This window comes from Corynebacterium lizhenjunii (assembly GCF_011038655.2).
Lineage (GTDB): Bacteria > Actinomycetota > Actinomycetes > Mycobacteriales > Mycobacteriaceae > Corynebacterium > Corynebacterium lizhenjunii.
This window is the reverse complement of record NZ_CP064954.1, coordinates 1-57,671: the sequence shown is the minus strand read 5'-3', so window position 1 is coordinate 57,671 and position 57,671 is coordinate 1. Positions and strand designations below refer to the sequence as shown.

Annotated in this window: 50 protein-coding genes, 3 tRNA genes and 3 pseudogenes (1 of these 56 running past the window's edge); 34 read left to right on the top strand and 22 right to left on the bottom strand. The window is 60.8% G+C overall.

Going from position 1 to position 57,671, the window contains the following annotated elements; all coding sequences use genetic code 11:
* From G7Y31_RS00275 to G7Y31_RS00245, 7 genes and pseudogenes are all read left to right on the top strand, one after another.
* On the top strand, positions 1-695 hold the 3' portion of the coding sequence (locus tag G7Y31_RS00275; protein ID WP_165010376.1) for a restriction endonuclease subunit S. The gene continues 478 nt to the left of window position 1, outside the view; only the last 695 of its 1,173 coding nucleotides appear in the window; its start codon lies beyond the left edge, outside the window; it ends in the stop codon at positions 693-695.
* Positions 696-964: 269 nt separating this feature from the next.
* Complete coding sequence (locus G7Y31_RS00270) at positions 965-1,561, top strand: hypothetical protein (protein WP_165010374.1); 597 nt, start codon at positions 965-967, stop codon at positions 1,559-1,561.
* Positions 1,562-2,257: 696 nt separating this feature from the next.
* Positions 2,258-2,595 (top strand): annotated as a pseudogene (locus G7Y31_RS00260) (IS3 family transposase); the annotation flags it as partial.
* Positions 2,593-2,820: pseudogene (locus G7Y31_RS12115) on the top strand (ATP-binding protein); the annotation flags it as partial. The pseudogenes G7Y31_RS00260 and G7Y31_RS12115, both read left to right, overlap by 3 nt.
* Positions 2,821-3,414: 594 nt before the next feature.
* Positions 3,415-3,579, top strand: coding sequence for a hypothetical protein (locus G7Y31_RS00255; RefSeq protein ID WP_165010370.1), 165 nt, complete (start codon positions 3,415-3,417; stop codon positions 3,577-3,579).
* A gap of 345 nt (positions 3,580-3,924) precedes the next feature.
* The gene (locus G7Y31_RS00250) at positions 3,925-4,077 is read left to right on the top strand and encodes a hypothetical protein (RefSeq protein ID WP_165010368.1); all 153 of its coding nucleotides are present in this window, start codon (positions 3,925-3,927) and stop codon (positions 4,075-4,077) included.
* 865 nt (positions 4,078-4,942) lie between these two features.
* Positions 4,943-6,142, top strand: coding sequence for an IS1249 family transposase (locus G7Y31_RS00245; RefSeq protein WP_196823578.1), 1,200 nt, complete (start codon positions 4,943-4,945; stop codon positions 6,140-6,142).
* Between the two features lie 181 nt (positions 6,143-6,323).
* Here the strand turns inward: G7Y31_RS00245 and G7Y31_RS00240 are convergent.
* Positions 6,324-6,407, bottom strand: a tRNA-Leu gene (locus G7Y31_RS00240).
* Positions 6,408-6,588: 181 nt separating this feature from the next.
* Between G7Y31_RS00240 and G7Y31_RS00235 the strand changes: the two genes are divergently transcribed.
* From G7Y31_RS00235 to G7Y31_RS00195, 9 genes are all read left to right on the top strand, one after another.
* Positions 6,589-7,557 (top strand): FHA domain-containing protein, encoded by a 969-nt coding sequence (locus tag G7Y31_RS00235; protein ID WP_165009227.1) that lies wholly within the window; start codon positions 6,589-6,591, stop codon positions 7,555-7,557.
* A gap of 87 nt (positions 7,558-7,644) precedes the next feature.
* Positions 7,645-8,112 (top strand): FHA domain-containing protein FhaB/FipA, encoded by a 468-nt coding sequence (locus tag G7Y31_RS00230; protein WP_165009229.1) that lies wholly within the window; start codon positions 7,645-7,647, stop codon positions 8,110-8,112.
* A 3-nt stretch (positions 8,113-8,115) separates the two neighbouring features.
* Positions 8,116-9,849, top strand: coding sequence for a PP2C family protein-serine/threonine phosphatase (locus G7Y31_RS00225; RefSeq protein ID WP_165009231.1), 1,734 nt, complete (start codon positions 8,116-8,118; stop codon positions 9,847-9,849).
* A gap of 6 nt (positions 9,850-9,855) precedes the next feature.
* A complete protein-coding gene (locus G7Y31_RS00220; RefSeq protein ID WP_413227982.1) occupies positions 9,856-11,202 on the top strand; it encodes an FtsW/RodA/SpoVE family cell cycle protein in 1,347 nt (448 codons plus the stop codon).
* Positions 11,199-12,638 carry a penicillin-binding transpeptidase domain-containing protein gene (locus tag G7Y31_RS00215; protein WP_165009235.1) on the top strand — a complete coding sequence of 480 codons (1,440 nt, stop codon included), beginning with the start codon at positions 11,199-11,201 and terminating at the stop codon, positions 12,636-12,638. Before G7Y31_RS00220 ends, G7Y31_RS00215 begins: the two co-directional genes overlap by 4 nt.
* A gap of 4 nt (positions 12,639-12,642) precedes the next feature.
* Positions 12,643-14,274: a serine/threonine-protein kinase gene (locus tag G7Y31_RS00210; protein WP_165009237.1), complete on the top strand. Its 1,632-nt coding sequence runs from the start codon at positions 12,643-12,645 to the stop codon at positions 14,272-14,274.
* Positions 14,275-14,291: 17 nt separating this feature from the next.
* Positions 14,292-16,340 (top strand): Stk1 family PASTA domain-containing Ser/Thr kinase, encoded by a 2,049-nt coding sequence (gene pknB, locus G7Y31_RS00205; RefSeq protein WP_165009238.1) that lies wholly within the window; start codon positions 14,292-14,294, stop codon positions 16,338-16,340.
* A 270-nt stretch (positions 16,341-16,610) separates the two neighbouring features.
* Positions 16,611-16,880 (top strand): cell division protein CrgA, encoded by a 270-nt coding sequence (gene crgA / locus G7Y31_RS00200; RefSeq protein ID WP_165009240.1) that lies wholly within the window; start codon positions 16,611-16,613, stop codon positions 16,878-16,880.
* 458 nt (positions 16,881-17,338) lie between these two features.
* Positions 17,339-18,847, top strand: coding sequence for an HNH endonuclease signature motif containing protein (locus G7Y31_RS00195; protein ID WP_244977406.1), 1,509 nt, complete (start codon positions 17,339-17,341; stop codon positions 18,845-18,847).
* 655 nt (positions 18,848-19,502) lie between these two features.
* On the opposite strand, the gene G7Y31_RS00190 is transcribed toward G7Y31_RS00195, so the two are convergent.
* Together G7Y31_RS00190 and G7Y31_RS00185 are read right to left on the bottom strand one after the other, a co-directional pair.
* Entirely contained in the window at positions 19,503-20,222 is a 720-nt protein-coding gene (locus G7Y31_RS00190) for a rhomboid family intramembrane serine protease (protein ID WP_165009242.1), read from the bottom strand.
* A 90-nt stretch (positions 20,223-20,312) separates the two neighbouring features.
* Positions 20,313-20,834 carry a peptidylprolyl isomerase gene (locus G7Y31_RS00185; protein ID WP_196823577.1) on the bottom strand — a complete coding sequence of 174 codons (522 nt, stop codon included), beginning with the start codon at positions 20,832-20,834 and terminating at the stop codon, positions 20,313-20,315.
* A gap of 55 nt (positions 20,835-20,889) precedes the next feature.
* Here G7Y31_RS00185 and G7Y31_RS00180 point away from each other — a divergent pair, with 55 nt between their 5' ends.
* A complete protein-coding gene (locus G7Y31_RS00180; RefSeq protein ID WP_165009246.1) occupies positions 20,890-21,645 on the top strand; it encodes an HAD family hydrolase in 756 nt (251 codons plus the stop codon).
* Positions 21,646-21,722: 77 nt separating this feature from the next.
* Here G7Y31_RS00180 and metE read toward each other — a convergent pair whose 3' ends face one another.
* Positions 21,723-24,053, bottom strand: a complete 2,331-nt coding sequence (metE, locus tag G7Y31_RS00175; protein WP_165009248.1) for a 5-methyltetrahydropteroyltriglutamate--homocysteine S-methyltransferase — start codon at positions 24,051-24,053, stop codon at positions 21,723-21,725.
* 2 nt (positions 24,054-24,055) lie between these two features.
* A complete protein-coding gene (locus tag G7Y31_RS00170) occupies positions 24,056-24,991 on the bottom strand; it encodes a methylenetetrahydrofolate reductase (protein WP_165009250.1) in 936 nt (311 codons plus the stop codon).
* Between the two features lie 376 nt (positions 24,992-25,367).
* On the opposite strand from G7Y31_RS00170, the gene G7Y31_RS00165 reads away from it, so the two are divergent.
* The 4 genes from G7Y31_RS00165 to G7Y31_RS00150 all read left to right on the top strand — a co-directional run bounded on the left by G7Y31_RS00165 (position 25,368) and on the right by G7Y31_RS00150 (position 30,115).
* Positions 25,368-26,276, top strand: a complete 909-nt coding sequence (locus G7Y31_RS00165; protein ID WP_165009252.1) for a hypothetical protein — start codon at positions 25,368-25,370, stop codon at positions 26,274-26,276.
* Between the two features lie 159 nt (positions 26,277-26,435).
* The gene (locus tag G7Y31_RS00160) at positions 26,436-26,639 is read left to right on the top strand and encodes a hypothetical protein (protein ID WP_165009254.1); all 204 of its coding nucleotides are present in this window, start codon (positions 26,436-26,438) and stop codon (positions 26,637-26,639) included.
* 39 nt (positions 26,640-26,678) lie between these two features.
* Positions 26,679-28,304 carry an ABC transporter transmembrane domain-containing protein gene (locus G7Y31_RS00155; RefSeq protein ID WP_165009256.1) on the top strand — a complete coding sequence of 542 codons (1,626 nt, stop codon included), beginning with the start codon at positions 26,679-26,681 and terminating at the stop codon, positions 28,302-28,304.
* A complete protein-coding gene (locus G7Y31_RS00150; RefSeq protein ID WP_165009258.1) occupies positions 28,304-30,115 on the top strand; it encodes an ABC transporter ATP-binding protein in 1,812 nt (603 codons plus the stop codon). The genes G7Y31_RS00155 and G7Y31_RS00150 overlap by 1 nt, the downstream gene beginning before the upstream one ends.
* Positions 30,116-30,381: 266 nt before the next feature.
* Here the strand turns inward: G7Y31_RS00150 and G7Y31_RS00145 are convergent, their stop codons facing one another.
* Positions 30,382-31,182, bottom strand: a complete 801-nt coding sequence (locus tag G7Y31_RS00145) for an HNH endonuclease family protein (RefSeq protein ID WP_165009259.1) — start codon at positions 31,180-31,182, stop codon at positions 30,382-30,384.
* A gap of 10 nt (positions 31,183-31,192) precedes the next feature.
* Positions 31,193-32,497: an AAA family ATPase gene (locus tag G7Y31_RS00140; protein ID WP_165009262.1), complete on the bottom strand. Its 1,305-nt coding sequence runs from the start codon at positions 32,495-32,497 to the stop codon at positions 31,193-31,195.
* A gap of 70 nt (positions 32,498-32,567) precedes the next feature.
* Here G7Y31_RS00140 and G7Y31_RS00135 point away from each other — a divergent pair, with 70 nt between their 5' ends.
* On the top strand, positions 32,568-33,053 hold the full coding sequence (locus tag G7Y31_RS00135) for a GNAT family N-acetyltransferase (RefSeq protein WP_165009264.1): 486 nt from the start codon (positions 32,568-32,570) through the stop codon (positions 33,051-33,053).
* 143 nt (positions 33,054-33,196) lie between these two features.
* Positions 33,197-34,246 (top strand): polysaccharide deacetylase family protein, encoded by a 1,050-nt coding sequence (locus G7Y31_RS00130; RefSeq protein ID WP_244977405.1) that lies wholly within the window; start codon positions 33,197-33,199, stop codon positions 34,244-34,246.
* A gap of 53 nt (positions 34,247-34,299) precedes the next feature.
* Here the strand turns inward: G7Y31_RS00130 and G7Y31_RS00125 are convergent, their stop codons facing one another.
* Both G7Y31_RS00125 and G7Y31_RS00120 read right to left on the bottom strand, forming a co-directional pair.
* Complete coding sequence (locus tag G7Y31_RS00125) at positions 34,300-34,713, bottom strand: MarR family winged helix-turn-helix transcriptional regulator (protein ID WP_235923131.1); 414 nt, start codon at positions 34,711-34,713, stop codon at positions 34,300-34,302.
* Positions 34,714-34,970: 257 nt separating this feature from the next.
* A complete protein-coding gene (locus G7Y31_RS00120; protein ID WP_165009270.1) occupies positions 34,971-36,233 on the bottom strand; it encodes an MFS transporter in 1,263 nt (420 codons plus the stop codon).
* Between the two features lie 249 nt (positions 36,234-36,482).
* Here G7Y31_RS00120 and G7Y31_RS00115 point away from each other — a divergent pair, with 249 nt between their 5' ends.
* Complete coding sequence (locus G7Y31_RS00115; RefSeq protein WP_165009272.1) at positions 36,483-36,947, top strand: hypothetical protein; 465 nt, start codon at positions 36,483-36,485, stop codon at positions 36,945-36,947.
* Positions 36,948-37,040: 93 nt separating this feature from the next.
* Here the strand turns inward: G7Y31_RS00115 and sucD are convergent, their stop codons facing one another.
* Together sucD and sucC are read right to left on the bottom strand one after the other, a co-directional pair.
* Positions 37,041-37,931 (bottom strand): succinate--CoA ligase subunit alpha, encoded by an 891-nt coding sequence (gene sucD / locus G7Y31_RS00110; RefSeq protein WP_165009274.1) that lies wholly within the window; start codon positions 37,929-37,931, stop codon positions 37,041-37,043.
* 57 nt (positions 37,932-37,988) lie between these two features.
* Complete coding sequence (gene sucC, locus G7Y31_RS00105) at positions 37,989-39,239, bottom strand: ADP-forming succinate--CoA ligase subunit beta (RefSeq protein ID WP_165009276.1); 1,251 nt, start codon at positions 39,237-39,239, stop codon at positions 37,989-37,991.
* 395 nt (positions 39,240-39,634) lie between these two features.
* Here sucC and G7Y31_RS00100 point away from each other — a divergent pair, with 395 nt between their 5' ends.
* The 4 genes and pseudogenes from G7Y31_RS00100 (at position 39,635) to G7Y31_RS00090 (ending at position 42,183) form a co-directional block, all read left to right on the top strand.
* Entirely contained in the window at positions 39,635-40,288 is a 654-nt protein-coding gene (locus G7Y31_RS00100; protein ID WP_165009278.1) for an MOSC domain-containing protein, read from the top strand.
* A 285-nt stretch (positions 40,289-40,573) separates the two neighbouring features.
* Positions 40,574-41,772, top strand: a protein-coding gene (locus G7Y31_RS00095) for an IS3 family transposase (protein ID WP_165009375.1) whose coding sequence is annotated in 2 segments (ribosomal slippage) — positions 40,574-40,859 and positions 40,859-41,772 — 1,200 coding nt in all. Because the reading frame shifts where the segments join, the coding sequence is not laid out codon by codon here.
* A gap of 3 nt (positions 41,773-41,775) precedes the next feature.
* A pseudogene (locus G7Y31_RS12040) lies at positions 41,776-41,877 on the top strand (Abi family protein); the annotation flags it as partial.
* A gap of 15 nt (positions 41,878-41,892) precedes the next feature.
* Positions 41,893-42,183, top strand: coding sequence for a hypothetical protein (locus G7Y31_RS00090; protein WP_244977404.1), 291 nt, complete (start codon positions 41,893-41,895; stop codon positions 42,181-42,183).
* Between the two features lie 78 nt (positions 42,184-42,261).
* Here G7Y31_RS00090 and G7Y31_RS00085 read toward each other — a convergent pair.
* The 4 genes from G7Y31_RS00085 to gyrA all read right to left on the bottom strand — a co-directional run bounded on the left by G7Y31_RS00085 (position 42,262) and on the right by gyrA (position 45,418).
* Positions 42,262-42,334: transfer RNA gene (locus G7Y31_RS00085), tRNA-Ala, on the bottom strand.
* Positions 42,335-42,343: 9 nt separating this feature from the next.
* A tRNA-Ile gene (locus G7Y31_RS00080) sits at positions 42,344-42,420 on the bottom strand.
* 97 nt (positions 42,421-42,517) lie between these two features.
* Positions 42,518-42,856, bottom strand: coding sequence for a DUF3566 domain-containing protein (locus G7Y31_RS00075; RefSeq protein WP_165009279.1), 339 nt, complete (start codon positions 42,854-42,856; stop codon positions 42,518-42,520).
* Between the two features lie 3 nt (positions 42,857-42,859).
* Positions 42,860-45,418 (bottom strand): DNA gyrase subunit A, encoded by a 2,559-nt coding sequence (gyrA, locus tag G7Y31_RS00070; protein ID WP_165009281.1) that lies wholly within the window; start codon positions 45,416-45,418, stop codon positions 42,860-42,862.
* A gap of 148 nt (positions 45,419-45,566) precedes the next feature.
* Here gyrA and G7Y31_RS00065 point away from each other — a divergent pair, with 148 nt between their 5' ends.
* The 4 genes from G7Y31_RS00065 to G7Y31_RS00050 are packed head-to-tail and all read left to right on the top strand — an operon-like array spanning position 45,567 to position 46,846.
* Positions 45,567-45,791, top strand: a complete 225-nt coding sequence (locus tag G7Y31_RS00065; protein ID WP_165009283.1) for a CopG family transcriptional regulator — start codon at positions 45,567-45,569, stop codon at positions 45,789-45,791.
* Positions 45,788-46,048, top strand: a complete 261-nt coding sequence (locus tag G7Y31_RS00060; RefSeq protein ID WP_165009285.1) for a cell filamentation protein Fic — start codon at positions 45,788-45,790, stop codon at positions 46,046-46,048. The genes G7Y31_RS00065 and G7Y31_RS00060 overlap by 4 nt, the downstream gene beginning before the upstream one ends.
* An 11-nt stretch (positions 46,049-46,059) precedes the next feature.
* A complete protein-coding gene (locus tag G7Y31_RS00055) occupies positions 46,060-46,416 on the top strand; it encodes a hypothetical protein (RefSeq protein WP_165009287.1) in 357 nt (118 codons plus the stop codon).
* Complete coding sequence (locus G7Y31_RS00050; protein WP_165009289.1) at positions 46,409-46,846, top strand: DUF6918 family protein; 438 nt, start codon at positions 46,409-46,411, stop codon at positions 46,844-46,846. The genes G7Y31_RS00055 and G7Y31_RS00050 overlap by 8 nt, the downstream gene beginning before the upstream one ends.
* Positions 46,847-46,909: 63 nt before the next feature.
* Here G7Y31_RS00050 and G7Y31_RS00045 read toward each other — a convergent pair whose 3' ends face one another.
* Together G7Y31_RS00045 and G7Y31_RS00040 are read right to left on the bottom strand one after the other, a co-directional pair.
* Positions 46,910-47,269, bottom strand: coding sequence for a DoxX family protein (locus G7Y31_RS00045; RefSeq protein WP_165009291.1), 360 nt, complete (start codon positions 47,267-47,269; stop codon positions 46,910-46,912).
* Positions 47,269-47,841 carry a TetR/AcrR family transcriptional regulator gene (locus G7Y31_RS00040; RefSeq protein ID WP_165009293.1) on the bottom strand — a complete coding sequence of 191 codons (573 nt, stop codon included), beginning with the start codon at positions 47,839-47,841 and terminating at the stop codon, positions 47,269-47,271. Before G7Y31_RS00040 ends, G7Y31_RS00045 begins: the two co-directional genes overlap by 1 nt.
* A gap of 77 nt (positions 47,842-47,918) precedes the next feature.
* Here G7Y31_RS00040 and G7Y31_RS00035 point away from each other — a divergent pair, with 77 nt between their 5' ends.
* Positions 47,919-48,143, top strand: coding sequence for a hypothetical protein (locus G7Y31_RS00035; protein WP_165009295.1), 225 nt, complete (start codon positions 47,919-47,921; stop codon positions 48,141-48,143).
* Complete coding sequence (locus G7Y31_RS00030; protein ID WP_244977403.1) at positions 48,076-49,299, top strand: HNH endonuclease signature motif containing protein; 1,224 nt, start codon at positions 48,076-48,078, stop codon at positions 49,297-49,299. The genes G7Y31_RS00035 and G7Y31_RS00030 overlap by 68 nt, the downstream gene beginning before the upstream one ends.
* A gap of 438 nt (positions 49,300-49,737) precedes the next feature.
* Here the strand turns inward: G7Y31_RS00030 and gyrB are convergent, their stop codons facing one another.
* The 5 genes from gyrB to dnaA all read right to left on the bottom strand — a co-directional run bounded on the left by gyrB (position 49,738) and on the right by dnaA (position 57,353).
* A complete protein-coding gene (gene gyrB / locus G7Y31_RS00025) occupies positions 49,738-51,876 on the bottom strand; it encodes a DNA topoisomerase (ATP-hydrolyzing) subunit B (protein ID WP_165009297.1) in 2,139 nt (712 codons plus the stop codon).
* Between the two features lie 144 nt (positions 51,877-52,020).
* Positions 52,021-52,638, bottom strand: a complete 618-nt coding sequence (locus G7Y31_RS00020) for a DciA family protein (protein WP_235923126.1) — start codon at positions 52,636-52,638, stop codon at positions 52,021-52,023.
* A gap of 3 nt (positions 52,639-52,641) precedes the next feature.
* Entirely contained in the window at positions 52,642-53,799 is a 1,158-nt protein-coding gene (recF, locus tag G7Y31_RS00015) for a DNA replication/repair protein RecF (RefSeq protein WP_165009299.1), read from the bottom strand.
* 24 nt (positions 53,800-53,823) lie between these two features.
* Positions 53,824-55,008, bottom strand: a complete 1,185-nt coding sequence (gene dnaN, locus G7Y31_RS00010; protein ID WP_165009301.1) for a DNA polymerase III subunit beta — start codon at positions 55,006-55,008, stop codon at positions 53,824-53,826.
* Positions 55,009-55,628: 620 nt separating this feature from the next.
* Positions 55,629-57,353, bottom strand: coding sequence for a chromosomal replication initiator protein DnaA (dnaA, locus tag G7Y31_RS00005; RefSeq protein WP_165009303.1), 1,725 nt, complete (start codon positions 57,351-57,353; stop codon positions 55,629-55,631).
* Positions 57,354-57,671 lie beyond the last annotated feature (318 nt).

Below are 57,671 nucleotides of genomic sequence, written 5' to 3'. Positions count from 1 at the left end.
CAGAAATCCTCGACGCAGCAATCTCTTCACGCTCGTCTATAACAGAACGGCTGACGACACTGTCCCAGCTAAAGCACGATGTATTTAGTTCGATGTTCTTAGCGAAGCCTCGTGTGACGACAACCATTGGGGAGTACCTCGAATCCACTCAGTATGGGACCAGCGCCAAAGCCAATGAATCCACGGGCATCCCTATCCTGCGCATGGGAAACATTACCTACGGAGGTGATGTTGACCTTGCCCAGTTGAAGTACATCGACATGAGCTCCCAGGACCGAGTGAAGTACTCGCTCAGAGAGGGCGACCTTCTCTTCAACCGGACCAACAGCAAGGACCTAGTTGGCAAGACGGCAGTTTTTCCTCATCTAGATGGTGAATATACCTTTGCTGGGTACCTAGTCCGATGCCGGGTGAACGATACAGCTACGCCCGAATACGTTGCGGGTTTTCTTAACTCACCAGCTGGTAAGACCTTGTTGAGAAACAAGGCTAAGGCCATTGTCGGAATGGCCAACATCAATGCGAAGGAACTCGCTTCCACACCCATCCCCGTGGCTGTTCTTCCTGAGCAACAAGAGTTTTCGCGAATTGTCCGGAGCATAGACAAGGTGAGCAACGCTCTGAGGCAACAGCTACAATTGGCCGATGATTTAGTACTTTCTCTGAACATCCGCGCCTTCCAAGGCAAGCTTTAGCGGCACGTCAGCGACGCCGAAGAGGTGCGAACGGTGAGGTTCAGGGGGCATCGGCAAGCTAGGTATTCAAGCAACCAATAGACCTCAACCCCTGCTGGCGGGCACTAGCAGAACAAACGTAGTATTCGGTATCGCTTGCGAACTATCCTGGAGGGGCGTAGTGTGCGGGGAACATCTTATTCCCTACCTTTGGAGCCGGCTATGAGACTCTACTGCCGCAAGTTGTTGGCGGCGGCTTTGACTACGCTCTGCAAAGCCCTCTGAGCGCCATGATTTCCACGATTCTATTTCTCGATGCCAGTTTCGTCGCCGCGCCTTTGACCATCATTCTCATTGTGAGCGCAGCCGTGGTGGTCAGTGTGGCACGCGCTTCCCGCGTTCCTGTGGTTAAGTCAGCCTTAATGGTTTGTGCCACTGCCTTCGCCTGTGGGATTATCCCAATGCTGGGCTGGCTTTCCTGGAGGCCGCCCGGGGGCTCGGATAGCTTCGCAGAGCACTTCTCCTACGCTGAGCTGCAATACTATGCCTTCGTCGTCACCACAACCATGCTCTGCACCGTGGTCATCTGGCGATACATCGCGGACAGTCCACAGTTCGCACTCTTCGTCATTTGGCTAACCTCCGGAGTGTTTGTGGGCGATACGATTGTCATCCCCAACAGCATGCAGGGGGCGTTATTGCCACCGTTCGCTGCCGGGATCTACACACTCATTTGTACATTCCTCTATGTATTTCCCCCGTGCCTGGTAATTTTGCTCATTCGCTATGGCCACAAGGCTGCCGTGGTGCGAGCGAGCAAGCCAAAGCGGCATCCTTCGGCCCCAAGTGGCGCTGACGGTGGGGACGAGGGGGCATCGGCAAGCTAGGCACCCACATGTGTGATGCCGACCGGATGGCTCAGCCACCAAGTGCCGGCGGTATCGTATGTGAGTGCACGGTTCGGAGGCGTTGCACACGCAAATTCCGTGATGGTGGGAATGCTCAAGCATGGATTCGGGGAGACACACGAGCAATGTGGGAGCGCAGCGTCTGTACGCGGTGGAAGCTCCGCATTGGTGCTCGACAACCGAGGCGAACGCCGCTAGCCTGGGGGACGGTTCACAAACACGGTGCGCTTGGGGGTGACAACGACTTTTACGCCTTAAGTGGGAGTGACTTCCTCGTCGGTGCGCGGTAGGTCCGCGCGTCTTCGTGGGCCATGTTTCCGCGCGCCTTTCAGGCGAGGGAACCAACCCCCGACGAAGGGAGGTGCAACATGGGTAAGCATTCCAAACGGAAGCACCCAGGGTGCCGATTTCGGGTATTTGGTCGGGGTAGTCCGCATAGGTGGTAGGGGTGTTTCTGGCTAGGTGGTCGGGTCATGATCTGTGTGGTGGTGTGGTCGTCAAGTCTGCGCCATCGTGACACGTTTTCATGACTAAGGAGGCCATGTTCACGGCTTCATTTAAAGAGATCATGGCGATGCGGCTGGAAGGCAAAAGTTATGACGCGATTGCTTCTGCCTTGGGGTGCTCCAATCGCGAAATCCCGTATCGAGCTGGGTCGACAGCCACGGCACTGGCAAAGGCCTCTACGGAGCCAAACGAATTCCAGCTGAACTTTCCGAGCGCGCCCGACAGTCGGCCCAGCCAACCACAAGCGTGTGGCGCGAGTGATGAAGAAATGAGGCCTGTACGGCTTCAGCAAGAAGCGCAGTGAAAACCTCGGTGTCCGCTTCTTCCCGCTGGGTATTCCCAGACCTGGTCAAAAGGAGTTTCCGTGCCGATGAGACCAACCATTTGCACGTTGGCGATATCACTTACCTGCCTATCCAAGGAGGAACAAATCTGTATCTCGCGACCGTCATCGACTGCTATTCACGCAGGTCGGGTTTTCCATTGCTGACCATATGCGCACTGACTCCCGTGGTCAAGACGACCTAACCAAAATCTTTATTGAAAGAGACGGCCGACTCCCGGCCATCAATTCATCGCAATCGAGTGCAGGCTACTGGCTCAAGGCCCTACCCAACCGAGTCGGAGCAGACTCACTCATAAGCAGGATCAGCAGCGGGCGCCATATAGAAATTGGGGACTTTGACATGCGTAAGCATCTTGCAACCATCCGCGACAACACGAAGACCTAACCCCAAACACCAGCCCGGCCATGCAACGCCGGGGCTGGCAGCCCTACCAACAACCCGGAACACCACCCCGACCAACTTCCCGGAACACCCCTACCAAATACGCGCACTTGGCACAGGGCGCATGCCCGGTCGCGAGCAAAAGAAACTCGCCCCCAGCGATCCCGCAAAGATCAAGCTGGTGAGCGAGCTAACTGGTCTTGCGACCGCAATCGTGGAGCTGGTTAACGCCATGCTTCACACGGGCCGTTAGGTCCGGGGAATCCTCAGTCAATGACGGTTGGCTGGGGATTCCTTCATTTTCCAGCCTGGCCGCGAACAGCAGCCAAACTGTTGACCCCAGTATAACGTGACCACGAAGAAGCGCAAGCCTCCCACACGAATCACCCGAAGGCGTTACCACCCCTCGACAACCGAGGCGAACGCCGCTAATCTGGGATGTGGTTCACAAACGCAGATTACTCGGGGGTTATTTCAGCTCCCGATTGCGGGAGTGACTTCCTCGTCGGTGCGCGGTAGGTCCGCGCGTCTTCGTGGGCCATGTTTCCGCGCGCCTTTCAGGCGAGGGAACCAACCCCCGACGAAGGGAGGTGCAACATGGGTAAGCATTCCAAGCGGAAGCACCCAGGGCGCATGCCCGGTCGCGAGCAAAAGAAACTCGCCCCCAGCGATCCCGCAAAGATCAAGCTGGTGAGCGAGCTAACTGGTCTTGCGACCGCAATCGTGGAGCTGGTTAACGCCATGCTTCACACGGGCCGTTAGGTCCGGGGAATCCTCAGTCAATGACGGTTGGCTGGGGATTCCTTCATTTTCCAGCCTGGCCGCGAACAGCAGCCAAACTGTTGACCCCAGTATAACGTGACCACGAAGAAGCGCAAGCCTCCCACACGAATCACCCGAAGGCGTTACCACCCCTCGACAACCGAGGCGAACGCCGCTAATCTGGGATGTGGTTCACAAACGCAGATTACTCGGGGGTTATTTCAGCTCCCGATTGCGGGAGTGACTTCCTCGTCGGTGCGCGGTAGGTCCGCGCGTCTTCGTGGGCCATGTTTCCGCGCGCCATATCTGGCGAGGGAACCAACCCCCGACGAAGGGAGGTGCAACATGGGTAAGCATTCCAAGCGGAAGCACCCAGGGCGCATGCCCGGTCGCGAGCAGAAGAAACTCGCCCCCAGCGATCCCACAAAGATCAAGCTGGTGAGCGAGTTGACGCGGTTCGCGACCGCGATAGTGGAGTTTGTTAAGGAACTCCTCTAGGGCCGTTAGGTCCGGGACTCCTCAGTCAATGCCCGTTGGCTGGGGAGTCTTTCATTTCCAGCCTGGCCGCGAACAGCAGCCAAACTGTTGACCCCAGTATAACGTGACCACGAAGAAGCGCAAGCCTCCCACGAGAATCAGGCGGAGGCGTTACCAACCTCCGACGAAGGGAGGTGCAACATGGGTAAGCATTCCAAGCGGAAGCGCCCAGGACGCATGCCCGGTCGCGAGCAAAGGAAACTCGCCCCCAGCAACCCGGCAAAGGTAGAGCTGGCGAGCGAGTTAACTCGTTTCGCGACCGCGATAGTAGAGCTAGTTAAAACGCTACTCTGCTAGGGCCGATAGGTCCGAGGAATCCTCAGTCACTTGCACCTGGCTGGGGATTCCTTCATTTTCCAGCCTGGCCGCGACCAGCAACCAAACTGTTGCCCACAAGTGTATCAGGACAGTGTATAAGCGCAAGGTTCAATCGCCATGCGGAGAGCGCTCTAACGTGACCTCCACGCCAATAAGCCCCCAATTGCAGCACGACGTGGTGCTTTTTCTGCGCGCAGGCCCCTCCCCGCCCATACCACGATGTCGTGTTTGCGGAGGAAATGCATCACGCATTGAGGGCTTTGACCATTAGGCCCCACACTTTAACCACTAGGCCGGCCCCATTTGACAACTAGGCAGCCGCATCAGGGTACACAAGCCCCTCATGCTGGGCTAATGGTCAAAATGTGTTGGTGAATTTGTCTGTTTCTGTGCTCCGTGCTGGTGGTATTAGGAATGATTTACTGTTCTGGGGTAAATGAGCGGTCAATGCACTGAAATCCCACAGGCCACCGACCAAGTGTGATATGGGGGCGTAGACGATGAGGGGATGAGTACTAAACATCCCCCATGCCCGGTGTGCGCCGGGCGAAGTATCAAGCATGGAACGACTACGAGTAGCCGCCAGCGTTGGCGCTGCAAGGAGTGCGGGCACACCTTTACCCGTTGCCACGACGACGCCGGCCAAGCGATGTGGTTTAGAGTCTTCGTTGACTGGCTCACCAGCGGAATTTCACTAAACACGCTGGCCAAGATACACAACGTGAGCGTATCGACACTCCAACGCCGCTTCGCCACCTTCTGGTACGTGCAACCACCAATGCCAGCAGACCCCCACCGGGTCTATGACCAGGTCTTTATCGATGGGACATACTTCAACACAAAATGCCTGCTTGTCCTAGCCGACTGCGACCATGTCATCTCATGGTTCTGGGGATACACCGAAGATTCCTGGGCCTACGGCCGATTACTCGACACTATTGCCCCGCCACTGATTGCAACGACAGATGGCCATAAAGGCTCAGCAAAAGCCATCCGAAACACCTGGCCTGAGACCAAAATCCAACGCTGCCTCGTCCACGTCAAACGAAATATCCAAACCGCTACAGGTCTTCATCCCACATCAGCAATGGGCAAGGCACTACGCCGACTATCCCTAGAGCTACTGCACATAGACGATCTCGACCAGGCCGCCGACTGGACGATAAAGCTGCAGAAGTTCGGCCAAACCTTCAACACGCAGCTCAATGAGAAAAGCTACGTCAAAGACACCCCGCTTGAGCAGATCCCGAAATCGAAGCGACACAACAAAAGATGGTGGTACACCCACTACACCCACCGAGCCGCCTACATGCAGCTGGTGCGACTTTCCAAGGCCGGTCACTTGTTTACCTACCTGACCGAAAAGCAGGGCACCATCGCCTATAAAAGCACCACCAACAGCCTAGAAGGTGGCATCAACTCCCCGATAAAAAGCCTCCTGCACGCCCACAGAGGCCTCAGAGATGAACATCAACGCATCGCCTGCGACTGGTGGCTCTACACCCACACACAACACCCACGCGACCCCGTAGACATCGCCAGAGAACAAAATTGGGGCAAGGACGCAACCGCCAAAGCCACGATCCTTGCCCACCACGAGCGCCAAACCGCCAACGGTCACGACGACGGGCGGCCCGCACTCCTCGACAACGCCATCGACGCTGACTACAACCACAGTATGGGAATCAGGAAAGGCACCATCCACTAACCCCCACCAACACATTCTGACCATTAAGACGACACGCCGAAAAACAACACATTTTGACCATTAGGCCACACATTTTGACCATTAGGCCCTCATGCTTGGTGCCGGGCCCGGGTCCGCGCTGAGAAAACGAAAAGCAACCGGGGGCCACCGTCTTTTCAAGCGATGGCCCCCGGCTATAGAGTGCCCGGGGCGGGACTTGAACCCGCACGTCCTTGCGAACACTGGCACCTGAAGCCAGCGCGTCTGCCAATTCCGCCACCCGGGCAGGGTGTCGGTCGTTTACGCGACTCGATAAAGATAACACAGAGGCCTGGCAGGTATCCAAATCCGCAGGATAAGCACAAAATTCTCGGAACTTTTCTGCGCGGATCTTCGTTGGACTCAGCAGTAGCCCCTATACTGGACGGGTCATTTAACTAGCTAGTACACGGAGGAGGTCCGCGCCAATGGGAGTGTTTGCCAGGCTAGCCAAGCTGGATTCCGCCATGCAGCGCGGACTAGACAACGGCATGGCGTTCGTCTTTGGCGGCCGTGTGGTCCCGGCGGAGATTGAAGAGCTGATTAAACAGGAAGCTCATGACAATCTGACCCGGGGGGAGGACAACAACCTCTACGCACCTAACGTCATCACTGTCGCGGTGAGCGCGAAGGACATTGAAAACCTCTCGCAGGATCCGCAGTTGCCGGATTCTTTGGCAGATCAGATAGCACGTTATGTGCGTAATAACGGCTGGCATTTGGCTGGGCCGGTTATTGTGCGGATCGCAGAAGAGTCTGGCCTGCGCACCGGGCAGTTGCGCGTGTCATCCTTCATTGACCACGAGCCGGAGGAGGAAAACGGCTTTGATGCCATTTTCCACACCCCGTATCCGGAAGAAAACCAGGCAGCACACCAAGCGGCAGACAAACAAGCAGGCCACTACCCGGCAGGCAACCAGGCCGCACACGAACCGGCGGATAACCAGCTGGCACACGCAGCGGCCGCGAATGCTGGCGCAGCGCAGCAGGACCAGGAGGACTCTGACACCATGAACAATTTCCATGTGCATCCCGGAGTTGAGGACGCAGCCACTACAGCCTTCCGCGCACCCACGGTGCCAGAGGGCGCGGGCGATGGCCCGAGTGTGAACCTGCTGCTGCAGGACGGATCCTCGCGCACTTACCAGGTGCGCGAGGGCTCGAATATCATTGGCCGTTCCAATGAGGCGGACTTGCGTTTGCCAGATACGGGGGTCTCCCGCCAGCACGCGGAGATCACCTGGAATGGGCATGACGCAGTGCTGGTAGATTTGCAGTCCACTAATGGCACCACGGTCAATGACACCCCCATTGAGAATTGGCTGCTGGCGGATGGTGATGTGATTACTATGGGCCACTCCCATATTGAGGTCCGTATTACGGGCCTGGATACGTAGATGTTGCGTTAGGTTTAGATTTCCGCGGCTTTGCCCGCACCCCGAAAGGCCCACATTGGGCCCCGTTTTAGGAAGGCGGCTCCACCGGTGGATTCAGTGGTTATTCTCGGCTTGAGGATTAGCATCCTGGCATTGCTGTGGGTGTTTATCCTCGTTGCCTTAAACGCCATGCGGCGGGATGCTAACGCGGCCGCCGCGGTCTCAGCGACGGCATCGGGAGTCCTGGCCCAGGCGGGCGAGCAAGCACCCCGGCGGCGGGAGACTGCCCGCCAGATTGCCATTGTGGAGGGCCCGCTGCAGGGCTCCCACATGGAGCTGGGGACTTTTGAGGAGTTTATTTTGGGCCGCGCCAATGACTGCGATTTTGTTACGGGGGATGATTATTCCTCCGCGCAGCACTCGAGGCTGTTCCGCCGCGGTTCGCAGTGGTTTATTGAGGACTTGGAGTCGCGCAATGGCACCTTTGTTAATGGGGTGCGCATTGACCAGCCGGAGCGGGTAGAGGTAGGCATGGACATCAAGATGGGTCGCACAACGTTAAGGCTGGTGGCATAACTTATGGCAGCGAAGAACTCCTGGGCCCTGCGGGTGACGGCCTTATCTGATCGCGGTTTGGTGCGGGCCAATAATGAGGACTCTGCTTATGCCGGCCGCTATGTGCTGGCCTTGGCGGATGGCATGGGTGGACATGCGGCTGGGGAGGTAGCTTCCCAGTTGATGATTTCCCGCCTGCAGACCACAGATCGCGACCCGCAGGATAATGACATGTTGGCGCTGCTGGCTGCCGCCGCGCGCGATGCTGATAATGATATTTCCGCCCACGTGGCCCAGTTCCCGGAGACCAAGGGCATGGGCACCACGTTGTCGGCCATGATGTTCAACGGCCGCAGCTTTGGGGTGATCCACGTGGGTGACTCCCGCGCATACCGCCTGCGGGAAGGCACGCTAACGCAGCTGACAAAGGACGACACTTTTGTGCAGTCCCTGGTGGATGAGGGCAAGTTGGACCCGGAGGATGTCTCCTCCCACCCGCAAAAGTCGCTGATTCTCAAGGCCTATTCGGGCAAAAATGTTGAGCCAACCTTGTTCCTATGGGACGCCCAGGTAGGCGACAGGGTGCTGCTGTGTTCCGACGGTCTTTCAGACCCGGTTACCGCCGCGACCATTGAGTCCGCGCTGGGCCAGGGCACCTTGGAGGAGGCCGCGACCACGTTGGTGGAGCTGGCGCTGCGCTCCGGGGGGCCGGACAATGTCACGGTGGTATTGGCAGAGGTTGTTGATACCGCCCAGTCCCCCGCGTCCCAGTCCGGCACCGCGCAAGTGCGTGAGCTTGCCGATGCCGCCCCGGTCCTCGTCGGTGCCATCGCCGGCGAGGTCCCAGAGCCGACCCATCCAGATTCTTCCGCATCGCGGGCGGCGGCTCTGCGTGCCCGCCCGGCGGGTGGCGCTCCCGCCGGTGCGGGTCAGGCAGGCCCGGGAAAAGCCGGTAACGTACCGTCCACCACGCAACAGACGATGGCGGGTGCCGGTGCGAACGCGGGTGAGGCAGATGGGCCCGGTGGGGCTGCGGCCGTCGGTGCCGGCGGCTCAGGCGCAGGTGCTGGGAACGCGGGTACCGGGAGCGCCCGGCGCGGATCCTCCACCAAGGCGTGGGCACTAATCGCGGCCATTCTGGCGGTGCTGGTGCTGGTACTAGCCGGCGGTGCCAGTGCGAAGCACTTCATGAATAACAACTACTTCCTGGTAGCTGCGGAGAATACGCAAGAACTCAGCATCCATAGGGGCGCGGATATTTCGATCTTCGGCCGCAGTATGCACAACGTCTACCAGCACGCGTGCTTAAACCCGGACGGCGAATTGGGCTTGCACACCGGCCCGTGCAGCGGAGAGTTTAAGACCATGTCGGTAGAAGACCTGCCACAGTCTGAACGTGGGGTGGTGGCTAATCTGCCGTCCGGTTCCTACGATGAAGTCCAAGGGCAGCTGGGCAGGCTGGCGGATAAGGCGCTTCCGGCGTGCCGCACCTCACGCGAGGGCGCGGCCAGCACCGAGGGCGCGGCCAGCACCGAGGGCACGGCAAGCACCGAGCGCAGTGCTGCCGCGAAGTCGTCTGCAGCATCCACCTCAGCAGCGGCCACAGCAGCGGCCGCAGTGGCATCCGAGTCCGCCGCGCCAACCCCTACGGCACAACCCACGCCGCAGAGGCAGGACGGGGAGGCTGCGGGGGCATCGGCAAGCTCAAAGCCTGAGTTCCGGGCAGAGCCGGGCGTTAATTGTCGGCAGGTGAAGTAGATGGCCATGCGTTTTCGCGGACTGGAACTGGGGCTGCTGGTGCTGGCTACCCTGGTGTTTTCCACCATTTTGATTAGCCTGGAGCTGTCCCAAGGCAACACACTGGGCACGGACATTTTGTTCCTGATTGGCGGGTTCATTGGGATTTTTGCCATCGCGCACGTGGCGCTGAGCATTCTGGCCCCGTATGCGGACCAAATCATGCTACCGGTGGCCGCAGTGCTCAATGGCACGGGGCTGATTATGCTGGCGCGCCTGGACCTGGCCTCTGGGTTGTCCCTGGCTAACCGCCAAATTATGTGGACGGTTATTAGCGTGGTCATCTTCATCGTGGTGCTAGCCGTGCTGCAGGACCATAAGCGGCTCACGCGTTATTCCTACATCCTGGGCGCAGCCGGCCTGGTGCTGCTGGCCCTGCCTTTGGTGTGGCCGCAGCCCACGGAGGCCGACGCGCGCATCTGGCTCAAGCTGGGGCCCTTTTCCATCCAGCCGGGGGAGTTCTCCAAGATCATGCTGATCTTGTTCTTCGCCATGCTGCTGACGCAAAAGCGTTCACTGTTTACCGTGGCAGGCTATCGCTTCCTGGGGATTTCGCTGCCACGCCTGCGGGACTTGGCGCCGATTCTGGTGGTGTGGGCCATTGCGATTGTGATCATGGGCGTGTCCAATGACTTTGGTCCCGCACTGCTGCTGTTTACCACGGTGCTGGGCATGCTGTATGTGGCCACGGGCCGCACGTCCTGGCTGCTCATTGGCGTGCTGCTGGTCTCCGTGGGCGCAGTGGGCGTCTACCAGGTGTCTGGAAAGATTCAGCAGCGCGTGGAGGATTTCCTTAACCCGCTGGATAATTACTACACCACCGGCCTGCAATTATCCCAGTCGCTATTTGGGCTGTCCACCGGTGGGATTACCGGCTCTGGCCTGGGCCAGGGCTACCCCAACCTGATCCCGGTGGCCCACTCGGACTTCATCCTGGCGGCCATCGGGGAGGAGCTGGGCTTAATTGGGCTGTCCGCGGTACTGATTTTGTTTGCCATGCTGGTCTCCCGCGGCTTCAACACTGCCCTGCGCACTCGGGATACCTACGGCAAGCTGGTGGCGGCGGGTCTGTCGCTGACGCTGATTATTCAGGTGTTTGTGGTGGCTGGGGGCATCTCTAAGCTCCTACCGCTTACTGGTCTGACCACGCCGTTTATGTCTGCCGGTGGCTCTTCGCTGATGGCCAACTACATTTTGTTAGCCATCTTGCTGCGTATCTCGCACGCTGCGCGCCGGCCCGTGGTGGACAGCGCCACCCCGGCAGTTAGCGACACCACCTTGTTCCCGGCTATCCAAGGCAGGCTGAAGTCATGAACCGTTCCATTCGCATAGCGGCGCTGTTTTCACTCCTACTGACGTTGGTGTTGCTGATTAATCTGACCGTCATCCAGGCGTTTTCGGATGAAAAGTACGCGAAGAACGCCCTGAACCCGCGCGGTTTTTATGACTTGCAGTCCATTCCGCGCGGCCAGATTTACGCTGGGCCCACGGTGCTGGCGCAGTCGCAGCAGGTGCGCGATGGTGTTTATGCGCGCAGCTACCCCACGGGCTCAGCAGCGTTTACGCCGGTAACCGGCTACCTGTCCCCGCAGTATGGGGCCACGGGTTTGGAGTCTAGTTACAATGATGTGCTCAATGGCCGGGATGACTCCTTGCTGTCGCGCACCTGGCTCGATCGTCTGTCTGGCAAGCAGCCGGCGGGGGCGAATGTGGAAGTCACCCTGGACCCGCAGCTACAGCAGTTGGCCTATGACCAGCTGGTGGGCCCGGGCTATAACGGCGCAGCAGTGGCCCTGCAGCCTTCTACGGGCAAGATTTTGGCCATGGCGTCTTCCCCCAGCTTCAACGCGGGGGACTTGGTGGATCCGGAGATTGATGATGCCACCTGGGCCGGCCTCCAAGAACAGCCCGGCAACCCGCTGCTGAATCACGCCACGCAAGAAACCCTGCCGCCGGGGTCGATTTTTAAGATCATCACCACCGCGGCCGGGCTGAACAACGGCTTTACCCCGGACTCGCCGCTAACGGGTCAAAGCTCCATTACCTTGTCAGATAACGTGACCACCCTGACTAACTATGACAATCAGGTCTGCGGCGGGGCCGCACAGGTCACCCTGCGCACGGCGTTTGCGCTGTCCTGCAACACTGCGTTTGTGGAGATCGCCAACCAGATTGGCGCCGAGGAGCTGCGCAAATACGCCAACGACTTTGGTGTGGGGCAAAGGTATGACTTGGGACTGGAGGCCTCCCCCGGTTCGCTGGGTGAGCTTGCCGATGGCGCCGCCACCGCCCAGTCCGCCATTGGCCAGCGCGATGTCACCATGAACGCCCTTCAGGCCGCCGTCATGGCCGCCACCGTGGCCAACAATGGGGTGCGTATGGAGCCCTACATTGTCAATAAAATCACCGACTCCCAGATGGAGGAGGTCACCACCACCAAGCCGCGCCAGCTGGCCACCGCAGTCGATGAAGACACCGCCCACATTCTGCGCGATCTGATGTTTGCCTCTGAGCGCTCCACCGCGGGCTATGACGGCAACGGCTTTGCCTCCAAGACTGGTACCGCCGAACATGGCGAGGGCCTGGCCCCGCACGTGTGGTACGTGGCCTTTGATCCGGAGCGCGATATTGCCGTGGCCGTGGTGGTCAAAGACGGCGGAAACCTAGGCCTGGGGGCCACCGGCGGCCAGGTTTCCGCCCCCATCGGGCGCGCACTATTGCACGCATACACCCCACAAGAGGGAGCATAAGCACATGGACCAACAGCGACTCCAGCAGCTGATCGGCTCTGACTACACCCTGCAGTGGGTCATTGGGCACGGCGGCATGTCTACCGTGTGGCTGGCTGATGACAACGTCCACGACCGCGAGGTAGCCATCAAGGTCTTGCGCCCAGAGTTTTCTGATAACGCCGAGTTCCTCGGCCGTTTCCGCAACGAGGCCACCTCCGCCCAGCAGATCACCTCCGATAACGTGGTGGCCACCTATGACTACCGCGAATTAGAAGACCTCAACGGCGCCAAGTTCTGCTTCATGGCCTTGGAGTACGTCCGCGGCGAGTCCCTGGCTGACCGCCTGGCCCGCGACGGAGCCTTGCCAGAAGCTCAGGCCCTGGAGATTTTGGAGCAGGCCGCCTACGGGCTATCTGTTATTCACGGCATGGGCATGGTCCACCGCGACATTAAGCCGGGAAACATGCTCATTACCCAAAACGGGCAGGTTAAGATCACGGACTTTGGCATCGCCAAGGCAGCGGCCGCCGTTCCGCTGACCCGCACCGGCATGGTGGTGGGCACCGCCCAGTACGTCTCCCCCGAACAGGCCCAGGGCCAAAAGGTCACGGCCGCCTCTGACATTTATTCCTTGGGCGTGGTGGGTTATGAGATGCTGGCGGGCCAGCGGCCTTTCTCCGGCGACTCCTCTGTCTCCGTGGCCCTGGCGCACATTAGCCAGGTGGCCGCACCGCTGTCCACCGCCATTAGTGCCCCCACTCGCGAGCTCATTGGCATTGCCCTGCGCAAGGATCCCACCACCCGTTACGCAGACGGCACGGAGTTTGCGCACGCCACCTCCGCTGTTCGCTTTGGCAAGCGCCCGCCGCAGCCCGCCGCCACCACCGCCACGCACGTGGCCCCGCTGCCTTCTGCCACGGCTGCCACCACCGTGCACCCGGCTACCTTGTCTGCCGATACCCCCACCACCAGCTCCCCCATCCCTGCAGGTCCCGCTGGGGCCACCGCTGCCGCAGGGTCCACCGTCCCGGCCGGCGTGGCTGGGGCCACCGCGCCAGGTCCGGGCGCTGCCGCTGCTCCCACTACGCCGGGCGGCGTGGCTGGACCCAGCGGGCTCACCGGTCCCCACACCCCTGGCGCTGCCGCTGCCGACCCCGAGCCCCGCAGCGGCCGAGCGGGGAAGGTAGCGTTGGCCATCGTGGGCATCGGCACGCTAGTGGCCCTAGGCTGGTGGGGTGTCAAGGCCCTAGGGGTGGGCGACACCCCACGGCACAGCCCCGCGTCCTCGCAGGTCATAGTCACAGAGACAGTCACGCCACCGGAAGAGGACGCACCGGAGGAGCCGCAGCCGCCTGCCGGGGACCAGCCCACGCAGCGCCCCGAGCGCCAGGAATGGGAAGAGCACAACCCCGTCACGGTGGAGCCGGAACAGCGCGAAGAACACCATCGGGAACGCCCAGAGGTGCCCACGCCCCCACGGCCAACCACCACTGCGCGCCCGACACAGCCCTCGCCCACTGCGCAACAACCCGCCCCAGAGACTGGCACTGGGGATAGCCCCGGTGCCAATACGCCGACAACCCCGGACAGCCCGCTAGACTCACTAGGCGACATTGCCACCGCCCTCGGGAGCATTCCCACCGCAACGCCTTAAGGAAGGAAACTGCAGCCATGCTTAATGACCGCTATGAACTCGGTGAGGTCATCGGCTCCGGCGGCATGTCGGAAGTCTACGCGGCCGAGGACACCCAGCTGGGCCGCAGCGTGGCCATCAAAATGCTGCGCCCGGAAATGGCGCGCGACATCAACTTCCGCCAACGCTTCCAGCGGGAGGCAGTCAACGCGGGCAAGCTGAACCACCCGAATATCGTCTCGGTGCTTGATACCGGGGAGGACGACTCCTCCGGCATTGCCATCCCCTTCATTGTGATGGAGCGCGTGCACGGGCGCACCCTGCGGGAGGTCATTCAAGAAGACGGCGCGCTGCCGCCGGAAGAAGCCGCGGGCCTGCTCAGCCCAGTGGCTGATGCCCTGCAAGCTTCCCATGAGGCCGGGATTATTCACCGCGATGTCAAGCCAGCCAACATCATGCTGACCAATACTGGCCAGGTAAAGGTCATGGATTTTGGCATCGCCAGGGCTTTGGATGACTCGACCTCGGCGATGACGCAGACCTCCGCAGTCATTGGCACCGCGCAGTACCTCTCCCCCGAGCAGGCGCGCGGCAAGGCTGCCGATGCCCGCTCGGATGTCTACGCCCTAGGTTGCGTGCTCTACGAGGCCGTAACGGGCCGCACTCCCTTTGAAGGCGAGACCCCCTTCGCGGTGGCCTACCAGCATGTTCAAGAGGATCCGGTAGCACCTTCCCAATACATTGCAGAGGCCACCCCCACCCAGAAGGTCAACGTGGATGCCGTGGTGCTTACCGCCATGGCCAAGCACCCCGCGGACCGCTACCAGTCCGCGTGGGAGATGGCCGATGACCTGAGCCGGCTCTCCCGTGGTGCCGTCACCGAGGCCGCCCGTGCCCATGTGGCGACGCATTCAGCTGACGATGCCGCCGGGGCTGGTGCTGGTGCCGGGGCCGCTGCGGCTGGTGCTGCTGGTGCTGCTGGTGCCGCTGCTGCCGCCGGGCTGGACTCGCCCACAACGACCATCAACCGGGCGCCGGTGGCCTCCACTCGGCCGCAAGACGACGAAGAGGAAGCCCCCAACACCGGCCTGAAGTGGCTGGCAGGCCTGTTAGCCGCCGCGCTGATTGCCACGGTGGGCTACTTTGCTATCGACTTCTACCAAAACTCCCAAGACCTCAAGCAAAACGAGGCCAACCGCCGCGCGGAAGCCGAGCTACGGGCCAACATGGTAGAACTCCCGGAGGTGGAAAACCGTCCGCGCACCGAGGTAGTTAAGGAACTCGAAGAGCTCCAACTCCTGGTGCAGATTAACACCGAGCCCAGCGCAGACATTGCCCGCGACCGCGCCATCCGCCTCAACCCGGCCCCGGGTTCCCAGCTGCAGAAAAACTCCACCGTGGTGCTCACCGTCTCTTCCGGCAAGGAAGTCACCGATGTCCCAGATCTGAGCGACTTGGAACTAGAAGCTGCAGAACAAGCGCTGAAGGAAGCCGGCCTAAGACTGGATGACACGATCGAGAAGGAACATGATGATGCCCCCGCGGGTGTCATCATCTCCCAGAACCCCGCAGCTGGTTCCCAACTGTCCAAGGGTTCCAAGGTGCGCGTGACCGTGTCCAAGGGCAAGGACACCTTCAAGCTGCCGGACCTCAAGGGCATGGAGTTCGACACCGCGCGGCGTACCCTGACCGCCCAAGACTTAGAAGTCGAGATGCGTATGGTGGATTCCGCTGAGCCCTCCGGCACCGTGGTCAACTCCCCCAGCGCCGGTACCACGGTCAGCCCCGGTGACACTGTGGTCCTGGAAGTCTCCAACGGCCAGCTGCTTCGCATGCCGGACCTGATCCACCTGACTGAGGAAGAAGCCCGCATCAAGCTTGCCGATGCCGGCTGGACCGGCACCCTGCACTTCGGCGAGCCGGTCAATACTCCCCTGCCGCCGGACGATAATCGCATCGCCTGGACCTCCATCGACGCGGGCCAGCCCCTGCGCCGCGATGAGGACATTGATGTACGCAAGTGGCAGCTGCTGAAAAACCTCAACAATGGGATCAATGATGCCCTGACTCAGCTCAACCGCCGCTAGCCTGACGCCGAGCTGGCGCCACGGGGTGCCGAACTGGCACCAGCCCCGCGCCCGCCGGGCGCATGGGTGGCTGCGCCCCCGCGCACGGGGTTCCGGGGCTGGTGCCACGGGAGCTGGAGGGGCATCGGCAGACTAGGCAGAAGCTGCAGAGCTGGTAGAGTTGTGCCTGTTATTTGTGCGCCCGCGCCTGCCCAGCGCATGCTCCGCGGGCGGCCACAGTTCACAGCAACCCGTACCGGAACAATCCGTACCAGAATAATCGAGGTAGATATGCCTAAGGCCAAGGTCACAAAGAGCACGACCCCCGTAGTATCCAGCACGGCCACCAACCGCACGCCTGTCAAAATCAATACGGAAGGCACGCCCAAGTGGTACATCGCCATCATGCTGGGGCTCATGCTGCTGGGCCTGGCCTGGATTGTGGTGCACTACCTGGCCGGGGAGCACATCCCCTTCATGCAGGAACTCGGCCCGTGGAATTACGGCATTGGTTTTGGCCTGGCCATCATCGGGCTGCTGATGACCATGGGCTGGCGCTAGTGTAGCGCGTAATCGCCACGCGCTGCTGCTGGTCACCAGCAGCACGAAGGACGCCAACCCCATAAGCAGACTAAAGCCCAGCGCCGCGCCGCCCAAAGCGGCATACGCCTGCTGCGTCTCCCCCGCCGAAGCTGCGCCTGCAATGATGAGCGCAGCATTTAGCGTCAACACCACAGCAAGCACCGTCGATACCACAATCAGCGCAATCCACGATGACAATTCTTTGACCACTGGCTTGGCAGCGAGTTAGAGGAGCTTGCTTTTCCTTCACCGTAAAAATTATCACCAGCGTGCTGTTCGCTGCGCGTAGCGACCGCGTTAAACACAGTCGCCGCGCGCCTTCACCGGGCCGAGTCTCGCACCCACTCCCCCGATCAGGGCTAGATCGCCAGAACTGCGAGAACGAATTTTTCCTAAACCCCTTGCGCGGGTGGTCGCTGCGGTTTAGACTGTGCGCCATGAACGCGGGGGATTTTTTCACCATCCAGTCTCGGGGCATCCACTTAGTCGCCGAATGCGTCGGCATGAGCGCCGAGGATTTCCTAGCCATGGGCGCTGACGGCACTACTGCCGCCGAGTTTGCCCACTTGGTACAGGTCTACTTCGAGCCTGCCGATGCCCCCTCCTCCCGCAACCGTTCCTCCAAGCCCCAGGCCCGCAACCGTTCTTCCCAGTCCGAAGCCCGTGACCGTGCCGCGGCCAAAGCCCAGGCCCGGGCCGAGGCCCAGGCCAAAAGCCTTGCCACCGCCCAAGCCGCTGCCCGTGACTTTGCCACCACCCAAGGCCACAGCCTACGCACCCTCACCCGCATCGAAGAACACGTCAGCCGCGTAAGCAAAGACCGCCGCTGGGAACTACGCCTCCTACTGTGCTCACTGCCCTGGCAAGAACACGACACCGCCGCCGCAGACTTCCGCGGCCCCACAAAGCAATCCAACCCCGAGCGCGGAGTACGCATGACACGCCGGGCCAACAGCAACCACACCATGTCCATTACAGACACCCCACAAGCTGTAGCCGACATGTACGGAGTCCTCACCGCCCAAGCCCAAGCAGCAGCCCAAGCCAAGGCGGAGACCCAAGCAGCAGCGGAAGCCCAGGTTGCCGCTGAAGCCCAGGCCCACGCCGCGCAAGAGTCTCACCCCGGCCTGGACAACAACGCCGACCCCGACCTCAATGGCGCAGAACCCGACACCACTGGCGGCCAGGTCAACGCTGACCTTTACGGCAGCAACAACGCTGACCACCTCGACGCTGATCGCCATGACGGTGGTGATGGTGGCGACGGTGTCGACAGTGGTCGGGTTGCGGGCAGGCCTTATCGGCCGAGTCCGGTGGACTTGGTTGATGCTGCCCACACCATCTTCTTCGGCACAGACGACAACGACGACTCTGTCCCGCATGCCGCAAGGCCCCAGGTACGCACCAACGTCATCATCCGCCTTGAAGACCTCGACACAATCATCCACGGCCACGGCGAAGAAATCACCGTGGAACTCACCAACGGGGCACGCATGACCGGCGCCCAACTCGTAGCCCGCAAACTAGCTGATATTGGGCTTATCACCCTCGTCCACCCCTTTGCTGGCCCAGTCAATCTTTACACGGCTCGTTCTGCCTCCTACAAGCAACGCCTTATGGCATGGGCAGAACACCCCACCTGCGCCTGGCCCGGGTGCAACAAGCCTGCCGAAGAATCCCAGATCCACCACATCCGCCGCCACAAAGACAACGGACAAACAGAACCGTCTAATTTGGTGCCACTGTGCAAGTACCACAACGGCACCAACGACGATGACCCCACCAAACCCACAGGCAGAGGCATCATCGAGCGTCTCAACGGCCGTATTGTCTGGTTCCCACCCTGGGGCGGGCCACCGTGGTACATCCCCAGCCCCGCACACCCCGACCCACCACCACACCCACCACACTCACCGGACCCACCGGACCCACCACAACGGGAGTAGACCGACCCCAGTCGGCTAGTCCCGCACGGCCGACAAGCTGGTCAATTTCGCACGCCCAGCACAACACCCACACCGGACTGACCCAGCTGGTTAGTTCGCCATGTCCGGGCTCGCAACTGACCGCCTGCGCCGCCAGTACGCGTGCCCGAGCTTGGAGGACTCCGCAACGCCGCTTCAGCATGCCTGGGGCCGGCTGCTGCGCGGGTTGTCGGGGTGTGCATTGCCGGATGGGGCGTCTGCTCCGGCATCGGCTGGTTCCGCCGCTGTACGGCACCCAACAGCGCGCGGCGGTTGGGCGCACAACGATTGTGATACACGGCGATTGGCGGGCGGCGGTTGGGCACAGCGTCTGGGCGCGCGGCGGTGGTGCAGTGTTTCACATCAGTGTTGAGAAAGTTATCCACAGGTTGGGGATAAATCTGTGGATGAACGCATTTCACAGCGTTGTCCACACCCTGTGGATAACTGCCCTGAAGGTTTTCACAGCACCGGGGTTTTGTCATTCACGCGGCTATACCCTGGCTGATCTGGGAAAACTCCGCCCACGCGTTTGAGAAATTACAAGAATGTGGTTATCCACAATGTGGATAACCACTGTGGAATCCTTTCGCACAAGCGTCCGCGTGGAAAACTAGGGGCACTTATCCCCAAGCGGCTACACCACAGCAATCGCGGCCAACACCAACACTGCCGCCGCGCCGCACAACACCACCCCAGTCCAGCGGACCCATGCCCGGCGGCTGCGCACGAAAACCAACAGGCACATACCCGTTATTAGCCCGCCCACGTGACCCCACAGTGAAACACTGGGATCGCTCACCGTGTACAGCACATTGGCCCCTATGAGAAACAGCGTCGGGCGCAAATCCAGCCCACGCGCGCGCTGCGCCCCCAACAACAGCGCCATAATTCCATACAGTGCACCCGAAGCCCCCACGGTCGGCTGCTCAAACGCCAGCCACACAACACCGGCCGCTCCGCCTAATCCAGCAACCGCATAGCACGCCGCGAACAGCGCCGAACCCAGCCAGCGCTCCACCTCCCGGCCCACCAGCAACAGAAACAGCAGGTTAACCGCCAGATGAGCCCCATTAACATGGACGAACATTGACCCCGGGACCTGCCACCACTGCCCTGCAGCCACCATCGGCCCCCACAGCGTCCACGAATTGGCCAATGCAGAATCGTAATAGTCCCCCATTAGGGAGCCAGCTTGCACCAGGCACACCAACCACACCGCCACGCAGGCGATCGCGATGATCACAGTCACCGGCGCCCCAGCAGCAAAACGGCGCACGCACTGCCGCCAGGGCTGGCGCGGTGGGCGCGGCGGCATCGGCAGCGGCTGCGACTGGGTAGGCGGAATGCGAGACACTACAAACTCCTTACCTGTGGGGACGAAAAACGCAACGCACCCCGTGGGTAGCACCAGGGCGTACTCACGGGGTGGTATTCAGCAGTGATCTTAGGCGATCTCGATGGACTCAATCACCACGTCATCTAGCGGACGGTCAGCGTAGCCGGTGGCAACGCGGGAAATCTTGGCCACGACCTCCTGGGAGGCGGGGTCGGTGACCTCACCGAAGATGGTGTGGTGGTTGTTCAGGTGCGGGGTGGGCGCCACTGTGATGAAGAACTGCGAACCGTTGGTACCTGGGCCGGCATTAGCCATGGCCAGCAGGAAGGGGCGATCAAACTGCAGCTCCGGGTGGAACTCATCCTGGAACTGGTAGCCCGGGCCACCGGTGCCGGTGCCGGTGGGGTCGCCGCCCTGGATCATGAACCCCTCGATGATGCGGTGGAAGATTGCACCGTCGTAGAACGGGCCGGACTGCTCGCCCTTGGCGTTTTGAGTGGAGTAGTCCTTTTCGCCCTTAGCCAGGCCGATGAAGTTTTCAACAGTGACCGGTGCGTGGTTACCGAACAGGTCGATCACAATGTCACCGTGGTTGGTGTGCAGAGTTGCAGTTGCGGTCTTTTGAGTCATGCCCACCAATTATAGAGAAAAACCCCGCACCGCGTCGGGGCCTAAACTATCTGGCATGGATTATCCCGTGGTGACCGCCAGCTGCCGTGCGGTGCTCTTCGATCTCGATGACACCTTGATGGACCATCAAAGTGCCCTGCGCGACGGGGTGGACGAGTGGTGCACCCAGCTGGGCCTGCCCACCGGCCAGCATGCGCGGTTTCTTCAGTTGGAGAAGAAGTGGTTTGCCGCCTATGAGCGCGGGGAGGTTAGCCACGCCCAGCAGCGTGCGGGCCGTTGCCGGGAGTTCCTGGGCCGCCCAGAGCTTAGCGATACCGCCGCCCTGGAAGCCTATGCCGGCTACCTGGCTGCTTACCGCCGCAATTGGCGCCCGTTTGCCGATGCCCTCCCGGTCCTTCACCGTGCCCTTGCTGCGGGTGTACAGGTGGGAGTGTTGACCAATGGCACCCAGCAGATGCAACAAGCAAAGCTCCAGGCCGGTGGCCTGGAGCTAGAGGGGGTGGAACTTTTTGCCACCGTGGAAATGGGGGCACCCAAGCCGCAGCCGCAGGCTTATCTGCATGCGTGTGAGCGCTTGGGCGTGGCCCCGGCGCAGACTCTGATGGTGGGTGACTCCCTGGCCAACGATGTGGAGGGAGCTCGCGCGGCGGGCCTGCAGGCGCTGCACCTTTGCCGTGCGAGAAGCCCGGAAGCAACTGCGCGACTGGAGGCAACTGCACAACCGGAGGGAATCAGGAGCCTGGAAGGCGCCCAAAGCCCAGCTCGCGGTGGCGGGGTATTGCGCAGCTTAGACCAGCTGCGCTTTGCCTGATTACGCCGAGGGTCTAGCGCCAGGTGGCAGCTGGTGGCAGCTGGTGGCAGCTGGTGGTAGGTGGTGGCAGGTGTTGGCTAGGACTCCTGGACCGCGCCGCTGCCCAGAACCTCGTCGCGAGCTAGCACCATGTTGCGCAGGGCCGCCTCGGTTTCCTTGTAGCCGCGGGTCTTGAGTCCACAGTCCGGGTTGATCCACAGGCGCTGAGCCGGGAAACTGCGCAGGGCCGCGCGGATAAGCTCGGCCATCTCTGCCACAGAAGGCACGCGCGGGGAATGGATGTCGTAGATGCCCGGGCCCAGCTGGGAGTAGAAGCGGTCATCGACGTCCTGCAGCAGTTCCATGCGGGAGCGAGCAGCCTCGATGGAGGTCACGTCCGCATCCAGGGCGGCCACCGCGTCAATGATCTGCCCGAACTCCGAATAGCACAGGTGGGTGTGAATCTGGGTCTCCGGGCGAGCGTTGACAGAGACCAGGCGGAAGGAGCGCACGGCCCAATCCAGGTACTCAGCACGGTGCTCGCGGCGCAGCGGCAGCAGCTCACGCAGAGCCGGCTCGTCGATCTGGATGATGGAGACACCGGCCTCCTCCAGGTCGCGGACCTCATCAGCCAGGGCCACGCCCAGCTGGTCAGCAGAAACTGCCAGAGGAACATCGTCGCGGGCAAAGGACCACGCCAGAATGGTCACCGGGCCGGTGAGCATACCCTTGAGCGGCTTGTCCGTCAGGGACTGCGCGTAGCGGGTCCACTCCACGGTCATGGCCTCCGGGCGGGAGATGTCACCGACGATGATCGGCGGACGAGTGCAACGGGAGCCATAAGACTGTACCCAGCCGTTTTCGGTCACCACGCAGCCATCGAGCAGCTCTGCAAAGTACTGCACCATGTCATTGCGCTCCGGCTCGCCGTGCACCAGCACGTCCAAGCCCAGCTTCTCCTGGACCTCCACCACGTGGGCGACCTCGCGGCGCAGGGCCTCGACGTAGTCGGCATCGGAAAGCTCACCGCTGCGGTGGGCGGCCCGGCAGGCGCGGATCTCTGCGGTCTGCGGGAAGGAACCAATGGTGGTGGTAGGCAGCTGCGGCAGGTTCAGCGCGCGTTGGGCCTCCTCACGCTCGGCGTAGAGCGGCTGGCGCTGCACCTGACCCTGCGGCAGGGCCTCCACGCGCTCGCGTACGGCATCATTGTGGGTGCGGCTGGACTCGGCGCGGGTGCGTACCACGCGCTCGGCGCGGGCGAAGGCATCGGCAGCCTCGAAGGGGCCAGCAGCCAGGGCCACGACCTCAGCGACCTTTTCATCTGCAAAGGACAGCCACGGTGCCACGTCCACCGGCAGGGAGGTCTCCGCGCCAACGGAGTGGGGCACGTGCTGCAGGGAGACCGAGGTAGACACACCCACGGTGACCTCCGGCAGGGCCTCCTTGACCTTAGCCACCAGCTCGTGGACCTGGTGCAGGTTGGCGGCCCAAACATTGCGGCCGTCGATAGCACCCAGGACCAGGTGAGAGACCTGAGCGGCAGTGGCGATGATGTGCTCAACGTAGTTCGGCTCCGCAGCCAAGGTGACGGTAGAAACATCGACCTGCAGGGCCTCCGGGCCCACCTCGGCCAGGGCCTCCAGGCCGGCGCGGGCAGCACCATACGGGGTGGTCACATACAGCTGCGGGCGCGCCTCTAGGCCCAGCAGCTGGGTGTAGGCGGTGCGTGCGTGCTGTGCTAGCTCCTCATCGGAAGCAGACTCCAGGTCAGCAACCAGGGCCGGCTCTAGCAGCTGCACCCACTCCACGCCGGCGCCAGCTAGCTCGCTAAGCACCTGTGCATAAGCCTCTACCAGGGCTGGCAGGTGCTCTAGCGGTGCGGTGGTGGCGCCCTCGGCGGCCTTGGACAGCGCCAGCAAGGTCACCGGGCCCACCAGCACTGGGCGAACCTGGTGGCCAGCAGCACGGGCCTCTTCTACAATGCGCAGCACGCGGGCGGCAACGGGGCGGAAGGAGGGGGTATCGGCAAGCTCAGGCACCAAGTAGTGGTAGTTGGTGTCGAACCACTTGGTCATCTCCAGCGCCGGGGTGTCCGCATTGCCGCGGGCCAGGCGGAACTCCTCTTCCAGGCGGGCCTCCAGGGAATCATCCTCCCCGCTGCCCAGCACGCCGACGGTCAGCGCGGTCTCCAGCACGTGGTCGTAGTGCGCCACATCGGCCGGGATGGCATAAGGCTGGGTCAGGCCCAGGCCGTGGAGGTGGTTGTAGGTGTCCACGCGCAGGGCGTGGGTGGCAACGTGGAAGTCCTCAGCGCTGATGTTGCCGGCCCAGAACTTCTCCAGTGCGTGCTTGAGCTCGCGCTGGGCGCCCACGCGAGGGTAGCCCTCGATGGTTGCTGTGGGGAAGGGTACGGAAGACGCAGACGTCATAGCTATACTCCTAGTCTTTGCATAATTTCAGTGGTCAAAGGGGCGTCATTGTGCGTGTACAGGTGCAGCCCGGGCGCTCCGCCTTCGAGGCAGGCACGCGCCAGCTCCACGGTGATTTCCAGGCCGCTGTCCGGGTTGGACTCCAGCCGCTGACGCAGGCGGTCTGGAACCGGGATGCCGGACAGCTGGGACATTCGCTCCAGCCGGGCCGGGGTGGTCACGGGCATAATTCCCGGAATCAGCGGGATCCGCACCCCCGCCAGGCGGGCGCGCTGCAGGAAACGCAGATAGTCCTCGGCGTCGAAGAAGAGCTGGGTGATGGCAAAGTCCGCGCCCAGGCGCTGCTTGGCCAGCAGGACGTCGAAGTCCTCTTCGGTGTTGGCGGACTCGCTGTGGCCGTTGGGATAACACGCCACGCCCACCGCGATTCGCCCGGCGGCCAGGCGGGCAAGCTGCTCGCTTTCTCGCTGGCGGATAAGCCGCACCAGGGAGTCCGCGTGTGGCAGGTATCCCGGGGGCAGGCGGTCTTCGCCGGGCGGCAGATCCCCGCGCAGGGCCAGCAGGCCGCGCACCCCGGAGTCCACCAGGCGGTCAATCCAGCCGCTGAGCTCATTAACTGGCCCGGCGGTGCACGCCAGGTGAGCCAAGGGACGCATGTTGGTGGTGGTGCTGATGCGCTCAATAAAGCGCGCAGTACCCTCTAGCCACCCAGAGCGCTGTGAACTAGTCACGGCCACGTAGTCCGGGTTGTACTGGGCCAGCGTGTCTAGCAGGTTGTCCAGGCGGGAGGCATCGTCTTCGTTGCGCGGGGGAATGACCTCGAAAGACATGGCCACGCGCGTGGGGTGCTGGGATGGCGCCGGGTCCGCGGTGGGGTAACCCAGCGGCTGATCAAGCAAGTGATCAATGGGCGCAGAGGCCGACATTCTCGCTGGCATGGGGTCCTTCTTTACAGGGTTATCTTTTGAGGGGTCGTTACGAGTGGTTGGTCATTTCAGTGAATAAGAATGTACCAAGCGGTCTATTTTTATTGGAAGGGCGGATTTTTTGGTGATATCTTTCCGGCGGGCGTACCTTGATAAATCCCTGGTTGAAGCGATGAATAAAATTCCAGCAAGAGTGGACAGCTCTGTCCAATCTGGAGGGTTGAGGCGCGGTCGCACACTGCCTGCGCCGGACCCGCCGCGCACATTGCCGCAGGGAAACCAGTACGCTAGTGGGCAGAGCGCGGGCCAACACAGCGCCCCGCGGTACTAGCACAGGCACCATCCCCGGTGCCGGAAAAGCTGAGAAAACCATTTAAGGAGTTCCCGCATGAACCTCGCCTACCTGCGCCCCACCGTTTCTCTGGCGCACAACGCCTGGGACAAATTCGCCGATTACCGCGACCAGAAAGCCCGGGAGGCCTACGCCGCGTTAGAGTCCGCCGCCGGGCAGGCCGATACCGCAATAAGCGAAGCTTTCCCCCGCGCTCGCCGGGAAGCCGGCGCCGTTACCCGCGCAGCCCACGCCCGCCTGGAGCGCACCCTAGAGGAGTTGTCTTCCCAAGGCGAAGACGCCGCCCACGCCCTTGGCGACCGCGTTTCGCAAGCCCGCTCAGAAGCCGCCAAGTCCATCAAGAAGGCCAAGAAGCAGGGCCGCGCCCACATCAAGGAGGCGCGCAAGACCACCCGCAAGGAAGCCAAGGCCGCCAAGAAGCAGGCCCACAAGCAGGCAAAGAAGTACTCCAAGCGCGCCAAGTCCCATGCGAGGTCCCACAAGAAGTCCCGCGGCGCGTGGACCTTCGGTGCCCTGGTGGCGCTGATCGCCGCGGCGCTGGGCGGGCTCTACTACTACCTGCGCAAGAATGACATCCCCAGCGAGCAGCCCCCGCGCGTCGAGGAGTTTGCCGCTGACTCCTCCAAGGTCTCCGGCTCCACGCTGGTCTACACCTCTACTTCCGCCAGCGATTTGGCCGAGGAGCCCGTGCGCGAGCGCGACGAGGAACTGCTGGGCGCCATCGACTCCCAGCTCGCGGACCTGCGCGGGGAGAACGGTGACTCCGAGCGTATTACCGACGCCGAGCCTGCCGATGCCTCCGCTGCCGATGCCTCCTCTGCCGACGCACCCGCTGCCGATGCCCCCGCTTCCGATACTGCAGCTTCCGACACCGCGGATGGCGCAGCCAAGCAGTCCGGCGACGACGCCAAGCACCGCCTCGACGAAGGCCGGCAGAAGAACTAAACCCACCGCGGTAACCAAATAAACACGCAACGCGGCCTTCACCCCCATTTGGGAGTGGCGGCCGCGTTGTGTAGATCTCACCAAATTGCACACCCGCGGCACCCAGTGATGAGATGGACCTTTCACTTGTCTATCTCATCTACCCCCTGCGGAGGACACATGCCATTTAGCGGATTGACCGTGCGGCTCAAGGATGGATCTGTATTCTATTTCAACGCCGGTCCCGTGCTGGGGGATTCGCAGTTGCGCATTGATTTGCTGCGCGATGCCGTGGATAACGGATCCTTCTTTACCTCCGTAGACACCGCAGGCACGCAGCGCCGTTTCCACGGCGATGACGTTGCCAATTACCACCTGGGTTAAACCCGGCCGAAGACAGCAGCGGCAGTAAAATACTGCCCCGTGACTAATCCCGAATCGCACCCCACTTACCCGCGCCTTAAAACGTGGGCGTGGTACGCCCCTGCCCACCCACCGCAGGGGGAACCAGATTTAACAGAAACCACCCCGTGGGCCAACACCTCGGCTGCCACGCGGCGGTTGCTTTTTGCTCAGCCCCGCGGCGTGGTGGGCATCATCCTGAGCATGCTGCTCAGCGCCCCGTTGGGCGCGGTGGTCTCCCTGGTAGTCGGCCGCGCCACGGATTACGCCTTTGCGGATCCTTCCTGGCGCACGTTGGGCATTCCCCTGCTGTGCCTGGCGGCCTTGTTGTACTTCCAGTACCTTTTTGAGGCCACCGCCGACGGCTTTACCGATATTTCCCAGGCCCGCACCACGCATACACTGCGACTCAATCTGCTCCAGCGCCTGCTAAGCACCCGCACCCGGGGGCTGAACCCGGGCCGTTTGCTCAACACGATGGACCAGGATTCGGACTTCATCGGCAGGCTCAAGCAAGTGCTGAACTTTCCGGTAATGATGGTGGGCTACTTGGGCGGTTCCATCGCGGTGATTGCGCCGATGAGCAGCTCGGTTGCCCTCCTCATGGCCGTCGGCGCGCTGTGTACCGCCCTGGCTTCTTGGGCTACGGCAAAGCCGATGAGCAAAGCCGCCGCCCGGCGTCGCGTCAAGGAATCTGCCGCCTTATCCCTGGCCACCGATGTCGCGCAGGGCAACCGGGTGGTCAAGGGCCTCGGTGCCGGGCCGGTGGCCCGGGAGCGCTTTGGGGCGGCCGCCAGCGAGGCCTTGGACGCGATGCTCTACGAGGTGCGCCAGCAGACCATTTTTAACTTGCTGCGCCAGCTGGTACCTACGGCTTTTGCAATTGTCGCACTGTTGTGGGCGGGCTGGCAGGCCTTCGCCGGGGAGATCAGCCCTGGCAACATGATGACTATCACCATGGTGGTGCCCCCGTCCATGACGGCCCTGGGGCACTCGCTGGGCATGCTGACCTGGGTGTGGGCCCGGGGGGCGGCATCGGCAGACAGGGTGGCAGGACTTCTGCAAGAGCTTGCCGATGCCCCCTCAGCTCACCCCACCCAGCTCCTCACCCCAGGGCACACAGCCCTGCCGGAGGGCAGCACGAACCCGGGCCTGCAGGTGTGGAACCCGCAGACGGTGCAGGGCCGGGCCACCGTGGCGCAGTGGGCGGAATACCTGGATGTCCGCCACGCGGCTCTGTGCCCGCCGCACCGCGTCAACGTGCTGGAAGGCACGCTGGAGGATAACGTCAACCCCACCGGCGAGGTCGACCCCCGTCACGTGGAGGCGGCGCTGGAGGCCGCGGCTTGCGGGGACATCATCAACCGCCTGGGCGGCTATGGCTCCCAGGGCCAGCTGCCCACCGCGCCGATTGGCGAGGCCGGGCTAAACCTCTCCGGCGGGCAGCGCCAGCGGGTGGCCTTGGCGCGCGCGTTGGCTGCGGACCCGGAGATTTTGGTGCTGGATGAGCCCACTACCGGCCTGGATTCGCTGACCTTGGCCGCGGTGGCGGAGCGCGTGGCGGCGTTTCGCGCGCACCGGACCACGATTGTGATTACCTCAGCCCCCACGTGGGCTGCTCATGCTACTCGGGTGGTGAATTGCTAATGGCTACTACGCATTCTGATGCCCTGGCTCCGGCCAGCGCCCTAGATTCCTGGCGGTACTTGAAGACTCTGCCTTCTGCTCCACGCCGCGGCTGGGTTTGGGCTCTGGTGGCGGTGTTTGCCGGCACCATCGTGATGATGAACCTGGGCTCGAATGTCCTAGGCCGCATTGTGGACCTGGTCAACGGGCTGGAGTTGCCGGTGCTCGGCGGCGGGCACTCCGGCATGGTGCGGGCCCTGGTGGTGGTGGCGGTGGCCCTGTTGGCGGAGGCCTTGGGTCGCGCGCTGGGCGGCTACATGATTCAGGCACGCACCCGCCGCCTGGCCATGGATCTGCGCACCGCCGCGTTGGATTCTGTCCTGCGCGCTCCGGTGCCCAAGATTATGGAGCTGGGCACCGGCAACGTGATTACCCGCTTGTCCAAGGACATTGATAATGCCGTCAATGCGGTATCCATGATGGGCGAGCGCATGGCCATTACCTTGTTCATTTTGCCCATCACGGCAGTGACTATGCTGCTTATTCACCCGCTATATGCCATTATCTTTGTGGTGGCCGGGGTGGTGATGTACCCGTTTATTAAGGGCACCGTGCGCGATATTCCGGCGGTGGCCAATATGGTCTCTACCTCGGAGGCCACTCGCAATAACGTGCTGCTAGATACCATCCGCTCTTTGGAGACGCTGCGGCGATTTTCCCTGGCGGACTGGGCCACTAAGCGCATGGAGCGCACCTCCTGGCAGACGGTACAAGCCTGGGCAGATAAGGTGCCGCTGATTAATCGCATTATTGGCCAGGGCACGTTTGCGTTTGGTATTTTGCTGCTGGGATCGTTGCTGTTGTCAGTGCCCATGGTGCAGGCGGAGTGGATAACCGCAGGCCAGGCTTCAGCGGCTGTGCTGCTGGTGGTGCGGCTGGAAGTCCACGTCTTTAACGTGTTGTTCTTTGCCGGGGAAATTCAATACGCCGTGACCTCCCTGGGCCGGGCGGTGTCCTTGGCCACCCTGGCTGATGATGCGGCCACCTACGCGGGCAGCCACACTGCTGCCCTCGCAGGCAGCCCGGCTATCACCATCGAAGCCTTGAGTTACTCCTACCCAGGTGGTGAACCGGTGCTGCGCCATATTGACCTGGAGCTAGCGGCGGGTACCACCACGGCGTTGGTGGGCACCTCCGGTGCGGGTAAGTCCACCCTGGCGGCATTGGTGGCGGGCTTACAATATCCTTCCGCCGGGAGGATCCGGGTGGGCGATGTAGATACCTCCACGGTGCCCAACACCTGGATCACCGAGCACGTTGCCCTGGTCACCCAGGAGGTCCACTTGTTCTCCGGGAGCTTGCGCGATGATCTGCTCATGGCCGCCCCGCAGGCCAGCGATGCCCAGCTGCTCGCCGCCCTGGCCGAAGTGGGCTTGGAACCAGATACCGCCTTGTGGGATCGCTGGCTGCCCCAGGGCCTGGATACCCTCATTGGTGCAGGGAATGAGGAGGTGGGCGCAGAAGTTGCCCAGCAGATTTCCCTGGCACGCATGGTGCTGCGCCAACCCCCGGTGCTGATTATGGATGAGGCCACCTCAGAGGCCGGTTCAGAGCATGCCACCGTCCTGGAACACGCTGCCCGCACTGTGGCCAAAGGGCGTACCACCTTGGTGGTGGCCCACCGGCTGGACCAGGCCCGCGAGGCCGATCGCATTATCGTGATGGACCACGGCGAGATTGTCGAGGACGGCACCCACGCCACGCTGCTGGCCGAAGGCGGCCGCTACGCCCGCGCCTACCGCCAGTGGGAGCGCGGCTCCGCCACCGCGTAATTCATGCAGGCGGTGCCCTGCCACCGCGTTGTTCATGCAGGCGGTGCCCCGCCACAACCTAGTGCACGGCTACCCCGCCACGGTTAACGGAGGCCGACCCCGGCAACTCCACGCGAGAATTCGCCGCCCCTGCCCCACTGCTTGTTACAGATGCCAGGTGCTTCACTACGGGCTCTCAAGCCTTCGCCGCCGCAAAGAACAGCCCTGATGCTCGCTTCACCCGGTCGGAGTCACCTCACTCACACCAACCACTTAGAGCCCGCTAATTACGACTTATCGAGCTCCGCACCATAGCTGTAATACACTGAAATCAGCGCACTGCTCTCTTCTTCTTCTCGCGCAATAGCATCGTTAAACAATTTTTTCCTAAGCTCCTGGCGGCTGATTCCATGCTTCCGGGCCGCTTGCCGCTGAACTTTCTCGTTGCTCTGCTTTACTAATGCCACCAATAGTTTTCTACGCGAGTCTTTCAGCTGTGTTGAATTAAGATTAAGGACCTCATCGAGAACTCGCTGCGCTCGCTCTTCCTGTTCCTCGTCTGTAAAATAAAGCTTATTTGGTACGAGTTTCCCATCTCTTTTTACCCGGACAAGAGACCTGCGCGGCACAACTTGATCAGACGATGGCGCGACCGCGAAGCGGTTAGGGTTCAGAAAATCGCTGCAAATGTCTTTGCTAGCTTTCTTGGTATCGCAGCAATACTCTGTTCCACCCTCCTGGATACGGCCATCACACACCGCCAACATATTTTCCAACGCTAGGGGCGACTGCTCCCACGTTCCTACTCCCGTGGCCTTCTCGCATTTATCGGAACTATAATCCTGACTCTGGGGATGAAAGTGTTCTATTTTATTTGCCTGACGGCTGCTGCGATTAACGCGACCAGCCTTTTTTGAGTGCTGCTTGTTGTTGATCTTCTGCTCACAGTATGCGCACCTCGACCCTTGCCTTAAAAGTAAGTATTCACGAAGCTGGTCTTTATTTAGATCTTCGTAACGAGTCGCTTGCTTCAGCTGAGCGACTATCTTCTTCTTCATTTGAGGGTCTTCGCGGCGTACAACAAACATCTAGCACCTGCTAATCAATCTCGTCGAAGAACAAATACGCATCAGCATCAGCGAGCTCCGGGACAAGATCAATCCCACCGAGTTCATTCTCTAGCCTCTCCCTCAGCTTCCGCGCTTCGTCTGTCCTGCCATCGCCAGCATGAACCATCTCCATGTACCTCGAGAGGAGCTCACGGTTCGGAGTGTCCGGATTGGGATCTGCTCCCTGAATTTCGTTAATCACCTTCTCAACTTTTAGTCCTTGAGAAAATTCAGGGGTTCGGACCGTATTATTGTCAAGAATTCTAATCGACCCCGTAGGGGCGCTAGAGATGACCAGTGGGCTATGCGTACTGACAATGAATTGCACAGCAGGAAAAGTGCTTAATAATGAATCGATAATCTTTCGCTGCCACTCAGGGTGCAAGTGCATGTCCACTTCATCAATTAGCACTATTCCCGGCGTCTGTTTGCGTAACTCTTCTCCTGACAAGTGCGGATTGAGGCGTCCCATTCGTGTCGCAATATCCAATGCCAGGCCGGCACAGATTTTGGTGCCCGTTGCAAGAAAGCTCAACGGAAGCGTGCCATAGTCTTCATGCGTTAAAACTACGGATTTCACCTTGCGGTCCCAACGGGCATTTCCCCACCCCGTGGGCTTGAGTACCTCATTACAAGAATCGAAGATCGACTTTAGTTGCCGGATGTTTGCATCTTCGTCGGGATCTTCACCAGCACTGAGAGCATCCAAACGCTGCTCGTCTAGGTATTCGATATATGCCGAAAGCTGGTTTAAATCAGATCGAGGGTCCAAGACATTCTCGTATGCTGCCAGACGTGACGTAGGCACAGCTGACTTTTTGGGAATCTCTTTAACGAGACGTTCGACCCCATATGCCGCCAAAATTGGGGCTTCTGTAGTGCTGCCAACTTCTTGGAGCTCATTTTTCAGGTCCTCGCAAAACTTACGAAACTCGGAGTTTGGCCCTTTAGTTCTTCCTCGCGCCTCTAAGGTACGGGTCAGATCGAAAGTTTTTTCCCCGGCTATTAACCGTGCCCCCACTGACACCGGATAATGGGGCTCAGCCTGGGAGACTCGTTCATTGTTTCCCAGCTGCGGCGCAATTCGCGCATCCTCGCGTGAAAGATTAAAGGACTTGTGCTCAAAGACCCCGACCGGGATTGACAAGATAACTTTGAGTGCATCCAAGATAGAAGTTTTGCCGGCTCCGTTCTTACCAGTGAGCACCGTTAACCGATCCTCAAAGTCCAGTTCCAGGCTCTCATAGTTACGAAAATTTCGAAGCTCAAGAGAGCCAATTCGCCACGCTACCATACGTGCATCGTAGCAGGGTTGCAGGTAGCACAACATATTCGGCGGCGTCCGCGGACCTACACTGGTGCGCATGACTGCTGAGCTTGACCTGCGCCCCGCCACTGAGTCCGACCGCACCTACATCGCCCGCCTGAATTATCTCGCGGATGTCTTTGGCAAGGAAAGCGCCCCGCTGTCGGAGAGCTTCGCACAGGATTATGACTATTACGTTTCCACGTGGAGGCCGGGCGATGGCGGAGTGATCGCCTGGCGCGAGCTTGTCCCGGCGGGTGGGGTGTGGCTGCTGTGGGGAACCGCCCAGCGCCACGGATATGGTCACGTGGCCGAGGGCATCCCGGAGCTTGCCCTAGCAGTCGAGGAGCGTTTCAAGGGACAAGGGTTGGGCACAGTACTTCTCGATGCCGCCGCAAACCTCGCCCGCCAGATGGGCGCCCCGGGCATTTCGCTTTCGGTTGCCCACAGCAATTCCCGTGCCGACAGGCTCTACCGCCACGTGGGTTTTGAGCAGGTTGACGATGCCGCCGGACACTACGTCCTGCTCAAGCAGTGGGGCTAGCGTTTCCGCAGGCCGGAAGTCACAGCAGGCACATTAGTTAACAATTTTCTCATGCTTTGGGCATGTCGCGGCCTGCGTGGGGCATGCGCGTGGGCACAATGGTCCAGAGCCATTTACCGCACCCGCCTGAAAGGATGCCCGCCGTGCATCTACGCCGCCTTGCCGCCGCCTCACTTGCCGCTTGCCTACTGTTCGCCGCTCCCGCCCAAGCCGGCACCGCCCATGCCAACCCGGGCCACACCAACCCAGGCCACACCAACCCGGGCCGCACCAACCTGGGCAGCACCAATCCAGGCCAGAACGGCTCCGCACAGGTCGGTCGGGGCGACATCATCCTGGCACAAGCCAATCCGCTTGGATCCGCAACAGGCGCTGATCCCTTCGCGCAGCTCAACCAGTTCAGCTCCCAGACCAGCTCTCGAGCCGAGGACGGCGTGCACCAAGCCCTGCGCTCCGCCTACCAAGCGTTACCGGAGCCTGCGCGGAACCACCCGGGTATCGCCAACCAGGCCCGTGCGATGGGCCTGGTGGATCCACCGGTGCGGAATGGGACGGTGGGGGCTGCGGGGGCATCGGCAAGCTCACCTGCTCCTGGCTGCGCCAACTGCGTGGCCCTTACCTTCGACGATGGCCCGGCCACGCCCACCCACCAACTACTGGACATCCTGGACCGAAAGCGTGTCCAAGCCAGCTTCTTTGTGCTCGCGCCCAAGGCCAACGCGCAGCCACAACTGCTGCGCAGGATGGACGCCGCCGGACACACAATCGGCAACCACACCGCGACCCACCGTGAGCTGAACAAACTCGACGCTGCCTCCGTGGACCGCGAGATCGCCCAAGGCAATGACGCCGTGCGCGCCGCCACTGGGCACGGGACGCGGTGGATGCGCCCACCCTATGGCGCCACCAATGACACCGTGGCTGCGGCTGCTGCGCGCGCCGGCGCCGCCCAAGCCTTCTGGAGCGTAGACACCCTAGACTGGAAAACCCGCAACACTGAACAGACCTGCCGCACAGCGGTTGGTGAAGCCAAGCCGGGCGCGATCATCCTCATGCATGACATTCATCCCAGCACTGTGGCGGCTGTGGAGTGCATAATTGACGGCCTGCGCGCTAAGGGCCTAGCGCCGGTCAATCTGGATACGCTCATCCCCCACCCGCAGCCTGGCCGGATTTACTACTCGCGGCCCTAACGCGGCTGGACTGGGGACGGCTAAACCGTGCCGCTGGGCTGAGTGGAGATGGACTAACAGCAGTCTTCTTCCTCAATGCCGATGATGATCCGCCGCGAAATCTGCCCCAATTGGCGCACCTGGGCGCGGGTTAAGCGGTCCAAAATAATTCGGCGCGCGGCCTCCACGTGACCAGGAGCGGTGGCCACGACCTTGTCCCAGCCGGCATCGGAAAGCTTGGCAACAGTAAAGCGACCATCGGCGGGGTCCGGCTCACGCTCAACCCAACCGGCCTTTTCCAGGCGGGAAACCACCTGGCTAAGACGTGACAGCGACCCTCCCGTAATGTGCCCCAACTGGCTCATGCGCATGGTGCGACCACTGGCCTCCGAAAGCCGAGACATCACGGTGTAATCATAGAAACTCATGCCCGCATCCCGACGCAGCTGGCGGTCAAGTTTGTTAATCAGCTGCAGATTGACGTGCATGAGTGCCACGAAGGAATCCAATTCCTCCTCGTCTAGCCAGCGGGGCTCAGTCGCGCTACCCTCACCTGCCCTATGGGACAACACTGTGCAATCCCCGGCTCCACTATCGGGCGTGGCCGAAGCGGCGTTGTCGCAGCAGCGCGGTTCCTCATCCTGACCAGTCATAAATCACACCCTAACACACGCCCCACAGCCCGCCGGGGCGCAAAAAGGGCCCGGGAACCCCGGGCCGGAGGCAATACCTTATAAGTCCCGGGCTACCCGACCGTCCGCGGTGCTCGGGCGGCCGGTAAACGAGTCGCTACCGCGGCGAACACCAACGCCACCGCCAGGGCGATAGCCGCAGCCTGTGGGAACCCGGACAACGCTGCAAAAAGCAGCATGCCCAGCGGGGTACCCGCCGTAAACACCAACTGATCCCTGGTTGCGAACTGATGCACCAGTGCATCAGTGCCCAAGGACTGGCCCAGCGTATCCCAGGAAATACCAGCCGCCGTCATAAACAATGAGGCCACGGCCCCCACGATTGCAATAAGGACGAACACCGGAGAGAAAGCCAATGCCAGCACCTGCCCGGCCAGGAACAACAGCATCAGGAACTGAAGAGTACTAAAACGCACTGCATCCAGGGCTCGCACAATAGTGGCCGCCGAACCCAGCAATGATCCCGCCGCCAATGCGGTGGCCATGAAGCCCCACGTTTTCTCATCAAATGCATTCATAATCCATGTCGGACCGGCGCTGCCCAAAAAGCCATTTACCAGTGCAGCCACCAGCCAGGTACCCAGGCCAATGTGTACCCAGGACGGCAGCTGCACGCGGGAGGCAGCGGGCGGGGTGGCCGGGGAATTGGTGGGTGCAGAGGCATCGGTAGTCGGAGCGGTGGCGGCATCGGCGGAGGCGGCGGGTGCGGAGACGGGGGCATCGGCAGGCTCTGCCGGGGCGCGGCGTACTTGGAGGAAAGGCAGAACTACCAGCATGGCCACCACAAAAGTTGCGCCGTCGATGAGCAGCACAGTGTGGAAACCCAGGGTGAGCACCGCTGCCGTGCCAATCATGGGGCCGGCGATGAACAGGACATCGCCGAGCATGGACAGCGTACCGTTCACGCGAGTGCGCTGCGTGTCACTGAACAATTGGGAGAGCAGCGCAAAGCGGGCCGGCGCAAAAAATGACGCCGCGCACCCGTACACGCAGCTGGACACAGCAAAAGCCGCTATCGAATCCCCTGTTATCGACACCCAGGCCACCAAACCCCACTGGGCTAGCGCGCGCACCATGTCACTGCCCAACATCCACGGGACCGGACGCGACGGCGTCGGCAACTTTCGCACCACCAGCGAGCTGACAAACCGGCCCGCCCACAGCGCGATAAGAACCGTAGTCAAGCCGCGGCCCGAAGGATCCAGGCGATGGGACTGCAGCGCAAAAGCAATGGGAACAAGGCCATCGCCCAGGCCGGACACAAGTGCAGCAACAAAGACCAAGCTAAATTTTTTGGAATAGGTCAGGTTTTTCATTGCCGGTCAGTTTAGCCTGGTAGCACCGGGGGTTAAGGATCAGGGGCGAGCGCATTAGTCATTAAGAGTGGTTGCCGCACTAATTTCGCTATGTTACCGTGGTCACTGTCCAAACCGATCAACCTCAACTAAGGAGGCAATTCAGTTGAAGACCAAAATTTCACTCGCTATGGCCACCGCGCTAACCTGTTCCCTCTTATGAAGCACTGTCGCAACTGCAGCGGAAGGTAGCCAGAAAGGAGAACCAAAGTGTTGAAAGAGCGACTTGTCTTAGGTATCGCGCTGCTACCGCTCATTTTTGGAGTGGGAGTCTCCTCCTATCTATGGGCAGGCTATGCCGAACCGTCTCGATCCATGATCGGCATTCTCGTATCGAGCACCCTCATCGGTATTGCGGCCACCTATTTTGCCGTGACGAACCTTCAGCAGGCGAAACTAGGCAATAGGCAAGATCAAAAGAAACAGGAAGCCCAGCTTTCGGGCTCGGCGAAAACTTCGCCCAATAAGACGTCGAATCCGGTGAAGGAACGTCTAGCCTTGGCCTTGGCTGTTATTCCCCTCATTTTTGGTATTGGCGCTTCCGCCTATCTGTGGGTCTACGATGTTCAACCGTCCCGGGGTATTGTTAGCTCCCTCGTTATGAATATCCTCATCGGACTGGTAGCCACCTACCTAGCAGCCACGAACCTACAGCGGGCAAAGCAAGAGAATTAGAAGACGCACTAGCAGCTGGCAGCCCCACGCTCAAGCCAGAAAGGGCTACTTTCTGGCTTAGCCGTGTGCTAAGACCAGCGACATGCTAGCTACTTAACCGCGCTGGGCTAGGACTTCCCGCAGCAGCTGCGCCGCCTGGGTAGGAGTCTTGCCCACCTTTACGCCGGCATCCTCTAGCGCAGCGCGCTTGCCTTCTGCCGTGCCAGAGCCGCCGCTGACGATAGCCCCCGCATGGCCCATGGTCTTGCCCTCCGGCGCCGTAAAGCCTGCGATATAGGCAACGACCGGCTTGGTCACGTGCTTCTTGATGTACTGGGCAGCGTATTCTTCCGCGTCGCCACCGATTTCACCGATCATGATGATGGCCTCGGTGTCCGGATCGTTCTGGAAAGCCTCAATAGCGGAAATGTGAGTGGTGCCGATGATCGGATCGCCACCGATACCGACGCAGGTAGAAAATCCGATATCGGACAGCTCGTACATCATCTGATACGTCAGCGTGCCCGACTTAGACACCAACCCAATCGGACCCGGGTTCGGTGCTGTGTCCGCCGGGATAATGCCCGCATTGGACTGGCCCGGCGTGTACAACCCCGGGCAGTTCGGGCCGATAATCCGGGTGCTGGTCTCGCGGGCCAACGCGTAGAGTTCTGCGGTGTCCTTGACCGGGACACCTTCGGTAATGATGACCACCAGGTCAATGGCGGCGCGAATGGCTTCCTCCGCGGCATCTTTGGTGAACTTAGCTGGCACAAAAATCACCGAGACATTTGCGCCGGTAGCCTGCATGGCCTCGCGCACAGAGCCGAAGACGGGAATCTTTACTCCGCCGTCGAACTCCACAGACTCGCCAGCCTTCTTCGGGTTCACACCACCGACGATGGTGGAACCAGCCCGCAGCATACGCTGAGTATGCTTCATGCCTTCGGCTCCAGTCATTCCCTGGACGATGATCTTGGAATCAGAATTTAGAAAGATGGACATGGGGGTGCTTTCTCCTCAGCAAATAATGGAGCAGTAGATGGTCTATCGCAAGTGGATCTAGATCTGGTGGCCGATTTCTGGGGCCGCATCAGCGGCAGCGGCAGAGGCTGCACCGGCACCTGTGCGCGAATCTGCACTAGCGGCCAGCTCGGCGGCCTTGCGCGCCGCGGCGTCCATGGTGTCTACTCGCTCCAGTTTCGGCAAAGCCGCGTTATCCAAAATGCTGCGGCCCAGCTCTGCATTATTACCATCCAGACGCACCACCAGCGGCTTGGGCTCCACGCCTTCGGCATCCAAAATCTTGTAGGCCTGCACAATACCCTTGGCTACCTCATCACAAGCGGTAATGCCGCCGAAAACATTCACAAACACCGAGCGCACCTGTGGGTCACCCAAGATGACCTCCAGACCGTTGGCCATGACCTCCGCGTTGGCACCACCGCCGATATCCAGGAAGTTCGCTGGCTTGGGCGCCCCCGGCAGGTCCTCTCCCGCATAAGCCACCACGTCTAGCGTGGACATAACCAGGCCAGCACCATTGCCGATGATGCCCACCGATCCATCCAGCTTCACATAGTTCAAGCCCATCTTCTGCGCCTTGAGCTCCAACGGATCCGTGGCCCCATGATCCTGCAGCTGGGAGTGCTCCGGGTGCCTAAACTCCGCATTATCGTCAATGGTGACCTTGCCGTCCAAGGCAATGATCTCACCCTGACCGGTCTTGACCAGGGGGTTGACCTCGACCAAGGTGGCATCGGCAGCGGTGTAAACACCATAGAGCTTCTTGAGCACCGGCACCAATCGCGCGACATCGGCCTCTGCAAACCCTGCCTCATATGCCATATCGCGAGCGAGGGTGTCCGTCATGCCATCCAGTGGGGAGAAACTGCGCTTGACCAGGGCATCCGGGCGCTCTGCCGCCAGCTGCTCAATCTCCACGCCGCCCTCTTTAGACAGCATGGCCAAATAACGTCGCTTGGTGCGGTCGAGCAGGATGGAGAAGTAGTATTCCTCCGCAATGTCCGCGCCCTCGGCCACCATGACCTTGCGTACCGTGTGCTCCTTGATGCGCAAGCCCAGAATCTCATCCGCAACCTGCCCAGCTTCTTCCGGGCTGTGCGCCAGCTTTACACCGCCGGCCTTGCCGCGGCCACCCACCTTCACCTGGGCCTTCACAACGACCACCGGGGTGTTCAGCTTCGCAGCGGCCTCTTGGGCCTGCACTGCCGATGTCGCCACAATGCCGCGCAGCACCGGCACATCATGCTGTTCAAATAGGTCTCGAGCTTGGTACTCGTAGAGATCCACTACTACTCCATTTCATTTTTGCTTCATGGCCTTTGCTTCATGGCCATTGAGTTGCCCTCATCGATAGTAAGGAAAATCTTGTGCCCCAAGCCACCATTGCTAAATTCTGCGCGCGCGGATTAACAAGACTTTGCAACTGTTGCCACTTCCTGCGCCAGCCGCAGGTACGCCCACTTCGCGGCGTTCACTGCACTACCCCCGCGCGCTACCCCCGCCCAGATTCCAGTCCGGCACAACCAACGGAAAACCCCGCCCACACATAGTGGCCTCGCACACTGGCCTACGCACGTTGGCCCACGGGCGTTAGCTCCGTACATTGGCCACACACATTAGCGCAAACACATTGGAGCACGCAGCTTGGCCCAAGCAGATTGGCAGCGTGGCACAATGGCCACATGAAAGTCCTATCCACTAACATCGCCGTGCCCCGCCCGGACCCCAGCGGACGGCACGCCTTAAGCGGCATCGACAAGCAACCGCACCCCTACCTTGACATCACCATCCCCGGACCCAACTATGGCGACGGCTCCGGGGTAATCGGCGACACTATTGGCGACCACGAACACCACGGCGGTGCCGACAAAGCCATCTACGCCTACGCGCGCGAGGAGCTCGACTACTGGGAGGGCACGCTCGCGCGCAGCATCAGCAACGGTTATTTTGGCGAGAACCTCACCACTACTGGCCTAAACCTGAGTGAGCTGCTGATTAACCAACAAATTCGCGCCGGAAGCGCCCTGCTGGAAGTTTCCATTCCCCGGCAACCCTGCGCCACCTTTGCCCGCTGGATGGATGAGCCCGGATGGCTAAGAAAATTCACCCAGCGCGGCGATTGCGGCGCCTACCTGCGCGTGATTAGCCCAGGGCGCATTAGCGCCGGCGACAGTCTGGAGCTTATCGGTCGGCCCGACCATGACGTGACCATGCGCATGGCTTTCCGGGCCAAGATGGGCGACATGGCACTTGCCCGGCACATCGTTGCCGTCGGCTGCCTGGCGCCTGTTCACCACAACCAGCTGCGGGACAAGCTCGCTGTGCGGGATGCATGATCGGGCGGTGACCGAGGGCGCGACGGCACAATAGTCTATGGTGCGATGTTCAGCAACCTCCGCGACATTTCGGGAGTATTTGGGGTTTGTTTTTTCCTCTAGATCATGTAGAATTTGGCCTACACATGCCCGATCCTCTCGCAATGAAAATTGTGATGATCCGGGCTTTCTTTTCCGGTAGCGTTGCTTCATGGACCAATATCAACCCACCGTAGCGGACCTGACCCCCTTGGAGTGGACATGGGCTAACCCCGGTTGCTAGCCGGAGAAAGGTACTGTGTGACCATGCCCCGTAAAACGTATTCTGAGCAGTTCAAGCGCGATGCTGTCGCGGTCTACGAGAACTCTATGGAAGGCTCCTTCAATTCCATCGCTGCAGATCTTGGTGTTAACCGAAATTCCCTAGCGAACTGGGTCGACAAGTACGGCACCGGCAAGCGCGCTCGTCGTAGCCGTGAGCAGGCCCGCGCCCGGCAGGTTGGTGATGCTGAGCGGATCCGGCAGCTGGAAAAGAAGCTGGCCATCGTCGAAGAAGAACGCGATATCTTGCGCAGGGCCACCTTATATTTCGCCAAGGAGATGAACTTGTAATCCGCTTCAAGTTCATCGATGACCATATCCACCGATATTCGGTAAAGCGGATGTGTCAGGTGCTCGACGTACACCGGTCGTCGTATTACGCATGGAAGAAGGCCAAGCCGAAGCGTCTGGCGCGTAGGAGTGCTGATGAAACTCTTGGCAGGCAAATCCGTGAGGTCTTTGATGAGGAAAAAGGCCTCTACGGAGCCAAACGAATTGCAGCTGAGCTCTCCGAGCGCGACGACAGTAACCCAGTCAACCACAAGCGCGTAGCCCGGGTGATGAAGAAATTAGGCCTGTACGGGTTTAGTAAGAAGCGCCGTGTGAAAACCACGGTGTCCGCTTCTTCCCGCCGGGTATTCCCGGACCTGGTCAAAAGGCGTTTCCGTGCTGATGAGACCAATCGTTTGCTTGTTGGCGATATCACTTACCTGCCTATCCAAGGAGGAACAAATCTGTATCTCGCGACCGTCATCGACTGTTATTCACGCAGGCTGGTCGGGTTTTCGATTGCTGATCACATGCGTAGCGAGTTGGTCATCGATGCCCTGGAGGAAGCACTCAGACAGCGCGGAAGCCTTGTTGGGGCGATCTTCCACAGTGACCACGGCAGTGTCTATACCTCGAAAGAGTTCCAACAAAGCTGCCGCGACCTGGGAGTTATCCAGTCCATGGGTGCGGTGGGAACGAGTGCCGATAATGCCCTAGCGGAGTCGTTTAACGCGACCCTCAAGCGTGAAGTACTGCGTAATCGACGATGCTTCGCCTCAGTCGACCAGGCCCGCAGGCAAGTCTTTGCCTGGTGCGTCAGATACAACACCAAGCGACGACACTCCTGGTGCAAATACATGTCCCCCATACAATTCGAAGCAGCTACATGCGCTATCCTAAATGCTGTAGCTTAACCCATAATTCCGTGTCCACAATCCAGGGGTCGTGCCCGAAAGACACTCACAAGTCTGCTCCAGCATCTGAACTATGTCCGTAATGTTTGTGCCCACCACTCACGGCTCTGGAACAGGCAAATGACTGTCAAACTGGCAATCCCAAATAAAGCTGTCGTTGAGGAGTCACTCCACCACTTGGAAGAGACTCCAGGAGCCACAGATCGCATTTATCCCACTTTGGCCACCATCGCCTATATATTGTCTTTCGTCAATGATTCGGACATTTGGAGCCACAGAGTGGCGACACATATCCAGAGTTTTCCGGGCAACAATCTCATCAATCTGGAACAAGCAATGGCATTACCAGCAGGATGGGGAAAGCTTGCACTCTGGGATCCCAAAATACGGGTAATAAACGGCAAATCCTAGGTTCTGGGTCGCATAGCCGGTGGGCGGTATGCGGAAAGTCCAGACCCTGTGTGAGTCTGGACTTTCATTCCACTTCTGTGGAGCATAGGAGAATCGAACTCCTGACCTTCTGCTTGCAAAGCAGATGCTCTACCAATTGAGCTAATGCCCCTTTGTTCCGTGGTGGGCCTAGCAAGAATCGAACTTGCGACCTCATCGTTATCAGCGATGCGCTCTAACCGACTGAGCTATAGGCCCGTAGTGCGGAACGAGATGTAACTTTACATCCCGTTCCGTGACCACACAAATCCGCAGTACAGCGGCTATTTTGGGGCCCGTCCAGCCTTGGGCGGGCCTAGTAGTCGGTCAGGCGCAGCACCACGCCGCCAAAGAGATCCACCACGGAGTTGTAGATGACCGCCAGGAGCGGAGCCAAGATGGTCAGCAGCACCGCCATGATGGCACCCACCAGGGCGCCAACAGCCAAGACCAAGCCGAAGGTGATGGTCAGGCCGCCGCCCACATCGGAAATCAGCGCGTTGACGGAGTCCCATATACCCGCCTGATCCATGCCGAACCACAGCAGGCACAGGGCCAGCAGCCACGCCACCAGACCCAGGACTGAAAACGCCAGGCCCACCCGGAATGCTGACAGCGGCGCTATGCGCTTGACCATCACGTCTCGCCGTGCCATGGCCTACTCCTCGTCCTCGTCGGCGGCGCTAACGCCTGGCAGTTTTTCCTGCTGGACGTCCTCGATGGACTTCTCGCCCTTCGCCACGGCTTCCGCGGTCTCCTCGCCGTCGTCTTCCACGTTGCGGTCGATGGCCAGCAACTCGACATCATCGGCCAGGTTCACCAGGCGCACACCCATGGTGGCGCGCGAAGACGGGCGTATCTGGGCAACCTCGGTGCGCACCACGCCACCGGCGGAGGTGATGGCAAAGATCTCATCATCCTCGTCCACCGCGATGGCAGCAATGAGCTTTCCGCGCTTCGGGGTGTACTTGAACGTCATTACACCCAGGCCGCCGCGGCCTTGCTGCGTGTACTCCTCAATCGCCGTGCGCTTACCGTAACCACCGGAGGTGGCCACCAGCAGGAACTGGCCATCGTTAACCACGGACATCGACAGCAATTGGTCATCGCCGCGGAAACGCATGCCCTTGACACCGGCTGTAGCTCGGCCCATTGGGCGCAGCTGATCGTCATCGGCGGTAAAGCGGATGGCCTGCCCCTGCTCGGAGGTCAGCAAGATGTCATCACCCTCAGAGACCAGGGAGGCCCCGATCAGGGCATCGCCCTCATTGAGGTTAATGGCAATCAAGCCGGCGGAACGGGCGGACTCATAGTCCGTCAGGCGCGACTTCTTTACCCGACCCTGCTGGGTAGCCAGCACTAGGTAGGGGGCATCCTCATAGGATTGGATTTGGATAACCTGGGCAATCTTTTCTTCCGGCTGGAATTCCAGCAGATTGGCCACGTGCTGGCCGCGGGCCGTGCGGCCTGCCTCCGGCAGCTCATAAGCCTTGAGCCGGTATACCCGGCCGAAGTTGGTAAAGAACAAGATCCAGTCGTGAGTGGAGCAGATGAAGAAGTTCTTCACAATGTCATCTTGCTTCAGCTCCGCACCGCGCACGCCCTTGCCACCACGCTTTTGTGCCTTGTAGGCGTCCACCTTGGTGCGCTTGGCATAGCCGGTAGCGGTGATGGTTACCACCACGTTCTCCCGGGCAATAAGGTCCTCATCGGTGACATCACCAGACGCTGCCACAATCTGGGTACGCCGCTCATCGCCGTACTTTTCGACGATCTCTTCCAGCTCATCGTGGACAATCTGGCGCTGGCGCTCCTCGCGGGCCAAGATGTCCTTGTAGTCCGCGATCTCTTCTTCGATCGCAGCCAGCTCGTCCACAATCTTCTGGCGCTCCAGGGCCGCCAAACGGCGCAGCTGCATGGCCAAAATGGCGTCTGCCTGTACATCGTCTACATCCAGCAGGGCCTTCAAACCCTCGCGGGCCTCATCCACCGTCGGCGAACGGCGGATCAGCGCAATGACCTCATCCAGCATGTCCAAGGCCTTAACCAAACCGCGCAAGATGTGGGCGCGCTTCTCGGCCTCATCCAGGCGGAACTGGGTGCGCCGCACAATGACCTCGATCTGGTGCGCCACGTAGTAGCGCAACATTTGGTCCAGGCGCAAGGTGCGCGGCACGCCATCGACAATGGAGAGCATGTTGGCACCGAAGGAGGTCTGCAGCTGCGAGTGCTTGTACAGGTTGTTGAGCACCACGCGCGCTACCGCGTCCCGCTTGAGCGTGACCACAATACGCATGCCCACGCGGTCCGAGGACTCATCCTCAATCTTGGAAATGCCCGCAATCTTGCCGCTGGCTACGGACTCAGCAATGTTGGCCACCATATTGTCCGGGTTGACCTGGAAAGGCAGCTCCGTAATCACAATGGTTTGGCGGTTGCCGGACTCCTCAATCGAAGTCACGCCACGCATGCGGATGGAGCCACGGCCGGTGGTGTAGGCGTCCTTAATACCCTGGTCACCCACAATCAGGCCCGCGGTGGGGAAATCCGGGCCCTTGACGTAGCGCATGCACGCCTCCAGGGCCTCCTCCTCAGAAGCATTGGGGTGGTCCAGGAGCCAGTAGATGGCGTCTGCCAGCTCATTTAGGTTGTGCGGCGGAATGTTGGTGGCCATGCCCACCGCAATACCGCCAGAGCCATTCATCAGCAGGTTGGGCACACGCGATGGCAAAATATCCGGCTCTTGAGTCTTGCCGTCGTAGTTCGGGGAAAAGTCCACCGTGTTTTCGCGAATATCGCGCACCATCTCCATGGCCAGCGGCGTCATGCGGCACTCCGTATAACGCATAGCTGCAGGGCCGTCGTTGCCGCGCGAACCGAAGTTGCCCTGGCCGTCCACCAGCGGGTAGCGCATGTTCCATGGCTGCGCTAGGCGCACCAGGGTGTCGTAAATAGCGGAGTCGCCGTGCGGGTGGAATTGCCCCATGGTGTCAGAAACCGGGCGGGCGGACTTTACGTAGCCACGCTCCGGGCGGTAGCCGGAGTCAAACATGGCGTAGAGAATGCGCCGGTGCACGGGCTTGAGACCATCGCGCACCTCTGGCAGCGCGCGGCCAACAATGACGGACATGGCGTAGTCGATATAGCTCGACTCCATCTCCGCATTGATGTCAATGGGAAGAATGCGATCAAAAAGATCGCCGTTGTTGTCACTCATGGTGGCCAATTTTAGCCTGCAAATCACCCATTTACACCCTCCCGCGCTATTTCAGCCCCGTTTGCGGCGTTTACACCCCCGCTATTGCTACCACCGTGATACCACCATGCTGCTTTGCTTGCCGATGCCCCCTGCTACCCTAAGCACCATGGCCATGACCCTGCGCTTAAGCCCCGAGCAAGACCACGCCCTCACCCTGCTGGCCTCTGCCACCGGCACGTCCAAGCATGAGGCCGCCGTGCGTGCCATTGTTGCCGCTGCTGCCCGTACGCTTGCCGATGCCACCGTAACCGCCACCGCCCGTGAAGTCCTGCCTGGCTATAAAACCCTGGAAGACGATATTCGCCGTGCCCGCCCCACCCGCCGGCCATGACCGCCGAACAACTGCTCCTGCTGGCCCACGAGTTTTGCATCACCCACCGCACCACGGTGAACAATTATGCGGCGTTGGTTGCGGGGGCATCGGCAAGCACTGCCCGAATTGAAGGCATAGCCATCCACGCCAACGCCCAAGAAGCCGCCCTTGCGCTGGAAGAATGCCTGCGCGCCTTCCCCGCGCTAAGCGGCCGAAACCAAGAATTTGCGGCATTTTGCGCCGAAGTATTCCTTCACGTGGCCCAAACCCGGTAGATTGGAGCGTTATGAAACTCAAGAACCTCGCAGTAGCTGCTCTCACCACCGCCCTCATTGCCGCCGCCGCACCGGCTGCCAGCGCCAATGAGACCCTGATTAATAACAACACCGGTACCGGCTTTGAGCCCGGCACCAATGGCGTGTCTTTTACCGGCTCCTCCCTGACCGATGTCGCCTCCATCACCGTGCCCACCCTCCTGGGCGCGGGCCTGATTGCCAACCGCGCCGGCGTTATGCCGCAACTGCCCAACCCCGCCAACTTCTTTGGCCAGGGCGGATCCTCCAACATCAATGCTGAGCTAGAGCGTTTGGGCCGCGACATCAACAACCAAATCGCTGCTTTCACGGGAATTGCGCGTGGCTAATCTCTCCCAGTTGCTAGAGCAACCCACCCGCGATGCCGTGGTGGCGGACCTCGCCGCGTTTGCCGAGGACACCATCGCCTCCCAATCCGGCCTAACCGGCATGGCCCTTAAAGGTACGGTAGCTGCGGCGAAGAAGGTGGACGGTGCGGTGGTTGCCAAGGGCATCGGCAAGCTCCTGCCGGACATCCTGGGAGACTTGCAGCCTTATTGGCAGGACTTTGAGGCCTCCGGCCAGACAGACTTTGGGGCGTTTTTGCAGCCGCGCGCGCAAGACGTCACGGACTCCATCATGGCCGTCGCGGACCGCAACGCGGAATCCATCAATGTCGCGGCACTGTCAAAAGCCTACAGCTCACTGCGCGGTAAGGCTGCCAAATTCGTCACCCCGGTGGTGCCGGAGCTTGGCCGGATTATCGCGGCGCACATGTAACTGACCAGCGGGTGCCTGCACTGCGCACATGGAACCTAGTGCGCTGGCGCCGGTCGCATATAGCTACAGCGCCAGCGTGAGAGCCAGCGCGGCGACCGAAAGCGCCAGCATGGACAGGCAGTTGACCCAAAAGGCGCTGCCCAGGAACCCTGCGCGCACATGCGCCGCTGCGGCGGCCAGGAAGTAGGCAATCACCCCAACCATGGCCGCGATGCCCACCCCGGGCACCCACAGGCCCACGAGCAGGCCCGTTGCCGCCAGGGTCTTGATTAGTATGAGCGCCCACCACCAGTCCCGGGGCAGTTTTACTCCCGAAAGGCACTCGGCGATAAACGGCGCAGGCCGCAGCGACAGCAAGGCGTCGCCCACAAGGATTAAGGCCAACACGATGGACGGCCACGCAGGCACGGATTCGATAATCATTATTTGACTCCAAACAAGGTTTCCAGGCGGTTTAAGGATGCCGCAGCCCGGACTTGCAGTTCAGCGGTGGAATACAAACCCGCAGCCCAGCCAAGCAACAAGCCCAGGTAGACGTGGTAGAGCAGTTGCGCAAACTCCGTGGCAGTTTCGGGTTCCAACGCGCCATCCAGGCGCAACAAGATCTCGTCTACCAGAAGCGATTCCAGCTGGCCCAGGGCCTCGCCCTGATCACCGCGCTCAATGAGCGCCGCCCCAAAAGCGCGCGAGAGCTCCTCATGCCCGGTAAACAAATCCAGGAACGGCGTGAGGACCTCCAGCAAGTCCGTGGATTGCCCGCGCATATCCGCGTGCATGGCGGCAATTTGTTCACCAACCGTCTCGATGAGCAGCGTGCGCTTGTCCCCTACCCCCATCACGGTTCCCACGCTGACGTTTGCGGACGCCGCGATGGCGCGGATGCTGGTATCCGCAAAGCCCTGGGTCCTAAACAGCTGGTAGGCGGTGGATAAGACGGTTTCGCAGGTGGCCTGTTTTTGCACCTCGCGCCGTGAGTGAACGGGTTCAGTGAACATGTTCGCCAATGCTAGCACTAGAAGAATTTTTGGCAAACCCCTTGCGCGGGTGTCTGGGGCGGTTTAGACTGTGCGGCATGAAGCTCGGGGATTACTTAAAAGCACAGACCTGGGGTATCCAATTAGTGGCCCAATGCACCGGCATGACCGTGGAGGACTTCCAGGCCGCCGGTGCTGACCCCACCACGGCAACAGACTTAGCCACACTGGTACGCATCTACTTCGGCCCTGTTCGTGCCGCCGATTCTTCTTCCCAAGCCGCTGCCCGCGACCACGCCGCTAGCCACACTAACCAACATTGAACGACTCGTACGCCCAATCACCAAGGACCACACCTGGCAACTACGCACCTTACTATGCTCCCTGCCAGCTGCCGAGCACGAAGCAGCCGCCGCAGACTTCCGCGGGCCTTCCAAACAATCCAACCCCGAGCGCGGAGTACGCATGACACGCCGGGCCAACGGCAACCACACCATGTCCATTACAGACACCCCACAAGCCGTAGCCGACATGTACGGAGTCCTCACCGCCCAAGCCACCGCCGAAGCCCAAGCAGCAGCAGAAGCCCAAGCAGCCGCTGAAGCCCAGGCTGGTGCCGCGCAAGAGTCTCTCCCCGGCCTGGACAACAACGCCGACTCCGACCTCAATGGCGCGAAACCCGACACCACCACTGGTGGCCAGGCCAACGCTGACCTTAGCGGCAGCAACACCGCCGATCAGAACGACGGCAGCAACAACGCTAACCACCTCGACGCTGACCACCATGACGGTGGTGACGGTGGCGATGGTGGCGACCCCGGCCGGGCTGCTAGCAGGCCTTATCGGCCGAGTCCGGTGGACCTTGTTGATGCTGCCCACACCATCTTCTTCGGCACAGACGACAACGACGACTCTGTCCCGCATGCTGCAAGGCCGCAGGTGCGCACCAACGTCATTATCCGCCTTGAAGACCTCGACACAATCATCCACGGCGACGGCGAAGAAATCACCGTAGAGCTAACCAACGGGGCACGCATGACTGGTGCCCAACTTGTTGCCCGCAAACTAGCTGATATTGGGCTTATCACCCTCGTCCACCCCTTTGCTGGCCCGGTCAATCTCTACACGGCTCGTTCTGCTTCTTACAAGCAACGCCTTATGGCGTGGGCAGAACACCCCACCTGCGCCTGGCCCGGATGTAACAAGCCTGCCGAAGAATCCCAGATCCACCACATCCGCCGCCACAAAGACAACGGACAAACAGAACCGTCTAATTTGGTGCCACTGTGCAAGTACCACAACGGCACCAACGATGATGACCCCACCAAACCCACAGGCAGAGGCATCATTGAGCGTCTCAACGGGCGTATTGTTTGGTTCCCACCCTGGGGTGGGCCACCGTGGTATATCCCCAGCCCCGCACACCCCGACCCACCACCACACCCACCACACTCACCGGACCCGCCGCAACGGGAATAAACCGACCCCAGTCGGCCAGTCCGGCATGCCCGGGACTCACCGCAACGGGAATGAGCCGACCCCAGCGGCTAGTCCTGCCCAGCAACCATCTCGGCGATGGGAACAAATCACCACAGTCAGCTGGTCAGTTCCGCGCGCCCACCAGAACCGCCGCACCTGAGAGTCCCCGGCCAGCTGGTTAGTTTGGCTTGCGCTGACGCAATTTCTGCGCAAACACGACATTGTGTTATGGGCGGGGAGGGGCTTCCGCGCCGAAAATGCGTCACTATTTAGGTCAATGTAAGGGCATACGATGTCGAAGCGCATAGGAGGCGGCACAAAGCCCCGGCATGGCTGGAACAATGAAGTTCGAGTCTCCGGGGCTGCAAGGACTGAAAGGGCTGCAAGAATTAGCAGGACAACCCGGACCGCAGGAGCGGCCGGGGCCGGTAAAACCTACTAAACGTCCAAGAAGCGGACATCCTTTGCGCGGCGGGTGATGAAGGAGCGGCGGGCGGCGACGTCGTCGCCCATCAGGATAGAGAAGAGCTCATCGGCACGCTGCGCGTCCTCCAGGTCCACGCGACGCAGAATGCGGGTAGTGGGATCCAAGGTGGTCTCCCACAACTCATTCGGGTTCATCTCACCCAGACCCTTGTAGCGCTGGATGCCGTCATCCTTGTTGATCTTGCGACCGGCTTCCAGGCCCTCGTTGAGCTGCTGGTCCCGCTCAGCGTCAGAGAAAGCGTAGCCCGGCTCGCCCTTGCTCCACTTCAGCTTGTACAGCGGCGGATTAGCCAGGTAGACATGACCTTGCTCCACCAGTTGCGGCATGAAACGGAACAGCAACGTAAGCAGCAGGGTAGCAATGTGCTGGCCGTCCACGTCGGCATCGGCCATCAGCACAATCTTGTCGTAGCGCAGCTTGGCCACATCAAATTCCTCGTGGATGCCCGTGCCCAATGCGGTGATGATGGCCTGAACCTCGGCGTTTTTTAGCACCTTATCCATGCGGGCCTTTTCCACGTTGAGGATCTTGCCGCGTAGCGGCAAGATCGCCTGGAACATCGAATCCCGGCCTGCCTTGGCGGAGCCACCTGCGGAGTCACCCTCCACGATGTAGAGCTCCGAAATCTTCGGGTCCTTCGAACGGCAATCCGCCAGCTTGCCCGGCAGGCCGCCTAGGTCCGTGGCGGACTTGCGCCGCACCATCTCCCGCGCCTTACGCGCAGCGATCCGCGCGTGAGCAGAAGAAACCGCCTTATTAATAATGGTCTTGGCCTCAGCCGGGTTGGCATCAAACCAATCATTCAAATGCTCATTGACCGCGCGCTGAACAAAACCCTTGATCTCAGAGTTGCCCAGCTTGGTCTTGGTCTGACCCTCGAACTGCGGGTCGCCGACCTTCACGGAGATCACCGCCGCCAAGCCTTCGCGGCAGTCATCACCGGAGAGATTGCCGTCTTTTTCCTTGATCAGCTTGTGCTCTTTGGCGTAGCGGTTCATCAAGGTGGTCAGCGCTGCGCGGAAACCTTCCTCATGCGTGCCCCCCTCGTGGGTGTTGATGGTGTTAGCAAAGGTATGGACGGACTCCTTGTAGCCCTGGTTCCACTGCAAGGCAATCTCTACCTCGTGGTCATCGCCCTTGACATCAAAAGCCACGATGGTCGGGTGGATGGCCGTCTTGTTCTTGTTCAGGTGCTCAACGTAGTCCTGCAGGCCGTTCGGGTAGTGGTAGACCACTTCCTTGCGCTTCCGGGCCTTCGCTCCAGGTACAGCACTAGCACCAACACCAGCACCTGCCCCAACTCCGGCGGCCCCAGCCCCATCACCCGCACCGGCAGCAGCAGCACCCTCAGCGGCAGCCGTGTCACCCGAAGCGGCATCGGCAGACTCGGCATCGAGGGCGGTGAGGCTAATGGGGGCATCGCCAGCCTCGGCAATAGCCTCCAGCTCTGCCTGCTGTGCAGACACAGCGCGGTGATCCCGCAGCACAATGGTCAGCCCCTTGTTCAGGAAAGCCATCTCCTGCAGGCGGCGCGCGATGGTGTCGTAATTAAACTCCACCGTCTCAAAAATCTCCGGGTCCGGCCAGAAACGGATGGTGGTACCGGTCCCGCGGGCGTTGCCGCCTTCCTCCAGCTCCGCCGGAATGGCGTTGGTGAAGTTCTGGTACCAGTGCTTGCCATCACGCTTAATTTCGGCCTCCACCCGGGTGGACAGGGCGTTGACCACGGAAATACCCACACCGTGCAGACCACCGGAAACAGCGTAAGATTCCGAGTCAAACTTGCCGCCGGCGTGCAACTGCGTCATCACAACCTGCACGGTTGGCGCGCCAGAGGCGTGCATTTCAACGGGAATACCGCGGCCATCATCAATAACCTCTACGCCGCCGTCCTCCAGCAGCGTGACGGTGACCTTGGTGGCGTAGCCAGCCATGGCCTCATCGACCGAGTTGTCCACCACCTCCCAAATCAGGTGGTGGAGGCCGCGCACACCGGTGGAACCGATGTACATACCTGGGCGCTTGCGGACGGCCTCCAGACCCTCCAGGATCGTAATTGACCCTGCACCATATGCGTGTTCTTCAGCCACGGAAACGTGTACTCCTTTTGGCTAGCAATAAAATCTCAGACTCTGACCATCTTACACCGTGTCCCCCTACCTGAGCGCACTCAAATGGCGCCACAAGCCCAAATTTAGCCCGCTGCGGGGTTGCCCACCCCCGCGCGTGCGGCTTTAACCGTAAGTATCCGTAGATCCTTGGGGTTTGACCCACAGCGGCCCCTCGTAATTCCGGTGCTGCTTGGGCCCGGTAATGCGCAGCTGCACCACCACGTCCGGCCCCACCTTCTGCGCAATTCTGGCCAAGATGTGCCGCTGCAATAACCGCAGGTTACTGGACCAATTTGAGGAATCACAAGAAATATAAAGCACCTGCTCCTCAATCTTTTCGGGCTGCGAGTGCGCCGCGTTAAGGCTTCCCACCACCTCTTCCCAGTGCCCAAATACCCAGCCGTGCCCCAACTCCTCCTGCCAACCATTGGCCCGCACCGTCGCCCGCAGCACCTGCCCCAGCTTGGGCACCGCGAGCCCGCGTTGGGGGGCGCGGCCATCGGGCCCGGAAGGCCGGCCCAGTCCGCGCACTGCTCTGCGTGCCGCCCGGTCATCCAGGGTCGATTGCCCTGTGCCAGAGCTTGCCGATGCCCCCTCAACCCCAGCGTTGGTTGTGCCTAAGGGGGCATCGGCAAGCTCCTGCGGGGCCAGGCGCATAGTGGCGACCGGGGCGCTGAGCCGGGGAGGGTTGCGCGACAGGGCGCGGGCGGCATTGACGGCGTCTTGAATGAAGTCACCCATGGTTTAGGCGTCCTCCTGGAGCGCGGAGATGCGCCCTTGCGGGGTCTCGCGCACGGTGACCTGGTGGCGGGCCACCGGCTGGAGGTTGCCCGGCAGGTCCTCGTCCACTGCTGCGGTGATAAGGACCTGCTCCGCGTCGGCGGCCAGGTTCACCAGGGCCAGGCGGCGTTTGGCGTCGAGTTCGGCAAAAACATCGTCGAGGATGAGCACGGGATCGGAGCCCTCAGCGCGCAATAGCCCGAACTCCGCCAGGCGCAAGGCGATGGCATACGACCAGGTCTCCCCGTGGGAGGCAAAGCCCTTGGCGGGCTGGGCCCCTAGGTAAAGCTGCAGCTCATCGCGGTGCGGGCCCACCAAAGTCATGCCACGCTCAATCTCGCGGGGACGCTTGTTGGCGAGCTCGTGGAGCATCTGGGCTTCCAGCACGTCACGGTCAGCCAGGTCCACGGTGGAGGAATACTCCACGCGCGCAGGCCGCGACTCCGGGGCGAGGCCCTGGTAGGCGGTGGCTATGCGCTCGCCCAGGTCGTCCAGGAGCTCCAGGCGCGCGCGAATGACCTTGCCGCCCAGGGCCGCGAGTTGTTCGTCCCACACGTCCAGGGTGGCGAGGGCACTGGCGCCTTCTATATCGGCATAGCCGCGCCGCAGCGCAGCACCGGAGTTCTTCAACAGTGCGTTGCGTTGCTTGAGTACCTTGTCAAAATCGGCCTTGATCCCTGCTAAACGGGGTGTGCGGCTGGCGATGATCGCATCCAGGTAGGCGCGCCGGTGGGCGGGCTCGCCGCGAACTAAGGCCAGGTCTTCGGGAGAAAACAGCACCGTGCGCAGCACTCCTAGGAGTTCGCGCGGGGACCGCATGCGCGCCCGGTTGATTTGGGCCTGGTTGGCACCGTGCGGCTTGATCAACAAATGCGTGGTCAGTTCCCGGCCACCGTTGACCACGCTGAGCGAGACCCGGGCATTGGGCTGGCCTTCGCGCACCAAGGGGGCATCATGGTTAACCCGATGGGACCCCAGGTGGGCGGTGTAGCCGATGGCCTCGGCCACGTTGGTCTTACCGTAGCCGTTGCGGCCCACTAGGACCGTGATTCCGGGCTCGAGCTGCAAGTTAAGCTGCGGCCAGGAGCGGAAATCCCGTAGGTTGAGCTCGCGAACATACATGGGCAGACGCTGGAGGTGGGGCCTTTAGCCCGGCAGGCGCACGGGCATGAGCAGGTAGGTAAAGTTCGTATCCGGAGTGGGGAAATTGCCATCCTCGTCAACTTCCGGAAGTTCCTCCGGGGCCGGGATGATAATTGCCGGGCGCGAAGGCTCCGTGAAGCCAAACATCACGCGATCCGCATGCATGACGGCAAGGCCGTCCTTGAGGTAGGAGGGGTTAAAGGCGATGATCAACTCATCGCGGCCGCTAAATGCACACGGGACTGCTTCTTGGGCGTTACCCGAATCCGAACCGCCGGCGGCGAGCACCACCTGGCCATCGCTAAAGTGCATGCGCACCTGGGAGTTACGCTCCGTCAGCAGCGCCACGCGGCGCAGGGCTTCTTGCAGCGGACCGACCTCAATGGTGGCAATGGCCGTGTGTGTCTTTGGCAACAGCGGGGCAACGTTAGGAAACTCCGCGTCCAACATGCGGGTGGTGGTCTCCCGGGAGTCTGTGTGCATGCCAAAAAGGCCGTCAGCTCCAATATTGTCCCCGCTGCCAACCGCAATGTCTACCGGGGTATTCAGGTGGGTATCCAAGGACTTGGCGTTGTCTTGCAAAGTCTTGGCCGGGACCAGGAGTTTAGCCGTGACGTCTGGGCTAGCTGGCTCCCACTCCACGGTGCGCAAAGCCAAGCGGAAGCGATCCGTGGCGGTGAGTTCCATGCGGGAACCCTCAATCTTCAGATCCACACCGGTGAGCATGGGCAGCGTGTCATCCTTGCCAGCAGCGGCAGCTACTTGGCTTACGGCCTCCACAAAAAGTTGCGGGTTAATGGAGCCAGTAACCTCCGGCAGGGTGGGCAGCTGCGGGTAATCATCCAGCGGAATCAAGGGTAGCTCGAAGCGCGAAGAACCGCAGGCTACTAGCGCCTTGCCCTCCTCTACACGTACATCGACCGGCTTATTGGGCAGGTTGCCCACAATGTCTGCCAGCAACTTACCGGCGACGGCCACTACGCCGGGGTTTTCAATCTCTGCCGGAATGCGCACGCGGGTAGAAACTTCATAATCAAAGCCGCTGAGCTCTAGGCCTGTTTCATCGGCTGTAAGCAGCATGGCGCGCAGCACCGGCTGGGTAACCTTCGACGGCAAGTTGCGAGCAACCCACGCAACGGCGTTGGAGAGGTCATCCTTAGCGGCGCGGAATGACACGTCAGTGTCCATAGGGCTTCCAACTCCTCAATAAGTGTCATTTAGCGTGCTGTCTGCGCGGGTGGGCACGGCAGCACAAATTACATGTAATTGCTGTTCCAACTTACCGTATGGGCCGCACCAGTGGGACCTCAGCCAGCGAACTGGCCTGTGCCCCGGTCCCTGCCCACCGCGCCACGCTCCGGGACCTGTGAGGGTCAGGCGCCCAGAATCCCACACTCCCCCGTTTCTCTTAGAAGATCGATGGAAAAACCATAGTAGTGGTAATAGGCGCTGTGGAATCTGTGGATAAGCCCTGATCAGGCCATGTAATCACAAGTTTTTGATCTGTGATCGCCGGTGTGGGATCCCTGTGATCAACTACGCCGTCCTGTGAGTAAATATCTCGCACCGTGAGTTATCCACAGAATTACAAGAGTTCTCCCCGCGGCTCTCACAGCGTTGATCACAGAACGTGTCATTTGCCCGCAGGCCTGTGAAATCCCAGGGAGTGAGGAAAAGCACCGAATTACAAGAATGAAATTACACAGTTGTGAATAACGCTGTGGATAACTCTCTTGCTTGGGTTATCACATGCGCTAAGAACGCCGGTGGGAGTGCACGCGCGAGGAGAGCCGGTGGGGCTGTATACGCTAGGAGCGCCCGTGGGACTGCACGCGCGAGGTAAGCTCCTGGATCTCGTTGTAGGTGGTGCGGTTTTCGTTCATCTCTTTGCCCACCTTGCGCACGGCGTACATGACGGTGGTGTGGTCCTTGCCGCCGAATTGTTCGCCGATCTTCGGCAGAGACAGCTCGGTGAGCTCCCGGCACAGGTACATGGCCAGCTGGCGGGCGTGGGCGATGGCCCGGCGTTTGCCAGCACCGCGCAAGTCATCCGGGTCGATGTCAAAATACTCGGCGGTTACGTCAATAATCGCGCCCACGGAGATTTGCCGGCCGGCATTATCCGGTACCAAGTCGCGCAAGGCGATCTCTGCCATCTCCATATTGATTGGCTCATTGACCAGCGAAGAATACGCAGAGACACGGATCAGTGCGCCTTCCAGTTCGCGGATGGAAGACTCAAAGCGTGAGGCAATGAGTTCGAGGACTTCCCGGTCAATCTGCGTGCCATCGGCAGCAGCCTTCTTCATCAAAATGGCAATGCGGGTCTCCAAGTCCGGTGGCTGGACGTCGGTGATCAGCCCACCTTCAAAGCGCGTGCGCAGGCGGTCTTCCAGGGTGGTCAGCTGCTTGGGCGGGCGGTCCGAGGACAAAATGATCTGCTTATTGGCCTGGTGCAGCGCGTTGAAGGTATGGAAGAACTCCTCTTGAGTTGACTCCTTTCCCTCAAGGAATTGGATGTCATCAACCATCAAAATGTCCAGGTTGCGGTAGCGCCGCTTGAAGGATTCCTGGCGGTCATCGCGCAGTGAGTTGATGTAGTCATTTGTGAACTCCTCAGAGGAGACGTACTTGACTCGCAGCCCGGGGTGGAGCAGCTGGGCGTAGTTGCCGGCGGCGTGGAGCAGGTGGGTTTTGCCCAAGCCAGACCCGCCCCAGATAAACAGGGGGTTATATGCCTTGGCTGGAGACTCTGCCACGGCCACGGCTGCGCCGTTGGCAAAGCGGTTCGAAGACCCGATAACAAAGCTTTCAAAGGTGTGCTTGGGATTTAGCGAGGTCTCCCGGTTCGGATCATGCGCCGGGGCTTCGCGCTTGATGCGCGCTGATTGCGCCGCGGCCGTCTGTTGCGGGCCCTGCTGTGCGGTGGTGGCGGCGTAGGCGTCGGCAAGGTCGTCTAAGCTGGCGGGCTCGGAGGACGCCGGGTGCGCGAAGGTCTCTTGCCAACTATTGGCCACGGAAGAATCCATTTGCGCAGGCCGCGGCGGTATTGGCTGCACAGGCTGGTGTGCAGACTGGGGGGACGGGAAAGAGTGCGAGCCTTGTGCAGCCTGCGCAGCTGCTGAATCCGGCTCGGTTGTCACTGGCTGCGACTGGGCGTGCGTCTGTGCCGGTGGCTGCACCTGCGCCTGCCCGTGCGTCGACGTCGCTGCTTGCGTTTGCTGCTGTGCGGGCGCCCCCGGATCCGCCACCGCCACGGACACGGCCAAGGAGTAGGGCCGGCCAAAGTGGGCAGCCAGGGCGGTGGTGATGTGTTCTGCCAATTCCACCTCGAGGACGTGTTTGCCCATCTCATCCTTGGCCGCCAGCAGCGCATACCCGTTGTCTAGCATGATGGGCCGGGCCAGCTGCAGATAAATGCGCTGGGTGTGGGTCAGTGCGGGCACGCCAGAGCCGGTGCGCTGTGATAGCGCTAGAAGTTCTTCGACTACTGCACTCCACTGCGCAGCGGCTGGATTGTGGGATTCGGACACGAAGGGCTTCCTCAGACTGAAATTAGACAACGAATAACAAGTTTTTCCACGGGGTCTTCCACAGCATGCTTGCCCTGGCCACGCGGTGTTTCCCACAGATTTATTCACAGCTGTGGAAAACTCGGTTATCCACAGGCTACCTGATGCCTGTGGAAAACTTTCAATGAGGGCTTTGGAGCCGTGACCTGTATAAACCCGAAAACCCTCAATCTTGGCTTGAGGTTTATCCACAGGGGCGCCGCGGTCCGTGACCTCGAATAATTACAGTTTTACCCGGTATTTGCCACAGCTGTCTAACCGTTTACTCACATCCTCCAC

Bases quoted from the DNA above. Each gene is read 5' to 3' on its own strand.
- G7Y31_RS00075 (WP_165009279.1), bottom strand. From the start codon at position 42,856: ATGGCACGGCGAGACGTGATGGTCAAGCGCATAGCGCCGCTGTCAGCA.
- G7Y31_RS00255 (WP_165010370.1), top strand. From the start codon at position 3,415: ATGGGTAAGCATTCCAAGCGGAAGCACCCAGGGCGCATGCCCGGTCGC.
- G7Y31_RS00145 (WP_165009259.1), bottom strand. From the start codon at position 31,182: ATGTTTGTTGTACGCCGCGAAGACCCTCAAATGAAGAAGAAGATAGTC.
- pknB (WP_165009238.1), top strand. From the start codon at position 14,292: ATGCTTAATGACCGCTATGAACTCGGTGAGGTCATCGGCTCCGGCGGC.
- G7Y31_RS00100 (WP_165009278.1), top strand. From the start codon at position 39,635: ATGAAAGTCCTATCCACTAACATCGCCGTGCCCCGCCCGGACCCCAGC.
- G7Y31_RS00195 (WP_244977406.1), top strand. From the start codon at position 17,339: ATGAACGCGGGGGATTTTTTCACCATCCAGTCTCGGGGCATCCACTTA.
- G7Y31_RS00235 (WP_165009227.1), top strand. From the start codon at position 6,589: ATGGGAGTGTTTGCCAGGCTAGCCAAGCTGGATTCCGCCATGCAGCGC.
- sucD (WP_165009274.1), bottom strand. From the start codon at position 37,931: ATGTCCATCTTTCTAAATTCTGATTCCAAGATCATCGTCCAGGGAATG.
- G7Y31_RS00170 (WP_165009250.1), bottom strand. From the start codon at position 24,991: ATGCCAGCGAGAATGTCGGCCTCTGCGCCCATTGATCACTTGCTTGAT.
- G7Y31_RS00160 (WP_165009254.1), top strand. From the start codon at position 26,436: ATGCCATTTAGCGGATTGACCGTGCGGCTCAAGGATGGATCTGTATTC.
- G7Y31_RS00185 (WP_196823577.1), bottom strand. From the start codon at position 20,834: ATGACTCAAAAGACCGCAACTGCAACTCTGCACACCAACCACGGTGAC.
- G7Y31_RS00250 (WP_165010368.1), top strand. From the start codon at position 3,925: ATGGGTAAGCATTCCAAGCGGAAGCACCCAGGGCGCATGCCCGGTCGC.
- G7Y31_RS00180 (WP_165009246.1), top strand. From the start codon at position 20,890: ATGGATTATCCCGTGGTGACCGCCAGCTGCCGTGCGGTGCTCTTCGAT.
- crgA (WP_165009240.1), top strand. From the start codon at position 16,611: ATGCCTAAGGCCAAGGTCACAAAGAGCACGACCCCCGTAGTATCCAGC.
- G7Y31_RS00055 (WP_165009287.1), top strand. From the start codon at position 46,060: ATGAAACTCAAGAACCTCGCAGTAGCTGCTCTCACCACCGCCCTCATT.
- G7Y31_RS00225 (WP_165009231.1), top strand. From the start codon at position 8,116: ATGGCAGCGAAGAACTCCTGGGCCCTGCGGGTGACGGCCTTATCTGAT.
- gyrA (WP_165009281.1), bottom strand. From the start codon at position 45,418: ATGAGTGACAACAACGGCGATCTTTTTGATCGCATTCTTCCCATTGAC.
- metE (WP_165009248.1), bottom strand. From the start codon at position 24,053: ATGACGTCTGCGTCTTCCGTACCCTTCCCCACAGCAACCATCGAGGGC.
- G7Y31_RS00035 (WP_165009295.1), top strand. From the start codon at position 47,919: ATGAAGCTCGGGGATTACTTAAAAGCACAGACCTGGGGTATCCAATTA.
- G7Y31_RS00210 (WP_165009237.1), top strand. From the start codon at position 12,643: ATGGACCAACAGCGACTCCAGCAGCTGATCGGCTCTGACTACACCCTG.
- G7Y31_RS00140 (WP_165009262.1), bottom strand. From the start codon at position 32,497: ATGGTAGCGTGGCGAATTGGCTCTCTTGAGCTTCGAAATTTTCGTAAC.
- G7Y31_RS00165 (WP_165009252.1), top strand. From the start codon at position 25,368: ATGAACCTCGCCTACCTGCGCCCCACCGTTTCTCTGGCGCACAACGCC.
- G7Y31_RS00045 (WP_165009291.1), bottom strand. From the start codon at position 47,269: ATGATTATCGAATCCGTGCCTGCGTGGCCGTCCATCGTGTTGGCCTTA.
- G7Y31_RS00270 (WP_165010374.1), top strand. From the start codon at position 965: ATGATTTCCACGATTCTATTTCTCGATGCCAGTTTCGTCGCCGCGCCT.
- G7Y31_RS00065 (WP_165009283.1), top strand. From the start codon at position 45,567: ATGGCCATGACCCTGCGCTTAAGCCCCGAGCAAGACCACGCCCTCACC.
- recF (WP_165009299.1), bottom strand. From the start codon at position 53,799: ATGTATGTTCGCGAGCTCAACCTACGGGATTTCCGCTCCTGGCCGCAG.
- G7Y31_RS00245 (WP_196823578.1), top strand. From the start codon at position 4,943: ATGAGTACTAAACATCCCCCATGCCCGGTGTGCGCCGGGCGAAGTATC.
- G7Y31_RS00220 (WP_413227982.1), top strand. From the start codon at position 9,856: ATGCGTTTTCGCGGACTGGAACTGGGGCTGCTGGTGCTGGCTACCCTG.
- G7Y31_RS00060 (WP_165009285.1), top strand. From the start codon at position 45,788: ATGACCGCCGAACAACTGCTCCTGCTGGCCCACGAGTTTTGCATCACC.
- G7Y31_RS00150 (WP_165009258.1), top strand. From the start codon at position 28,304: ATGGCTACTACGCATTCTGATGCCCTGGCTCCGGCCAGCGCCCTAGAT.
- G7Y31_RS00090 (WP_244977404.1), top strand. From the start codon at position 41,893: ATGACTGTCAAACTGGCAATCCCAAATAAAGCTGTCGTTGAGGAGTCA.
- G7Y31_RS00215 (WP_165009235.1), top strand. From the start codon at position 11,199: ATGAACCGTTCCATTCGCATAGCGGCGCTGTTTTCACTCCTACTGACG.
- G7Y31_RS00040 (WP_165009293.1), bottom strand. From the start codon at position 47,841: ATGTTCACTGAACCCGTTCACTCACGGCGCGAGGTGCAAAAACAGGCC.
- G7Y31_RS00135 (WP_165009264.1), top strand. From the start codon at position 32,568: ATGACTGCTGAGCTTGACCTGCGCCCCGCCACTGAGTCCGACCGCACC.
- G7Y31_RS00120 (WP_165009270.1), bottom strand. From the start codon at position 36,233: ATGAAAAACCTGACCTATTCCAAAAAATTTAGCTTGGTCTTTGTTGCT.
- G7Y31_RS00125 (WP_235923131.1), bottom strand. From the start codon at position 34,713: ATGCACGTCAATCTGCAGCTGATTAACAAACTTGACCGCCAGCTGCGT.
- G7Y31_RS00020 (WP_235923126.1), bottom strand. From the start codon at position 52,638: ATGGGTGACTTCATTCAAGACGCCGTCAATGCCGCCCGCGCCCTGTCG.
- dnaN (WP_165009301.1), bottom strand. From the start codon at position 55,008: ATGGACACTGACGTGTCATTCCGCGCCGCTAAGGATGACCTCTCCAAC.